Consider the following 57,671-nt stretch of genomic DNA (forward strand, 5'->3'; position numbering starts at 1 on the left):
AAGCTGACTCTTTTGCTTTAACTGATTTCCGACCGAGAAGCGTTCATGAACAACCCGCATGTGGCACTCGTAGTTCTCTAGGATCTCTACGATTTTGTAGGTTTCCTCGACGGATAACCTCTTTTCTTGAAGTGGTTCGTCAAGAGATTGAGAAATAAAGCCTCCGTTATGACTGATCAGGTAGTTATTAATCTTTAGTGCTTTTGCAATCTTTTGTGTAGATGGAAAGCTCCTGCCCGAAGCGAGTGTGACATAGACGCCTTTTTGCTGCACATAATCAATGGCTTCTTTCGTTTCTCTATCGATACGGAAATTGCTTCGCAGTAGGGTTCCGTCGATGTCAATCGCTAGTAAACGGTATACCATGTTGCTCCCCCCATTTCGCGAAAATAAGATATAAGAACTCGAGTTAAGTTTATGACCTTGAAACATGCTTTAGAACGCTGACAAGCCTAGGAATTCTTGCTCCATATGAAAAACCCCTGCTTTGTTAGAAACAGGGGTTTAGTTGCTTTACTATTATTGTTGATGTCCTTCTTCTTCAACCATTGGTCCATAAAGCTCTTCCAAAGGCTTTGTGATTACTTTGTTTAGATCATTGATGATCATGCTCATACGTTGTTCTGCTGCCATAAGCTTTGAGATTGTCTCATTCTGCTGTACATCAGCAAATAGTTTTTGTGCTTCTTCAATCTCTTCTTGCGTTACTTCTTGTCCGCTCATTTGTTTTTGTTGAAGATTCACTTGAATATCACGGAACTTACCGAAAAGTTCTTTCGTTTCCGGGTTATTATTTACATCATCATAGCTTTTTTTCAGAGCTTGAAAGTCTTCGCTGCTGCGCAATGCTTTTTCTAGATCGTAAGCAACATCATATACGTTTGCCATCGGTAAAAAACCTCCCATGAATTAAACTACGGTACCCACTATAACAGACTCTACAAAAATAGTACAAGAATACCTTGGAATACTCCTATTATTCCGCCTAGCAGAGCTCCGAGCCACGTGATCATCTTAAGTTCGCTTTTAGCAATTGAGATAATAATTTCCTCTAATCGCTCTAATGAAAAAGTTTCTACTTGCTCTTCAACGATCTTAGCTAAATGCATCTTCTCAAGAAGTACATCCAGTCTTGCCACAAACAGATCAAGGCCTGCCGCCACTGCTTTTGGGGTTAAGTCGTCAACGATCCACCCTTCAATCATACCCGCTAAAGAGTTAACCGGTGTGTTTAAATACTCTTCAATCGGAAGTCTTGCAGTAATCTCCTTTGCCAGTCCTTCTGTGATCTCGGGCATGTCCAAAAGTCCCAGAGCTTCATCCATTCGTTTTTCCATAAAACCGCGATATTCTTGCTGAAGGAGCTGCAGCAGCGTATCACGTGTATTATCATGCTTCATAAACTTAATCAGTTCCGGCTGTACTTTTTCAGCGATACTAACATTGCCAAAGAACATGGATACCATGTTTACCAGCATTCCTTTATCCATTAAAAATGCATCGATCCCGCTTGCTAATGACTTTTTGCCCTCGCTGCTTTCCAGATAAGAGACCCCTTTATTTAATAGCCAGTCCACAACTTCGGGAAGTTTTTCCTCACCTGCTGAAACAAACTTTTCAGGCAGTACGGCTTTCATTTCCTTGCCGTTTGATTCTTCGAGCATTTTTTTCATTCTGTCGGCAAGCCATTTTTCCGTTGTCGTTAGAATACGATTTTGAACATCATCCACACCAAAATCTTTTTTTAATAACTCACTTACCGTAATGTCACTCTTTAAAAAGCGCTTAACTTCACCTTGAACGAGCTCCGTCATTTCAGAACGAAAGCTGGAATCGTTAATTTTAGCCTGAACACCTTCTGCCGTCAGCAAATGATTCGTTACCGTCTCTCCCAGCTGAACTGCTAATTGATTTCTTCTTTTCGGGATCAGACCAGGTGTAAAAGGAACTCTGTATTTACCAATATATAAAGTGTTGAATGGCCGAAATAACATTCGGATGGCAATGGAGTTCGTTAAACCTCCAATAAACGCACCGACAATCGCCATTACTGCAATTGAAATCCATACATCCATAATTGTTCTCTCCATTATTCAAGATTCTATCTACCTAGTTTACGTCATTATGAAAGCCTCAAGCAATTTGGACTTAAGGCGTACTATCCTCATAGACGGCAGGAAGCAAGTCCACATAATAGAAGCGATCCTCGTTGGTAAACATATCTTTTGCCATTCGGTTTTCTCCTAACTCGTAAGCAACAGGAAAAGAAAAGTTTGGTCCGTCAAAGACAAATGTATGGAACTCTCCGTTTTCACCACAAACATCATAATCGGCTGGGTAATCTTTTATAAATTGTTCATCCATTACTCTTCCCGTAAACGATGAATCTATTTTAGAGATATCCGAGCAGCAGACTACCGTTTTAAAGCCTTTCTTCAAAAATTCCGTTACGATTGTCGATGAGTCTTCTCCCCAAACCGGAAAGATAGGTGTAAGTCCAGTGCCTTGAAGCATTTTTTCCCGGTACGCTTTAACATCTTCTAAAAAGATATCACCGAACATCATGAACTCAATACCTTCATCTAGAATTTCATCTACCGCTTTTTTCATTCTTTGCTGATACACTTCATTCGGGCAATCTCTTGGAATCCAAACTTTTCGAAGAGGAATTCCTAACGACTTGGCTTGCAGCTCCAACAGTTCATATCGAACCCCATGCATGGTGGTACGGTCATAGTCTTCTGTTAAAGTTGTAAGAAGCGAATCAATCTCCCACTCTCCGGATGTTTGCAATCGATGGAGCGCTAAAACAGAATCTTTTCCGCCACTAAAAGAAACAACAATTCTTTTCTTCATCTTGTTCCTCCAACCCTTTATTCTTTCATTTATACAGGAGGCAATACAAACTCATAGCCTTCTAGTTTAAGTTCAGTTAATAGATCATCCAGTATTTCAACTGTTTGCCTCAGTTCATGAAGCAGAATCACTGAGCCATTCTCCACATGATTTAAGATGTTGTGAACAATATACTGGGGATTCTGCTTATGTTCCCAGTCAAGACCTGCGACCTCCCATAAAAATGGAATCACTTCTAACTCTTTTAGAACATAGAGTGTATCCCCGTTAAATTGGCCGAATGGAGGACGGAAGTACTTCATCTTTTGCCCAGTAAGCTTTTCAATGTGTATTTTATTAGAGCGAATATCATGAAACTGTTCGTCACGGCTTAGTCTCGTAAGATCACGATGACGCAAGGAGTGTCCGCCTAAGATATGGCCATCATCCAATACCCGTTTCCAGGGACGCTTTTTATGTAACAGCCTCGACTGCCAAAAGAACATCGCTTTTATATCATGCTTCTTTAATACATCTAAAATAGGGATCAAAACAGAAGACGGTCCATCATCAAAGGTAAGAATAAGGGAATTCGATGATTTTTTCTTCCAGTTTTGCAGGTTTGTCCAGATCTCTTTATTTTTCCAGTCGTACACGACCGTAGCCGAAGTTACTCAAGGACACTTTTTCATGAGTGTTTCCTCCCTTTTGGGGAAATCCGTTTAGTTAACCACATAACATTGCTATAATAATAGCAAGCTTTTCCTTGAAAGGATATGAAAAAGGATGCTCGATAAGTTAAAGAAACATTACAAGAACTCCATAACAACAGATCTTTCTAGACAGTCGGGATTTCTCTGGTTCATCACAAATGAAGGAGAACCATTTGGTGTTTCTAAATCTGCTCTTTCTGATTCAGAGATCCACCTGCTTCAGTCCATGTTTGACCTGTTTGAAAATGATACAGTTACTCAAACTTATACGTTTGCACAAACAAGATGGAAATCCATTCTTTCCGGAGACCATTCTATAAAAGAAGATCGCTTTTATCGTTTTGTTCATTTTTTCAGCAAACAGCCGATAACCGATTACGCTTCTTTTTCAGAAGCCGTGAACGGACTTTTTCCTGAGGATGCTGTTTTGATCATGAACGATGATTATAAAAGCGGGGTAATTATTGAAACATCAAAACAGGAATTTAGCGAAACTCCTTATGAAGCTTTAAAAGATATGCTCTCAACAGACTTTTATATCGATATCTCCGTTTATATTGGTTCATTCAATAATCAGTTGATTTATGCCAAAGAAACTTATAGACGTGAACGAGATCAATTTCTACAAGTGAAAAACCACCTGCTGCCAAAGTCTGTGTATACGATAGCGGATGTTCTTCCCCTGCTGCTGCTTCAATCCGCACATCCAATTGCAGAAAGTACATTAACTTCTTTATTGGCCGGATGGCCTGAGGAAGATCAAGAAACATTAAAGAGCATTAAAGTGTTTGTAGAATGCAACATGAATGTTTCGTTAGCCGCTAAAAAGCTGTATATCCACCGAAACAGTCTGCAATACCGCGTGGATAAGTTTTATGATAAAACCGGAATCGACGTTAAACAGTTTAAAAATGCCCTGACGGTTTACATGGCGATCTTGTGTTATGAAAAGAAAAAAAAGTTATAAGTACAATTCTCTTTGTGCACAATGCATAAAGAGTTTTTTTAATTTTAGGCAAGTCGTCCATTTACGATATTTCAATGAAAGCGTAAACTTGAAACTATCAAGAAAACGTTTACATCGGAAGGGGATTATATAATGGCAGGCATTAAGTTAAATAACATCGTTAAGCGATATGATAACAAAGTAACAGCTGTACATGATTTCAACCTTGATATTTCTGATAAAGAATTTATCGTATTCGTAGGTCCATCTGGCTGTGGTAAGTCCACTACTCTTCGTATGATCGCTGGCCTTGAAGAAATTTCAGAAGGTGAACTAATCATCGATGAGCGTGTTGTAAACGATGTAGCACCAAAAGACCGTGACATCGCGATGGTATTCCAAAACTATGCGTTATATCCTCACATGAACGTTTATGACAACATGGCGTTCGGATTGAAGCTTCGTAAATTCAGCAAAGAAGAAATTGATAAGCGTGTAAAAGAAGCTGCTCGTATCCTTGGTCTTGAGCAATACTTAGACCGTAAACCAAAAGCTCTTTCAGGCGGTCAGCGTCAGCGTGTTGCACTAGGTCGTGCGATCGTTCGTGACGCTAAAGTATTCTTGATGGATGAGCCGTTATCCAACCTTGATGCAAAACTTCGTGTGCAAATGCGTGCAGAGATCACTAAGCTTCACCAACGTCTGCAAACAACTACAATCTATGTAACGCATGACCAAACAGAAGCGATGACAATGGCTACGCGTATCGTTGTTATGAAAGATGGACGCATCCAGCAAGTTGGATCTCCGAAAGAAGTGTATGACACGCCTGAAAATATCTTCGTTGGCGGATTTATCGGAAGCCCGGCGATGAACTTCTTGAACGGTACACTTGAGGATGGATTCTTTAAAGTGGGCGACACGAAGATCGCTGTTCCTGGCGGCAAGATGAAAGTATTACAAGAAAAAGGCTACAACAACAAAGAAGTCGTTCTTGGCATCCGTCCTGAAGATATTCACGATGAGCCAGTGTTCTTAGAGTCTTCTTCCAATACAAAGATCGAAGCGAAAATCGATGTTGCTGAATTGATGGGTGCTGAAACATTCCTTTACTCTACATTAAGCGGGCAAGATTTCATCGCGCGTGTTGATTCTCGTACAGACATCCGCAACGGACAAAACATCTCCCTTGCGTTAGACATGAACAAAGTGCATTTCTTTGATAAAGAAACTGAAATCCGTATTCGTTAATACAAGAACATTAGAGGTCCCTCTATAACAGAGGGGCTTTTTTATTTATTTTGACGAAAACTCGATTTTATGTGATGGCAAGCTATTTTTATATGATGAAGTTCATTTTTTATGTGATGATTATAACTTTTTATGTGATTACGATCGCTTTTTATGTGATTATATATCTCTAAAAAAGAATTAAGCTTTTCCGTTCAAATTTTCCCTGTTATTTTTTTCTTTATCGGGGAAAATGTTAAATGATTGACGAAATGCAAACTGCTTTATACAATAAATTCTATAAAAATTGTCGGGTTTATCCCGATTAGGAGGACTTCATTTGAAAAAAACATTTAAATTCCTGTCAGCAATCGCCCTGTCAGCTGTTCTTTTATCCGCTTGCGGAACAACTGATGAATCAAAGGAAACAGGTTCAGATACAAAAAGCAAAGTGTTAACAATCGGTACAGAAGCTACATATCCGCCATTCTCATACCGTGATAAAAAAACGAATGAAATCACTGGCTATGACGTTGAAGTTGCGAAAGAAGTAGCAAAACGTCTAGACATGGAACCAAAATTTGTAGCAACAGAATGGAAGAACATGTTTACGTCATTGGATTCAAAACGCTTTGACCTTGTTGCGAACCAAGTAACCATTACTGATGAAAGAAAAGAAAAATATGATTTTTCAACGCCATATACAGTATCTGGAGGTCAAGTAATTGTTAATAAAGACAACACAGATATTAAAGGTATCGAAGATCTAAAAGGCAAAGTAGTTGGAACTACACAAGGAAGCAACTATGCAGCAGAAGCTGAAAAAGCTGGTGCTAAAACAAAATTCTATAAGGGTGCTGCACAGGTTTTAACAGACCTTGATGTAAACCGAGTCGATGCAGCGATGAACGATCAGCTTTTCATCCTGACAGAATTAAAGAAAACAGACTATAACGTTAAAGCCGTTGGTGAACCATTCAATGAAAACGAAATGGCATTTGCCTTCCGAAAAGATGACAAAAAACTTGTTGAAGATGTGAACAAAGCGCTTGAAGAAATGAAAAATGACGGCACTTTAAAAAAGCTCTCTGAAAAATATTTTGGAGAAGATGTAAGTGAATAATCTCTCAGAAATACTGATCAACTCCCTCCCCTATTTATTGGAGGGAGCTGTTTTTACTATTGTTATCAGCGTTGTTTCGATCCTAGGAGCGCTTGTTTTCGGATTGGTCGTTGCGTTATGCAGAATGTCTTCTAATAAATTTTTGTCGGGGATCGCTAAGGGGTATATTTCTTTCTTCAGAGGAACGCCATTATTAATTCAATTATTAATTCTATACAACGGTTTTACTTTTATTTATGTACCTGAAGGGTGGCAGGCGGCACTTGCCGGACTCATTCTTCATTTTAGCGCTTATATTGCAGAATCCTATCGTGGTGCCATTCAATCTATTGAAAAGGGCCAATGGGAAGCAGCCTTTTCCTTAGGAATGAACAGATATCAAACCTATAAAGAAGTCATTCTTCCACAAGCTTGGAGAATATCCATTCCTTCTGTATGGAACCAACTCATTGATATTATTAAAGCTTCATCGTTAGCTTCTGTCATCACCGTTCCTGAACTCACGTTGATGGCCGATCAGATCAGTGCATCACAGCTGATCGTACTGCCCGTCTTAGTTGAAGCAGCAATCATCTACTGGATCTTGACATCTTTACTCGACGGCTTACGTGTATTACTTGAAAGACGCATAAGAATAAGCCAATAGACTTCATGTCTCTGATGGATATGAAGTCTTTTTTTATCCCCATTCTCCAATAAAGAAAAGCACCTCTTGCTGACAAGAATCGCAATAAAAGACATGCGGGCATTGACTATCTTTAAAATCTGTCGGATAGCCATCTTCAAGCTTAAGTTCATCTACTTCCATATACGGGCTGTAATCATCAAAATAATCGCTTACTTTTCCTTGATCTGTAATTGCTCTTCCGCATTCTGGACAACGGACATTTATCGTTTTAAAGTTATTGCATAACGGACACATTGCCATATCATCAGCTCCTGGTTTCATCCTTAAAAAAGGAGTGGATTCCTCCACCCCTTTAACAGCTTTTGTTTTGATTTAGCGATTGCTATTATTGCCATTGCTTAATTGCTGCTGTGCCATCGCTACTAAACGTTTCGTCATTTCCCCACCGACCGAGCCATTGGCACGTGCAGTGGTATCAGGGCCTAGTGTAACACCGAACTCAGAAGCAATCTCATTTTTCATTTGATCTATTGCCTGCTGCGCTCCTGGGACAACTAATTTGTTTCTTCTTGCCATGTGTTTCACCCCCTTATACCTATTTTGTATCTCTCGGCAAACTGTATACAGGGTGAATCCTGGCAATTTATAGAGTGTTTCCCACTCGGAATATTTTTAAGTTATTTTAAAAATAATGGACCAATGGTTTATACTGAATAATAGTAAAAAGATAAAACGGAAGAAAAAAGAAGTTGGTGAAATTATGTCAAACGAGTACGCGGTAGAAATGTTCAGAAAAACGATCCCTCTGTTTCAAGCCCTCGGAGATCCTGTCAGACAAGATCTTGTACTCCTCTTAGCTGAAACAGATAAAATGAACGTTACCGACATTGCCAGCCAGTCTCCAATGTCCCGTCCAACAGTTTCTCATCACCTTAAAATTTTGCGGGAAGCAGGAATTGTTGGAACTGAAAAAAAGGGGAAAGAAATTTTTTATTTCTTAACGCTCGATCATACCGTCGAACAGCTTAAACAATTGATCAACATCATTGAAGAAGAATGTATTCTTTAAATAATAAAAAGCGACTCAGCATGGGCTGAACCGCTTTATTTTTTTCTTAACTGTTTTATGCCTGAACGCATAAGTGCTGCTAACTGTTTCTTATTGGAGAAGTAAGCTTTGATCAGCGTTCTAATTTTCCCATATTTATTTTCGTATGGATACCAATTGATCTCTCGCTGTTTAATTCCGGGGTCCTTCATTACGGACATCTGACGGCTAAAGATATAAAGCCCATCATCTCCATGATACCTTCCTGTACCGCTGCTTTTTACACCGCCAAAAGGCAGATGAGGGTTGGCTACAGAAACCAAGACATCGTTAATCACGGCACTTCCTGTTATAAGTTTGGATGTTACTCGATCAGCTTTAGTGCTGTCTTTCGTCCAAACACTTGCATTCAGACCAAAATCTGTAGAGTTCGCTTTTTGAATTGCTTCTTCCTCGGTTGTAAATGCGATGACCGGCATTACAGGGCCAAATGTTTCTTCAGTAACAATCTTCATATCTTCAGTGACATTCGTTAGGATCATGGGTTCAATATACATGCTTTCTCCCCAATCATCAGGGTGGCTGCCGGTAAGCAATAAAGCTCCTTTATCTAATGCATCCTTCACATGATCTTTAATGATATCTTTTTGATGGCTGAAGGTTAAAGAACCAAGATCCTCCCCCATCTTTAATTTCTTTGTTTCTTCAACAAGCCTATCAATAAATTCACCATGTATAGAACTTTGGACATACACTCGTTCGATCGACATACATACTTGCCCGGCATTTGTGAAAGCACCCCAAACAGCACCATGTACCGCTCTTTTTAGGGATGCATCTTCAAATACAATCATGGGGTCTTTACCGCCAAGTTCCAGCGTGTATGGTATAAAACGTTTGCTCGCTTCAACTCCAATCTTGCGCCCCGTTTCAACTGATCCAGTAAAAAAGATACTATCAGGAGTACCTGAAACAAGTGCCTTCCCCAGTTCTTTCCCTCCGTGTGCCACTTGAAGTACATTCTTTGGAAGATTGATTTCTCTCGCGATTTTTTCAATCAGCAGCCCTATCGTCGGCGTTACTTCAGATGGTTTTAAAATAACCGAGTTTCCAGCGATTAAAGCAGAAATCACAGGAATCATAGAAAGCTGAAAGGGGTAGTTCCATGGTGAGATAACTAAAACGGTTCCTAAAGGAAAATAATCCATATAAGAAGATTTCCCTACAAAAAGCAACGGTGTTGAAACACGTTTGCGTTTTAATATTCTTGGTGCGCGCTTTTCATAATACTGTATGATGTCAATTACAGGCATTAGATCCGCAGTCAATGCCTCCGTCTTTACTTTTCCCGTCGCAGCACAAATTTCATCGACGATTTCATCCATATTATCAAGAAGGTGATGCTTGATTTTTGTTATAAACGAAAGTCGAGTTTCTAACGAACGATTAGACCAATACTGAAATGCCGCAGATGCTTTATCATACATATCGGGTACCTGCTGCGCTTCCGTTTCGAGCCATTGATCAATGGTTTCACCCGTTGCAGGATGTTTTGCAACTAATACATTTTTCATTTGGCGCACATCCTTTATCTAAAGATTCATACATCTTTTATCATACCTTTTTTTGTAAATTTGTTGTTTATATATTTTTAAAGATGTGTTATCATGTTGATGTTCTTAAACATATAAACATGAAATAAGAAGGGATTGTTCTCTTATGAATAATAATAAAACTGTTCTTGTTACCGGTGCTTCAAGCGGTATAGGCTTAGAATTTGCTAAGCTGTTCGCAAAAGACGGTTATCATATAGTGCTCACAGCAAGAGATGAGCAAAAGCTTAACGAGATTGCTCATCAGTTAAAAGCTCAGTATAGTGTTGATGTCACGATACTCGCAAGGGATTTAAGTCTTTCAGATGCGGCTGAAGAATTGACTGCAGAAATAATGGCAAAAGGCATTGAGATTGATATCTTAATTAACAATGCTGGTTTTGCAGCTTATGGACCGTTCATCGAAACATCATGGAAAGAAGAAAAAGATATGATCCAAGTAAACATTACGGCTCTAACCACTCTCACTAAGCAGCTTCTGCCTGACATGATCAAGCGTAACCGCGGCAAGATCCTAAACGTTGCCTCGACCGCCGCTTTTCAGCCTGGTCCATTAATGGCTGTATATTACGCTACAAAGGCTTATGTCCTATCTTTTTCGGAAGCAATCGATTATGAGCTTCGCAACACGAATGTCAGTGTCACAGCTCTTTGCCCTGGAGCTACAGCAACTAATTTTGAGAAACGAGCTAGTCTTGAGTCATCACGATTGTTCCAATCTGGTGCAATGGATGCACATGAAGTAGCACTATCCGGATACACTGCCCTTATAAAAGATAAAGCTCTAGTCATTCCCGGAATTAAAAATAGAATCCTTGCCAGCATCGTTCGTTTCTTGCCTCGAAAAACAGTGTTGAAAGTTGTACATTATGTACAGGATAAAAAATAAAAGTAACACAGAGGGAACAGCACTTATATAAGGCGGTTCCTATTTTTTATAGCTCCACAAACGTTTCGTATGAACTAATTATTTTATTACTTGATATAAAAAATACCAGAGTGTAATATTACACCTAAAGAGAATATATATAAGTAATCTGTTTTTCATGAGTTCTACATATACATGAAATGAGGTGGGATATAATGAATAAACAATGGATGAGAAGCGAAGGACAAAAGTGGGTTGAAGACAAGATCATCACGAATGATCAGTTAGAGTTAATCGTTGAACGGTATCCTGAAACGAAGGATAGTCGAAAGGTTACAGGAATTCTGCCTGTTTTAGCCAGTATTTTAATCGGACTTGGCATCTTATCTTTCATCGCTTCTAACTGGGGTGAAATACCGCCACTTGCCAGACTGTCTCTTCTTATGGTAGTTATGCTAGCGTTTTATGCAGGTGGTGAGCGTTACTTAAAGACAGGAAATGAAACATTTGGAACATCACTTAACCTTCTTGGCATCATTAGTTTTGGAGCCAGCATTATTTTGTTAGGTCAAACCTTTCATCTGAATGCAGTTGATGCCCGTTTGTTTGTTTTCTGGAGTTTACCTGCTGTTTATTTCTTGTTCAGAGATAGACAGAAGCTCTATTACTTCTTGCTTGCTGTATTAACGCTAGGTGGCCAATTATACAGCTTAAACGAATTTCAAAGCTTTAGTTATCTTTTGTTTACCATCTTTTTGATCAGCTCAGGAAGCTTTGTATTCCTTTATCCCCGTTCTCTAGAGTCTTGGCTTTTCACGATCGGACTGAGCCTTCAAGCAATGATGTTCATTATTGCAGAAGATATAAATTTTCTCTGGTTCTTCCTTTTTGGCTTTGCGCTGTTTACAGCAGGATTATGGTCCCTTAAACAAGTATTTAAACAGCCGTTTAATCGTCTGGGTACACTCATAGGTTTTGGTTTTGCATACGGATTGTATTTCTTGCTAACAAATGAATTTTCCTCAGATTTTGAACTACCAAATCCTTATGCATTTCTTTCTGTCTGGATTGTCATTTTAGCACTTTCAATCATAAAAAAACGGAAGGATAGTCTGTATTTACATGCATGGGATTTGTTAATATTCATACCTTTATTCTATTTAGAAAATATAGCAGTTCCTTTATTTGTTGGAATCGTCTATCTCATTGTTATGTTTATCTACTCTGGGTCTAAGCTCGCTGAAGGGTACCGAAATGAAAATCCCTCACAGATTAACTTTGGGATTGTACTCTTCCTGCTTGTTTGTTTAATGGGCTACTTTAATCTAGCCTGGGCATTTATGCCGAAATCTTTGTTCTTCTTAATCGGCGGAATTCTGTTATTTATCTTAAATGCTTTTCTGCAGCGTAAGAAAAAGCAAGTCTTGAAGAACGGAGGGCCGCATCATGCTTAAAAAAAGAGGCTGGGTTATAGCTGCCCTACTACAAGTTTTGTTTCTCGTTTTTATTGCCGGAAGTTACTATAGTATTGATTACTTTGGTAAAGAGATCAAAATTAAAACGATACCCGTCGACCCGAGAGATATCTTGTATGGGGACTATGTCACGCTGCGATTTGAGATTAGTACAGTTCCTCTCGCTCTTTATAAAGGAGATCCTTCTGCACTTGATCAAGGACAGAAAAAAGCCTATGTTGTGCTAGAAGAAAATAACGATGGCTATTTTGTTGTAAAAGAAGTGTCTCCAGATAAACCTGATCTTACAGACGACGAGGTTGTATTAACGGCAAAAGCCCAGAAAATCTGGGGTGAGACATCTGACCAGATCCAATTAACTTATGGATTAGAGCGCTATTATGTCGAGGAAAATACCGGTAAAGAACTGGAAATGCAGGCAAGTGATATGGACGTTATCGTTAGTGTTGCACCATGGGGAGCTCATAAGATTGTTGAACTTAATCCTTAAAATGGACCTCTTTTAATAGAGGTCTTTTTTTCTGCGGTTTAAGTTTAGGAATTACGGGAAAATTGATAGTGAGGTGAAAACAATGTCTGATACTAAGATTATTGAACTAAAAGATGTACTCAACAGCTGGGCGGGGAGCCAAATCTCTATTCGCAAAGAAGAGACAGGCGATATTGATCAAATCAGGATCTCCCTGGAAAAGGCGACATTTGAACAACGAGATGCACATGATGACTATTTGGGTGACCACATATTGTTTTTGCACGGAACGGCTTATGCTGCTGAAGAGGGTTCACAAGTTGAACTCCCTACGATCACTTATGAAATTCCAATTGATGGCATTAAAGACATTCGTCTGGACGATAACATTGTTTCTTTTGAAACAAGCAGGGCACAGTATGTAATTAACAAATAAAGAACTGATCCGATCGGATCAGTTCTTTTTATTTTTGCATGCTTTTCGTAACATTCGTCAGTGAGTCAGCAGATACGGCAATCTGCCCAACCGCCTGACTCAACTCTTCGATTACTTCAGCCATTACTTCAACTTCTTTTTCCAGCTTTCCGCTTCTATCTGTACTCTCATTCATCTTAGAAAGAATCGCGATAAAGAAATCCGATATTTCGGTCGCTTCTGACACGCTGTCATTAATGTAATGGTGGATACTTGCGACAGATCCAGAAACAGCTTCAATTCTCTTATGTGTGTTCTTAACAAGTTCCGATACACCTGAAACTGACGTTTTTGTTTGGTCCGCTAACTTACGGACTTCGTGCGCCACAACAGAGAATCCTTTCCCTGCCTCACCTGCTCTAGCCGCTTCAATAGCTGCATTTAAAGATAAAAGATTCGTCTGTTCGGCAATTGCGGTTACGATATCAACAACATCGTTAATTTTCACGGTTGCCTGTTCCAGATTTATTAACTCAGAGGAAATTTGCTCAGACTGTTCTTTAACTTTTAAAATCATATGCTGATGATCTTCTAGTTTGCTCTTGCCAGCCAATGAATTTTTGGAAACTTCCACTGCTGATTCTGCTGTATCCTTTGCAAAAACGACAACTTCGTCTGCTTTTGCTGTTAACTCTTGCAATGCGGCACTTGTTTCTTCAGATATACTCGCCAGCTCTTCTGCTGAATCACCAACAGATACAGCTATTTGCTGCTTCTGTTCTTCATGATGAGCCCGCTCTTTGATTTGTTCAAGCTCAAAGGCTTCAAGCACGATTTGCTGTTCAAAATTCAAAATCTTTGTTACAGCTTTAACAGCTCGCTGGTAGTTGTTTTGATTTTCTACGTTACTATCTAGAATAGACAAAAAAGACAAAAGCATATCTTGAAACGAACAGATATACCATTTAGGCTGTAAACCGATCTTAAAATGAATGTGTGCAATGGTTCTTCTTTGTTCAATGTAATCCGAATCAATAACTCCATCAAACATCTCTTGTATATGCTTCATCAATGTAACTTTTAGGCGGTTTACGGAGCTATATTTTTCAATAATCTCAATTAAACCAGGCACATTTTCAATATTTTTATAAAATTGATCCACGATGCTTTCTATGTTCTCAGAGATAAATGGCTTTAAAGATCGGATCACGGCTAGATCATCAATCGTTAAAGAGATCATATTCAGCTGCTTTTGCCACTCACTATCTGCCGGCAATAAAATCTTAACCTGATTCTGATACTGCTCTGCTGCATCAAGAACAGGCAGTGTATTACCTTTTTTCGTAAGAATACTTAAAATTGAAGCCATATTGGTTTCCTTCTTCCTTTTCACTTGTTTCAATCATCCAAAATGAAGCAAATTTATGCGACTATTATCACATTTCCATACTCATATGTTTTATCGACTACAAAAAGGGAATCTTTCAGTAATCAATAATAAATAGCAAAAAAATAATCAAACGAGGAGTGGTTCACATGTGGAAAAAGAGATGGGCAGCCGGAACGCTGGCGGCGATGTTAACTTTAGGTGGATTAACTGCTTGTGGCGACGGTGTTGATCAAGATAACGGTGTAGACGACGGTGAACAAAATGATGAGATGGATGAGAAGAAAAAGGAAGAAGGCTAATATGAAATGCTGAACCACCCGTTTAGACACGACAAGCACTTAATCGCTCGAAAATAGACACGCTCTTTGTGTCGGTGGAGAGTGATAAAGTGACCTCGAGTGTCTGGGGGGTGAAGCTGGACAAAGGAATGCTGAACCGGCTCGTTTAAAAGCGACAAGCGCACTAGTTTTTGAGAGCGAACACGATTTTTGTGTTAATCGAAAAAACGGTGCGACCTCGAGCTTTTAGCCGGTGAAGCTGGACAACACTACCTGAAAAATAACATCAAGTTAAAAAAGGAGCCCTTCGGCTCCTTTTTTTGTTAACTGACTGCACGTGTTTCTGTTTTTCCTTGCTGAAGCTGATACATCTGGAAGTAGCGTCCTTTTTCCTCCATCAGCTCATCATGGCTTCCACGTTCCACGATTACACCGCGATCGAGTACCAGGATCTGATCAGCACTCTTTATCGTTGAAAGTCTGTGAGCAATAATAAATGTGGTTCTGCCGCGTTTCAAAACATCTAGTGCATCTTGAATCACAGCTTCTGTTTCTGTATCTATACTGGCTGTTGCTTCATCTAGTATTAAGATAGCAGGGTTGTAAGCAAGTGCTCTTGCAAAAGAGATCAGTTGACGCTGACCTGAAGAGAGCGTGCTTCCCTTTTCAATAACAGGTTCATCCAATCCTTTTGGCAGGTTTTGAATAAATGGCATAGCACCTACGTCAGTTAAAGCTTTCTCAACCTGTTCCCTAGTGATTTCAGGGTTATCTAGGCTAACATTGGATGCGATGGTCCCTGTAAACAAGAACGGATCTTGAAGAACAATCCCCATATGCTGACGCAATTCCTGTTTGGAAAGATCCATAATATCTTGACCGTCAATCACGATCTTGCCTTGCTTGATGTCATAAAATCGGAACAGCAAGTTCATAATCGAGCTTTTACCAGAACCCGTATGACCGACGAGAGCTACCGTTTCACCTTGATTGGCTTCAAACGAAATATTCTTTAATACAGGTTCACCTTCTACATAACTAAAAGTAACATCCTGAAACTTCACATTCCCTTTGTATCGCTCAATCTCCGTTTCTGTAACCTTCTGTCCTGGCTCATCCATCAACACAAACACTCTCTCTGCCGAAACAAGTGCCTGTTCAAGCTGTGCCAGCTGGTTAACCATACCGGTTACAGGGTGGAACATTCGGTTCAAATAATCAACAAAAGCATAGAGGACACCGATTGAGATGACTGAACCCACCCCAAGCGCCTGACCGCCGAAATGCCAGATGAAGGCCATGAAAGCCAGGTTCTTTAAAAATAGAACAAGGTTATGCCCTGTCATAGCATTTAAACTTAACAGTTTATTTTGAAACGTAAAATATTCCTTGTTCATCGCTTCAAATTCTTCTGTTGTTTCCTTTTGTCTCTTAAACGCCTGTATGATCGTCATACCGTTTATAGATTCATTGATCATTCCGTTGATATCACTTAAAGTGGAACGGATTTTATGATTGTACTTGGAGGCAAATTTACGGTATACGATAATCCATACAACCAGGATCGGTACAAGTATGAGACAGATCGTTGCAAGCTTTACATCCAGCAAGAACAACGCTGTAAAGATACCCGTCAAATAAATAATTCCTGTAAAGAAGTTTGCCAGTACATTGATAAACAGTTCTTTGATCGCTTCTGTATCGTTCGTGATACGCGAAACGATCTTACCTGCTGGCTGATTGTCAAAATAGGTAATGGCCACACGCTGAACATGTGCAAACACATCTTGACGAATCTTCTTTATAACGAGGTTAGATGAGCGCTGCAGCATGTAGCGCTGACCGTACTGGAAAAATGCTGCAAATAAGAGCAGCCCTAAATAAATCATCATCAGCTTCATGATTCCTGCAATTTCTGGCTCATAAAAAGCAAATGTTTCACTTGTACTTAATTTATCAGCTGGGTACGTTTTTGATTTTCCTCTAAAAGTAATGGTGACTTCACCGTTTTTGGCTGTTCGTTCACCATCAAAAGAAACAGGCTGGTTGATAACATAATAATCACGTTTTACTTGAACAACCCGTATTTCTTTTCCTTTATTTTCTCCCTGTTCAAAATGATCGCTTCGTTTATACCAGTTTCCATCGTATTTCACTGCTGCCTTTTCCTCTTTATCTATCTGATACCATGGCCTCTCAATTCCGAGGATATGGTCATCAATCATGGTTTTTGCGATAAATGGTCCAGTCAGCTCTGCTGCGATTGCAACAGTAAGCATCAAAAGTCCTAAGATAAAGTTCTTTTTATAGTGAAGTGCGTATTGAAACAGGCGCTTTCCAACGTTCATGGCTACACCGCCTTATTATCATTTAAGTTTTGTTCGATCTGCTGGCGTTCGTGCTGCTCTTTATACCAGCCATCTCTTGCGATTAAGTCCTTATGTCTGCCTTGATCTACAATTGCGCCGTCGTCAATAACGATAATCCAATCTGCGTGTTCAACAGCCGACAATCGGTGCGTTGTAATGAATGTTGTTTTACCCGCACGTTCTTTACGGATGTTTCCGATGATCGCAGTCTCTGTTTTCGCATCCACTGCAGACAGCGCATCGTCTAAGATTAGAATTTCTGGATCTACACAAAGTGCTCGTGCAATGGAAACACGCTGTTTTTGTCCACCGGATAATGCCACACCTTTTTCCCCAACAAGTGTGTTTAATCCTTCAGGAAGAAACTGAACATCATTTCTGAATGAAGCCATTTCCATCACATGATTCAGCTTATCAACACCTGCAGAACTGTTACCGAAAAGAATGTTTTCCTGAACGGTCTTAGAGAAAAGGATTGCATCTTGCGGTACATAACCTATCCATCCTTGTAGATCTTCAAGTGCGATATCTTCAATATCAACACCTGCAAAAGATATTCTCCCTCTTCCAGCTGGATACTCTCTTAAAAGTTGCTTAAGCAGGGTCGTCTTTCCGCTGCCGGTACGTCCGACAATTCCAAGAGTCTCCCCTTTTTTTACGGTTACATGAATATTTTTTAAGTTATCAGATTCTGATGTAGGATATTTGAACGTAACATCCTCAAAAGTAATAGTGCCTGGATCTTTAAGTGGAACAAGATCCTCACCATTCTTAACGTCTGGATTGTAGGCAAGGGTTTCATTTACTCGATCCAACGAAGCACTTCCGCGTTCCATAACATTAATAAGCTCACCAACAGCGATCATCGGCCAGATCAACATCCCAAGGTACACGTTAAACGTTACAAGTTCACCTAGTGTGATCGTTTTATGAAACACCATGTAAGCGCCGTAGCCTAAACCGATCAAGTAACTCATTCCTACAAGGATTTTGATGGTAGGTTCAAATAGCGCGTCAATTCTTGAAACCGCTAAGTTTTTCTCAAACACATCTTCTGTTACTTGATTGAAGCGCTCAACATCCGCTTTTTCTTGCACATAAGCCCGAATAACACGAACGCCTTGAATACTTTCAAGAACTGAATCGTTCATCTCTCCAAATGCATCTTGTGCTACTGTAAAACGCTGGTGCACCTTCTTACCGTACTTTTTGATAATAAAAGCGATGACGGGCAGTGGAATAAGTGCAGCAAAAGTAAGTTTCCAACTGATCATGAATCCCATGACAAACAGGATAGTCAGCATGAACAAACTAGAGTCAACAAGTGTTAAGATTCCAAATCCGGCAGTCATGGAAATGGCTTTTAAGTCATTGGTAGCACGAGCCATCAAATCTCCTGTTCTATTTTTCTCAAAAAAAGTCGGAGTCATTTTTAAAAGATGACGCATGAAACTTGACCGCATCGTACGTTCAATAATAAATGCGCCTCCAAAAAGCTGATACATCCAGATGTACATTGTTACATACATGGAGATCAATACTGCTACAAAGATCCCTAACGTTTTCATCATGTCTTCTCTTGTGATTGTCCCCATATGAATAGAATCGATAATATTGCCGATAAGCTTCGGCGGAATGATCTCAATGATTCCAACACCCGTCAACAGCACGATCGCTATTGTGTATCGAATCCAATGCCTCTTGAAAAACCAGGCTAACTTTCCTAAAACTGAAAACATATTTTTCTCTCCTCTCTATCTACTTTACTTTTAAACACTCGTTTAACCGAGCTACCCAAAAAGTGTATGATCCTTGCGTTCTAGCCACACGTTTTGTCGTTCTCTTTTCATCTTTTATCCTCCTAGAATTTGTTTATCTATTGCGAAAGAAGAGGGATCTCTTCTTGCAAACAAAATAAAAAAGCATACCACTCGAAGGCGATATGCTTTAGAAACCACAAAAAAACACACGTCACGACTGGAGTGACCTGCGTAAGTATATGTATGTAGATCAGGAAAATTAATAGAAAGGAATCTTAATACATCTCTTCCGGCAGGCCATGATATGAAGTTGTAGAGTCGTTAACCATTACAATAGAGACCGCAATATGAGTAACAATCATTTCTCTAACCACCATGACACAACCATCCTTTCCATAATTTTGTAGTTTTTAACTTTGGTAATTTTAACACTATTCTAATAACTATGTCAATTGCTTATCGATATGCAAATTATTTTTATTTGCTTCTCAATATATGTCATTAGACGGTGGATGGTGTGTCCCAATTATTAAGTTATAAGAAATAACATCGAACATACGTTCCGAATATATATATATTAGATTAAAAATTAGATATTCCTTTCACACTTTGAAAAATTTATTTAAAATTCTTGTAAAAAAACTCCTAGAAACGACATTCGGAGAGATTTATGGTGTTAGCCGCCCTATTCAGCATAATAATTCTAGAAATTTCACACTTAATTCGGCGAATTCACGCAATAATTCAGCGAGTTTCTGTATTAATCCGGCGAGTTTTCAGCATATATCAGCGGTTCGACAAGTATCGACACCGACTGGACACTCTAGGTGATGCCCTTACCTACACCGCATTATCTGCATAGAAAAAACCCCGCCACTCCAAGTGACGGGGTTCAATCCATACTTTTTTATCCCAGCTGACGAGTAAGGTTTGCCATCTCGATCGCAGAAACAGCTGCTTCCCAGCCTTTGTTCCCTGCTTTCGTGCCGGCACGTTCAATTGCCTGCTCGATAGAATCTACTGTTAACACTCCAAAGATCACAGGTACACCGGTAGTCATTGCTGCTTGAGCTACTCCTTTCGCTGCTTCATTACACACGTAATCAAAGTGTGGAGTTGATCCGCGAATGACTGCACCAAGTGTGATCACTGCATCATAGTTGCCGCTATCTGCCATCTTCTTAGCGATCAGTGGGATCTCAAATGCACCCGGAACCCAAGCAATATCTACATCATCTTCTGAAACTCCATGTCGTTTAAATGCATCTTGTGCACCTGAAACTAATTTATCAGAAATAAAATCATTAAATCGTCCTGCTACGATTCCTACTTTTAACCCTGTACCAACTAAATGTCCTTCGAATAATTTTGCCATTTTGGTTCCTCCTGTATTAGAAATGAAGCATGTGCCCCAATTTACTCTTTTTTGTTTTTAAATACTCTTCATTGTTTTTGTTATGAGGCATCTGAAGTGCAACACGATCTGTCACTTCCAGATCGTAACCTTTTAACCCAGCAATCTTCCTAGGGTTGTTCGTTAAAAGCTTCATCTTACTAATTCCGAGTTCTTTTAAGATTTGTGCTCCAATTCCATAGTCACGGAGATCAGGCGCAAACCCAAGCTGCTCATTAGCTTCAACAGTATCAAGACCCTCTTCTTGAAGCTTATAAGCTTTCATCTTATTGATGAGCCCAATACCACGGCCTTCTTGTCTCATGTACAACAAGACACCACGGCCTTCCTTTTCAATCTGCGAAAGAGCTGCGTGAAGCTGTGGACCGCAATCACAGCGTGCAGATCCAAACACATCACCTGTTAAACACTCAGAGTGAACACGAACCAATACCGGTTCACCATTAGCAATATCACCCTTTACAAGTGCTACATGCTCTTTTTGATCCAGTACGTTTGAAAACCCGACGGCTTTAAAATCGCCATACTCGGTTGGAAGGTTAATCTCGACCTCCCGCTTTACCATTTGTTCGTTCTTATTCCGATATGTGATCAGATCTTTAATCGTAATCAGCTTCATGTTGTGCTGTTTGGCAAGTTCAACGAGTTCAGGAACTCTAGCCATCGTTCCGTCTTCTTTCATAATTTCACAGATCACACCTGCAGATTTACTTCCCGCCATGTTTGCAAGATCAATAGCAGCTTCTGTGTGTCCTGCTCGTCTTAACACCCCGCCTTTTTTACCGATCAGCGGGAAGATATGGCCTGGACGTTTAAAATCAGATGGAACAGAATCACCATTCACCAGCTCCCGAACAGTAGCCGCTCGTTCTTGTGCAGAGATTCCAGTTGTTGTTGAAATGTGGTCGACGCTAATTGTAAAAGCAGTACCGTGAGAATCTGTATTCGTCGCTACCATCGGGGAAAGATCTAGCTTTAACGCTATTTCTTCAGAGATCGGCGTACACACTAAACCTCGTCCATGGGTCACCATGAAATTTATGGTCTCAGCCGTTATCCCTTCCGCCAAGGCAACAAAGTCACCTTCATTTTCACGATCTTCATCATCCACTACGATTACGATCTTTCCTGCTCTTAAATCTGCAACTGCTTCTTCTATGGAGTGAAACATGGACTCTCCTCCTAAAATCCGTGCTCTTGTAAGAAATCAAGAGACAGCTTTGACTTTTGTTTATGATCTTCTTTCTCTGGAGACAACATTCTGTAGACGTATTTTGCGAGCATGTCACATTCGATGTTCACGGCGTCTCCTGGTCCTTTTTTTCCTAATACCGTATGTTCTGCCGTATGTGGGATCAATGACACTGTTATCGTATTCTTCGTCACTTCAAATACGGTAAGGCTTGTCCCATCTACGCAAACAGAGCCTTTTAGCATAAAGTAGCGCATCAGGTGCTCCGGTAGTGCAATCTGATAATAGATCGCATTTTTATCCGGGCGCTTCTCTGCTATCTCTCCTGTACCATCAACATGACCGGAAACAAAATGCCCGCCAAATCTTCCTCCAGCCGCCATCGCACGCTCCAAGTTAACGATTGAACGGTTGTTTAAAAGTTTCAATGTTGTGGATCGGTATGTTTCTGGCATTACATCAACTGTGAAGTGATGCTTCCCGAAAGAAGTAACCGTAAGGCAAACTCCATTTACGGCTATACTGTCTCCGAGGTGCACGTCTTTTAAAACCTCTTCGGCAGAGATGGTAAGCACAATCGTTTCATTGCCTTTCGCAATAGACTTAATTGTACCTTGTTCTTCAATGATGCCTGTAAACAAAGAGCTTTCCCTCCCTTGTATGCTGTTTTTTCTGGAATACAATCATCGTAAATATGCATTGGGGAGTCTTCTTCTTAAAAATAAAAATAACCCCGGAAACAGAAAGCTCCCGGGGTTTGTGTTAAAAGTATAACGAAATAAACCTTTAAATTATCCAAGTTTTTAAAACCGGCATTTAAAAGCGTTCACGTTCCTTCTCCCATCCAGACTATACTGTCGGCTTCGGAATTGCACCGAATCCACCGTTTTTGCATATACAAAACCGGGTCACGGACTAAGAGGCTTATACCTCATCACCGCCGGTTGGGAATTTCACCCGACCCCGAAGGACACTATTTACTTAAGTTCATTATAAGTAAACATTGGACTGAATTCAAATGTGATTACTTTTACTGGCCAATTATTAATTTTTCTTTTGGATAATGAATATGTTCTGTTACTACTCTGCCACGCATGATAAATAAGAATGACAGCACACCAATTCTTCCGATAAACATTAAAATCATCAAGATTACTTTACCCGTATTGCTCAATGTCCCTGTTATTCCAGTAGAAAGTCCTGTTGTTCCGAATGCTGAACACACTTCAAAAAAGAGATACTCGATTGGCATAGGGTCTGTAATCGCAAGGATGATGGTGGACGTGGTACAAATAACCATCGCAACAATAATAACGATAAAGGACTTCTGAATATCTTCAGGATAAATTTCGCGTTTAAAGATTTTTATCGTGTTTCTTCCTTTAGCGTAAAAGAGGATTGCGAGTAAAGCTACAGCGAATGTCGTCGTTCGGATTCCTCCACCCACAGAGCTCGGTGACGCACCGATGAACATCATAATTCCTAAAAAGAGAAGAGTCGGGACGGAAAATTCAGAGATATTCATTGTTGAGAGACCACCGCTACGTGTGGTTACAGACTGAAACATGGAATAAAAGAATGTTTCATGCCATGATTTCCCTTCAAAAAACGCATTCATCTCCAGAACATATATTCCAATTGCCCCTGTTACAACTAATAAGGCAAATGTAGTTGTTGTTACCTTTGTAAAAAGGGTAAACGTATATCGCTCCAAATACTTACGCTCTTTAATAAAATTGTTGATCTCAACTAGTACAGGAAACCCTATAGCACCAGCTGTGATTAAACACATCGTGACAATCTGAACCAGATAATCATGACGGAACGGAATAAGTGAGCTTCCCGTAATATCAAAACCTGCATTTGTCGTTGCTGTAACGGATGCAAAGAAAGCATGGTAAAGCACTTCAAGCTCTGTATCATAATATGGCTGGAACAAGATAAAGAACAAAACAGTCCCGACAATCTCAATCCCAATAATAAGCGTTAAGATCTGCTTCATCAGCTGAACGAGCCCTGCAAGTGTGGACTGATTCTGATCCGTCATAATTAATTGACGTTCTCTCATCCCGATTCGTTTACCGATTAATAGCCAAATCGCTGTTCCAAGAGTCATGACTCCAATTCCACCGATTTGACAAATTAAGGCTAAAAGGATGACTCCTATATAATTAAATGTCTCAGAGATATTAATTGAAGTTAAACCCGTTACACTAACAGCACTTACTGCTGTAAATAAAGCATCAATAAATTTCAGCTCTACTCCCTCTTTATGTCCGCCCGGTAAACTTAATAAAATGGTCGCTACTAAAACGGACAATAAATAAAAGATCACAATAAGCTGAACGGAAGTTAAAAAAGATTTTTTTTGTTGTGTCGTAGCCGTATTATTTTTAAACATATATTTTCACCTGTCGAGGGAATTTTTCTGTAACCTTCTGAAATCTTAACAATAGCATTTCCATTTAACAAGGTGAAATTGAGCTTTTGTTAAAAAAAGGCTTAAATCTATTAATCCAGCTCATCTTCAGAACAGATTCTCTTTTCTATTTCCCTTTTTAATTCATCTGAATCATCTACTTTTATAACGACTCTAGTCACTTTCTTTCTAAATCCATATATAATCTCTGATTGTACAGGCTCTTTCAATACGAGTTCGATGGCAGGTTTTACTGAAATAAAGTCACTTACCAGCGCTTCAAACGTATATTTCTTTTCAGATGATGAAATCTGTTCTGGCCCTTCATACAGCTTACATTCTTTTATTAACGAAAAAGGGAGTTTCATTCCTTTGACAAATCCGATATTTATAATTAAAGATTCCTCTTGAACGATAAGCGGCACTTTCTTAACAGCCTGCATCTGACCGATCAAAAAAAGAATAGAGTAAGCGTTGATAACAAGTAGAAAAATAGAAACGGTGTGGTTAATCTGGCTGAAGAAGTAATGAAGACCAATTGATTCAATAAGAAGTGCATGAATCAGCATGAGCTGAAGAGCGACATAGCTCGTATTCTTGTGATAAGTGAACAGGTTTCCCCTATTCATAGGTGCCTTACGCCATGAAAATAATGCATAATAAAGCATCGTAACTTCACTGATCACAGCATCCAGCATGCGGCTTTTTGTAAAGTGCACTCCTGCCGCTTGTTTGATTTTAATCAAAAAAGGCAGTTCGACCGGAAGATCATTATAAGATCTCTTTACTTGGGGAAACTTTCTGCAGACCAAAACTAGCAAATATAGTTCTATCAAGATAAAGCCTGCTTCTAAAAGCAGGAGAGCTTTAGGGATGAAAGAAACTTTATTCAATAAAAATTCAGGAATGATATAGGAAGCAAATCCATATCCCAAGAGTGCAACAAGGATCGTCAGTTTCCAAGAATATCTTTTGCGGAAGATAAAGTAGTAGGTAAGCAGCGGGATAACCAGAAGGAAATCAATCATGGAGCCTAAGACAACAGCATCAGGAACAGGCTGAAAAAACGGTGTCTGGTACAAAACTACGTTACTTCCAATAACTAATAAAATAAGAGCAAGAAAAGGTATCCACTTAATAGGCTTCATTAATGCTTCATTCATAATATCCCTCCTCACTTTTAGTATACAATAAATTCCAATAAATTCTTGTTATTCCAGTATTCGTCACAAAACATACAAAAGTAAGACCACTACGCTTTAAAATGCGGGTGGTCTTTTTTAATACTTGTACTTTTTTCTTTTACAGGAATAAAAACAAGAATACAAAGACACATAGCTACTAATTCTAGACTAAGAATATACCAAGGGTGCGGCCCAAAAAAATTCATTATAGAGGCATTGCCTGGCTTCTCCATCAGGAACATGTAATTTGCTCCTGCAAATGAATTTAGGACAAATACGCAAAGAGCATATCCATTAAGCCACATAAAAGATTTAAAAAACCTAGCCCAGCTTATTCTAAAACATCTTATGATTGCGTAATACAATGCCGTCCATACAATGAAAGCATGTGCGATAAAATACTGAATAAAACGGAAATGCCAAGGCTCCTGGTAAAGCTCAGGTGTAAGCAATCCTTGCAGGGCGCCTGTTAGACCAAATAAATAAACAAACCCAAAAAGTTTCCGGTTTTCCGTCAAAAGTAAAACCACACTCAATAGAATGTTTAAGCTGCACAGCTGTAATGGTAGATATATTTTTACTGACCACATATTGTTAAAGATTGCCCAAGTATGATAAGTAATTTCAGATAATACGAGGCCTGTGATCAACACTTTTTTTATTACTGATTTTTTTCTCAAATTTTCACGGAATTCATACATCAATACGCCAACAACCATTATAAAAATCAAGATAAGTACATGCTCCGAACCAAACATCTTAAATCCCGAAGTTCCCGGACCAAACCAACTCCCCACAATTCTCCCTCCAACCCTTACTTATAGATATTCCTAACTGAGTTTGTATTTCCTTTGAATCATTTCAAAACTAATTGCGGCGATGTAGAAGCCCAAGAGATGACGATCAATGGAAGCACGGACATCGATGGAATCGGCCAGGTTGTGATATTAAGAGAATTGAATATAAAGCGAGTCTAGAGATCGACGAAAATGCTAAAGTTGGTGCACAAGAAAAGATCTAATTTCAAATGCTAAATTTATGATGCTTGTAAATCTTAGGTTCCGCTCGTAAATCTTGAATTCCGCTCGTAAATCTCTAATTTCGCTCGTAAATCTTGGATTACGCTCGTAAATCTCAGGTTCCGCTCGTAAATCTCAAATTACGCTCGTAAATCTTGGATTACGCTCGTAAATCTCTAATTTCGCTCGTAAATCTTGAATTCCGCTCGTAAATCTCTAATTTCGCTCGTAAATCTTGGATTCCGCTCATAAATCTCAGGTTCCGCTCTTAAAAAAAGCATCTAGTCCGCCTTATTCTAAAAAATTTATCGAAAATGAACAAAAGCTGCCCTATTATAGGTCATTTAAACACCTGTTTAAGGCAGCTTTCGCTATTTTTATCTTAATGGTTACCTGCTGTTACCTTCAACCCAATAATCCCTGTAATAACAAAAGCTAAAAAAACAAATCGAATCAATGTTTTCGGCTCCCCAAAAAGAATGATTCCTAGAATTACAGCACCCGCTGCTCCGATGCCGGTCCATATTGTATAAGCCGTCCCAATCGGCAGTACTTTTGTAGCCTGTGATAAATAATAAAAACTTATGATCATACCTATAACCGTTACTACTGTAGGCCACAGCCTCGTAAAACCATTTGTATATTTGAGTCCTATTGCCCAAACGATCTCAAAGATGCCTGCAATAAACAGATAGACCCATGCCATTATGTTGACCTCCTTAAAATAAAAAAGCCCGGGAAGATATAGTATCTATATCCTCCCAGGCTTTTATCCCTCCGTGTACACAATGTATCCATTGTGCGCTTTCTCTCGGACCAGACTAGTGAATAACTACGGAACCCTAGAAAGCTTTCTCCCTATATTATTGAAAAAAATTCAACCTGTGTCAAGAAAAGAAACTGCTGACTAACTTCCCTTTTAGTATGATAAAATCTAAAAAAAAGAATGCTGGAGGATGCATCATTGAAATTATGGGAACTTGTTAAACAATCCGCTCGAAAGTTAAAACGTGAGCTTTTCACATTAGCTCAAGCAATAAAACATCCTAACGTCCCCTGGTACGCAAAAACCATGGCAGCCATCGTTGTTGCTTACGCTTTTAGTCCGATTGACCTGATCCCTGATTTTATTCCGGTACTCGGTTTGCTTGATGATGTTATTCTCGTTCCTTTAGGAATCTACTTAGCGATAAAAATGATACCTGATTCTGCATTGAAAGCATGCAGAAAATTAGCCGCTGAAAAAGAAAATGTAAAAAACAAAAATTGGTTCGCAGGTGGCTTTATTATTTTTATTTGGATAGTGTTTGTTACCTGGCTCTTCTTTACTTTCATTGTATGAAAACCCTTGTTTCGCAGCACTTTACTCTTTAATCTCTTCGAAGTCCATCTGTCTTTGATCATTTTTTGATTCATTATGGTGATCGGAATGACAAGGATCATTACTCTACGAAAAATAAATAACAGTCCTGTTATCCAGGGCTGCCTTCTGTTTTTATGCGTCTCTTTTTTCGAGTGACGCACTCCATGCTGTTAAGAGTACGGCTCCAAATACCATCACACCGCCAATCCATGGTGTATGAATGATACCGATTGAATCTACAATGATTCCGCCGACAAATGCACCTATTGCGATCCCTAAATTAAAGGCAGCGATATTGATAGCTGACGCAACATTTATCGCAGATGGTACATATCTTTCGGCTAGCTTCACAACATAAACTTGTAGACCTGGAACGTTCATAAAGGCTAATAATCCTAATAAAAAGATCGTGATTGTTCCAGCAATCTTAAATGGTGCTGTGAACGTTAAGATCACTAGAATGATCGCCTGAACAACAAACATCCAGAACAATGCTTTGATTGGATTTTTGTCTGCCGCCTTACCTCCAATTGTATTCCCAATAGCAACAGCAATTCCGTATCCTAACAGAATTAAACTGACTGCTTTAGGAGCATAACCTGTTACATCTTCCAAGATTGGAGCCAAATAAGTGAAGGCGACAAATGTTCCGCCATACCCAAGAGCAGTTATAGAGAATGCCAATAATAAACGTCCATTTTTCACGATCTTTATTTGATCGCTCAGACTAGAAGGCGGTGCTTCTTTTAAATTCTTTGGAACCAGGATAGCACTTGCGATGATTGCAACTATACCCAGTAATGCCACAGCCCAGAATGTTGCTCTCCAGCCAAACATCTGTCCAATAAACGTTCCCAAAGGTACACCAGTAACTGTTGCAACTGTAAGACCGGTAAACATAAAGGCAATAGCACTTGCACGCTTATGTTCTGGGACTAAGTCTGCTGCTATCGTTGCACCGATTGAAAAGAATACACCATGAGAAAATGCGGTGATAAATCGTGCAACAAGCAGAAGGCTAAAGCTTGTTGAAAGGGCAGCAACACTGTTTCCCGCAATGAAAACTACCATTAATAATAAAAGCAATGTCTTTCTGTTCATTTTATTTGTTAAAGCTGTAAGGACAGGTGCTCCAAACGCAACACCCATGGCATACCCGGAAATAAGCAGACCTGCTAAAGTGATAGAAATATCTAAATCAGATGCTAATGATGATAAAAGTCCAACAGGAACAAACTCAGTTGTCCCTATGCCAAAAGCCGAGATGGCTAATGCTAATAATGCCGGGAAACCTCCTTTTGACTTCGAAGCTGTTTCCACTTTAACTGCTGATGAATTCATCTATAAATCCCTCCATTTGATCTTTTATAAAGTCATGTGCTGGTCAATTGAATGACTCGATGCTATTATGAAACATACACGAACTTAAAGTAAGTACGCACTTTAAAGTAATGTAGGCACTAAAAAGTAACAAATGAATGCTGGAGGTGTTTATTCATGAAAAAATACAATATACCTGTGGAAGCTGCACTTGAAGTAATAGGCGGAAAATGGAAAGTAGTCATTTTATGCCATCTTATAAAAGATAAGCGACGAACGGGGGAATTAAAAAGATTGATGCCGGGGATTACGCAAAAAATGTTGACTCAACAGTTACGAGAACTAGAGGAAGACGGTGTGATCCTGCGTGAAGTGTATAACCAAGTTCCTCCTCGCGTGGAATATTCTTTAACGGAATATGGGTGGTCATTAAAAGGGATATTGGACTCACTTTGTGCGTGGGGTGAACAGCATATTGAGAAAACCTACCCAAATAAAGAAGAAGTTTTAATTCAGACAGAAGAACTAGAACAGGTATAGAGACTGGGAAAGACAGCCATTAAGAGCTGTCTTTTTTGTTTGTATCACCCAAATAATATTATCCAAAAAATGTAATACATTTATAGAACAGAAAAGAGAGAATGGGGGAAAAGTTATGTACGATAGCTTTTTAACACAAGAAACGATGTTACATGCTATAAGAAAGGGTTTAAAAAAGACCTCTTCTCCACAAAAGATTATTATTGCAGGAGCAGGAATGGCGGGATTGGTGGCAGCATCTCTTTTACACTCTGCTGGTCACGAAGTACAAATCCTTGAAGCTGCCCATAGGGTTGGCGGCAGAATTTATACGGTTAGAGCCCCTTTTACACATGGAAATTATTTCGAGGCGGGAGCCATGCGCATTCCTGATACGCATAAACTCGTGATCGAATACATCAAAAAATTCAATTTACCAACTAACCAATTTATCAATTCAAATCCTCATGATCTGCTTTACGTAAACGGTGTACGAACTTCCAACATTTCCTATGAGAAAGATCCTAACATTCTTAACTTTCCTGTCGCAGAGAATGAAAAAGGTAAAACAGCACAACAGCTTATACAATACGCCGTTCAGCCTCTAGCCGATTTTATTGAAAAAGATCCTGATAAGAATTGGCCAGTGGTTATTCAAAACTTCCAACAGTATTCACTAGATAACTATTTAAGACATAATCCTTTTGGAAGATCATTATCATCTGGAGCCATCGATAAAATAAAAGTCCTATTGTCTTTAGAAGGTCTTCCCGAGCTCTCTTTTTTAGAAATATTACGGGACATTTTAATCATTTTTATAAATCCGCAATTGAAATATATCGAGATAACTGGCGGATATGATAAGCTGCCAAGAGCTTTTTTAAAAGAACTCAGACACCATATCTTTTTCGGACAAAAATTGACTAAGATTGTACAGAATACTAAAAATGTTAGTTTATATACCGAAAGTCCCCAAACCTTACATCGCTATCATTTTGAAGCTGACAGAGTTATTATTACTATTCCCTTTGCGGTATTAAACTTTGTACAAATCGAACCTTTTGATTCCCTGTCTTATTACAAACGAAAAGCCATTCGAGAGCTTCATTATGTCCCTTCCACTAAAATTGGTATAGAGTTCAAGCACCGTTTTTGGGAAAAAGATGGGTTAACCGGCGGAAGAACGGTAACAGATTTTGCTTCACGATTTACTCATTACCCAAGCAGGAATAATCCTCGTACGACTTCTGGTGTGGTTTTGGGAAGTTATACGTGGGAAGATGACACGGTCCCATGGAAAAGTGGGTCTAATGAAATGAAGATAAAGGAAACGTTGCATCATTTGGCACAATTTCACGGTGATCAAGTTTATCATCATTTTGTGACTGGCCATGCTCATAGCTGGTCACTCGATCCGAATGCAGGCGGAGGGTTTGCTATGTATAAGCCTTATCAAGAAGCAGAATTATATGAACCGATTAAAGCAGTAGAAGGTAGACTTCACTTTGCAGGTGAGCATACAACTCTTCAGCACGGCTGGGTTGAGGGAGCTATAGAATCAGGTATAAGAGCAGCTATAGAAATCAACGGATAAGAAAAAAACAGCACATTGAATCGTGCTGTTTTTAAATCTTTTGTTTGATTAATTCGAAAGATAGCGTTCTATGATGATCTTTCTGTGGTGCAGTTCATGACCAGCTATGATCGTAATTAGAGCACGAACGGTTACTTCGTGACCATTTGCAATCCCTTTTCTTGTTAAAGTTTCCCTGCTTAAGCTATTAATTAAATAGATGGTAGATTGGCGTACAGCAGCAAAGTGATCCAAAAGGTCTTTCAGAGATTGGTTATCGAAATTCGCTTCTTCTACGTATTTATTCTCATCATATCCAGGCAATGAAATCTTCTCACCACGAGCTATCGAGAGAAGTCTGTAGCTCATGATCCTTTCTGTATCGATGATGTGTCCCATCACCTCTTTTATACTCCACTTATCTGTTGCATAACGATATTCGCTTTCTTCTTTTGTTAAGGATTTTAGCTTATCCATTGTCACTTTCATCTGGTCGTCCAGAATTTGAACAATATCCCCTTCAGGAACTAGTTTCACATACGTTTTATAATAATCTGCATACTCATACGCTTCTGGCATGTTCTCCATGTTTGCTTTTATCCCCCTTTATCTTTTTTAACCTAATAAATGTATTTTTCTACTATTACTAAGAAAAGGCAAGAAAATCATTGTTATTCAAAGAAATCAGCTCATTTGAAAAAAATCACCTTGTTCATAATTATAGTTTAGCATTTATAGGAATTCTAGCTATACTTCTAAGTAAACTTCTATAAAGACAGCTAGCCCTTTACATAAGGCTAGCTGTTTTGTTTTATTTTAGATTCTGCCAAATTTCCTCAGGTGCCCCGCCTACGTACCAGGCAGCTGTTCCTCGAAGATTATAGTCTTTTACTAGATCATAACGAAGGTTCAATGACGTCTCGTCTTCAAGCCAGATCTGATGCTTTTCGCCGTTCTCCGTAAATTCTACATAATTTTGAAAAGTTTCAGAATCCCACTTTTTCGTTAATCCTTTTTCTTGAACTACCTTCTCTGTCTCTATAATGGTTCTGTCTATACTTCTAACCTTACCGTTTAAATCTGTAATCCACTCTCTTGTATAAAAAGGTACACCCAGAATGATTTTATGTGCAGGTACTTCGTTCATTAATAACTGAATGCCTACACGGGTCCACGGCAAGGATGCAACTGATCCTGCTTTCGGAGAACTTGCCCAATGTTCATCATATCCCATCATGATGACATAATCAGCTGCCTGTCCCAGACCTTTCCGATCAAGGCTGCCAGACCAGAATGGATCGGCGTTCTCCCTGCTAACATCAACGGATACGACAAGTCCCGATGGGCGTAGTGCTTCCTTTAATTCTTGTATAAAGAGCACGTAATCTTGTTTATTCTTTGGATCAATATTTTCAAAATCAACATTAATTCCCTGGCTCTTCGTTTGAATTAAAGATGTTTTTATTGTTTGAATAACTTTCTGGCGGTTTCCTAAATCTGAAAGAACATCGTCTGTAAGCTCAGGATCAAACTTGTTCCCGAATAATGGCCAAACTTGTTTGCCAGCTTTTGCTGCTGCAGCCGCATAGTCCTTATCTTCATCTATACTAACCAGTTCTTTATTACTCAACGTGAACCATCTGGGTGATACTACATCTAATCCTGAAATGTGCAGCTGTTTTTGATACATATCACGGGTCCCGTTGTATTTCCAGCCAAGATTGAAACGATTCACATTTTTTACTTCTAGGTTTGACTTCTGAACCCAACCTGTTTTATTTCCTAATAATTGAAGCAGGAAATACCCTTCAGGAATCTTTAGATAAGTGCCTGGTCGCAGTACAATTGCGTTTAACTCGTTATGATTTATAAGACTTTCCATGGAAACATGGTGCGCTCTTGCTATTTTCCAGAGTGAATCTGTCTTCTGAATAGTGTGATTCACGAACTCTTGCGGAATGATCAGCTGCTGCCCTACATATAATCGTGACCCAATAACATGATTAATCTTCTTTAGTTCATCTGCTCTTACACCATAATGCCGTGCTACTAAATATAGAGTATCTCCTGTTGAAACAGTATGAATCCTTTTCCCCTCTGGAGCTTCTCTGCTGTTAAGCACCGGATACGCTTCACTTTGACTCAGCGTTCCTACAACCTTTGAATAAGAATGCGGCGATGTAAGAACTGAAGTCTTATTTACTGAAACTGTACCAACTGAAATCGCCCCTGCACCATACGTCTGTTTTGATTGACAGACAAATAGAAGCATCATTGCCATAATAAAAACAAATCTATACACTGTTCCCCTCCAAATGACCCTTTTTCTCTATTTTCTAGGGTACATGGTGCGGATAGGGAACTGAACAGGGACTTAGTGGAAATTATTATTCCTGTGGTCACGTGTCTATTTTTGTTCAGATGGACGAACATACAGGCGTTTATGGAGGTTTTTCATAATATGTAGGACAATTCCACAACAATTAATTTAATAAAAGAACGGATTTTTTTTCCAATGAGAGCAAAACACTACTTTTAATGGGTTTAACTAGTATAAAATAAACATATTCCATACACTAATCTTAAGTAAATTTAAGATCGATAAAGGGGTATTAACAATGATACGAAGCAATCATTTAAATGAAAAAGTCCTTTCAATCCTTGAAGATAAAATACAACTGATCAAAAAAGACGAAGGTGCTATCTATTTAGTTGGACCGATTCGTCTGCCGGTTAATCTATATGGAGAAACAGTTGTCTTTAACTGGTATTGCTGGCTGGAAGGCTGCGAGCAAACAGATAACTTTGTAGAAGTAATCAATAAACTCTCTTCAGCTAATCTAGCTGAATATCAGCAATCCAGCGTCTTAGTTTATGGAGATTTTGAATACAATGATGAAGCACTCATCCGTATGCATTCAATCTGTCACACTGGAGATATATTCGGCAGCAAGCGCTGTGACTGTGGATATCAACTTAAACAGTCCATGAAAATGATCGTGGACCATGGAACAGGTGCGCTCTTTTACTTAGCGAACCATGAAGGACGCGGCATTGGCCTATTCAGTAAAGCAATGGCATATCTCCTGCAGGAAAATGGACAAGACACAGTTGAAGCAAACGAAAGTCTTGGTTTTGTAGATGATTCTCGTAACTATGAAGATGCGATTGAAGTATTGAAAGTTTTGCGTTCAAAACCTGTTACACTCATTACAAATAACCCAAAAAAATTAGAAGCACTACACCATGCAGGGCTTTCTGTTTCAGCAAGAGCTCCGATCTGGGGTGATGTTTCTGAATTCAATGAGAAATATTTACAAACCAAAATAAACCGCTCAGGCCACTTAGACGAAGGAGTATTTACGAATGAGTAGTCATGAGTTTTACATGCAGTTAGCTTTGAACAATGCAAAAGCAATGAAAGGCCAAACAGACCCAAACCCATTAGTTGGGTCTGTTATCGTTAATGATAACCGGATCGTTGGAATCGGCACTCACCTTAAAGCCGGTGAGCCGCATGCAGAGATTCATGCAATTAGAATGGCTGGTGAGAAGGCCAAGGGTGGCACCATTTATGTGACACTTGAGCCCTGCTCCCATCACGGAAGAACAGGGCCTTGTGCTGTAGCAATCGTTGAAGCCGGGATCAAAAAGGCCGTCATTGCAGCACTCGATCCTAATCCGCTTGTATCAGGCCGGGGTGTTCAAATTTTAAAGGATGCAGGAATTGAAGTTGAGGCAGGTATCCTTCAAGAACAATCACAAGAAATGAACGAAGTTTTTAATAAGTTTATCGTTGAAAAAACACCTTTCGTTACTTTAAAATCAGGGATTACTCTCGATGGCAAAATCGCGAGTCATACAAACAACAGCAAATGGATAACGTCACCAGAAGCTCGAAATGACGTTCATAAACTAAGAAACGAAAACCAGGCCATTCTCGTTGGTGTAAATACAGTCATTCATGATGATCCTGAACTTACTACCAGGATACCGAATGGGCGTAATCCCCTTCGTATCATCATGGACTCAACTTTAAAGATTCCTTTACATTCAAAGGTCGTTACGGATAACCAGGCGGATACATGGGTTTTTACTTCCGAAAACCATGATCACCAAAAGAAAGTTCAGCTTGAAGAACACGGTGTCAAAGTATTTATTGCCGGGGAGTCACGAGTAAGCCCAAAGGAAGTCCTAAGAGTATTAGGTGATAACCTGATTTCTTCTCTCTTAATTGAAGGCGGTGGCTCTATAAATGCTGCATTCTTAGAGAATAAACTCGTTGATAAAGCTGTTTTTTATATGGCACCGAAGTTAATAGGCGGACAAACTTCCCCTTCCTTTTTTGGCGGTAAAGGAATCGAATTAATGGCGGATGCCATTCGACTAGAGAATATGAAAGTTACACAAATAGGGCCGGATTTTAAGTTCACCAGTTACCCTAAATATGAATAAGAGGTTATATAAAATGAGATTTGGTTTTGATATTGATGATACATTGATTAATTTACGAGAACACGCTTTTCATATTTATAATAAAAAACTAAAAAAGAATGTTCCTTTAGACGTTTTTCACACTATTGAAACATTAGAGATTCATGAGCCATTCGGACTCACTACAAAAGAAGGTAATCAGCTCTGGCTAGATTCTATGGAGGAAATCTATTTCACGGATTGTCCTGCTTATCCGGATGCGATTGAAGTTTTAAAGGAGCTTGATAAGCAAGGTCACGAAATTTACTACATCACAGCTCGACCTGCTAAACATTGTGAAGAGACGAAGAAATGGGTAGAAGAAGCAGGGTTCCCTGTTCAAGAAGGACGATTCTTCTGTGGCATGAAAGATGAAGAAAAGATTCATACGATAAAAGACTTAAATCTTGATTTTTACTTCGATGACAAGCCCAACGTTCTTGATACCCTTACAGGTGAAACTGTTCAGCTGTACGTTAGAGATCAGAGCTACAACAAGCACTTAGAGATGCCGCGTCTTACAAACTGGTCTGAGTTAAAGGAAATCATACGTGAATATGAGAACAAAAAGTAGTGCGCTGTTGCAGCGTGCTATTTTTTATGTTCGGTATCTGGTATTTTAGTAAGAACGGAGGCTAGACTAATAATGTTGCTATTCTTATTGCTTAGTTTACTTACAGCAGGATTTGTCATAGAGATTATACAGAAACATGTTTTGAAGATTAAAGACCCTGATATCCAGGATTTGTGGGCAGAATTAGAAAATCAAGAATGGTACACAGATATGATAAATGATCCCGATCTAAAAATATGGATTGAGCTTGAAAAACAAAATGGATTATTAAAAGACGCGTATTATGTTCGGAAAATTATAGATCATGTCGGGCATAGAGAAGGATTTATACGATATATCGCTGATAAAGCAAAGTAAAGTGAAGGTAGTGTCTGCACTTTTTTTGTAAAATAAAAACTAGCCGGCATATTGCCCAGGCTAGTTTTTTTCTTTTATGCTTTCTATTGCTTGTTTTACATTAGCAAAGGTTTTGATAGAAGAAAAATTGATTCCTTCTGAAACAGCACTAATCGCCAACTCCGGACGTAGACCTGTTACTAAAACATCGATGCCTAATAACCCTAAAACACGATAAACATTAAATATATGTGATGCTACTTCCGTGTCAATGGTTACAATACCTGAAAAATCCATTATCAGGCATTCAATTTGTAAATCAGGAATCTTGGGAAGCACGTTATTCATAAGATGCTCTGTTCGATCTGCATCAATTGAGCCGATTAATGGTAAAACAGCAAGTCCATTTTCGATTGGGACAACAGGTGTTGATAATTCACGAAGCTCTTTTCTCGTTTTTAATAAGATCTCTTCAGAACGCCGCTCAAAAGCAAGCACTGTTTCATTCATGCTGACATCGAGCATATGGTGAACGCGTTTTAGAATCAATACGACTTCTTCCGTTGAAAGATTGTGTTCTAAACTAATCGTCATAATAAAATCTGCAAAAACCATTCTCGTGTCTGGGTAGCGAATCAGGATGTCAGAAATCTGGTGATGTTTGGCTGCGGCTTGCTCACCGTTTGCTCGGCTCCATTCTAATAGTTTTTCTGGTACAGAACCCTCTTCACAATATATAGAATCGCTCAAAAATGCAAAAAACTCAGCATATACTTTTTTGGCTTGATGAATCTCTGCTTCACTTACTTGAAAACCAAACTTATTAATAATATCATCAACGATTTTATTAGCTAGAAGTTCAGCGTTTTCTTTTAGGTAATTAGCAACCGTTAATGTTGATTTCAATCTAATCACTCCAGATCAAGGAAAATAGTATTAATATAATACCTTCTATTATTGTATCACTAAAACCCAGTAACTGTCTTTATTGTGAAAATAATAAAGGAGAATACGTTTTCTGGTGACTCAGCGAAATGAATTTTAAAGATTTTGTAAACCTTTTAGGCAAGAGTTGAAAACGTATAGATACACATGTTATTTTGATATCGAAAACCGATATAGTACTTCGATATTGCACATCAACTTTAGGTGGTGGCGCTATGGAAGAGAAAGTGTTACGAAAACTTTTTCTCGGATTTATTCAAATTCATATTCTGCACCATGCACAAGAACAACCGATCTACGGAGTTTGGATGTTAGAAGAGCTTAGAGAACATGGTTATAGCATCAGTACAGGTACACTCTATCCGATTCTTCACAGCATGGAAAAGGATGGTCTTCTAATTAAAGAAGTTATAAAGGTTGAGGGTAAAATAAGAAAGTACTACTCTTCAACAGATAAAGGAAAAATGGTTCTAAATGAAGCAAGAAATAAAGCATATGAACTATTTAAAGAAATAAAGGATTAAGAGGTGAAACACATTGAATTCTGAAGGCAACCGTTTTAAGACATTATTAGAGATTCTTCTAGTCTCAACTAGACTAGGGTTTACTTCCTTTGGAGGTCCTATCGCTCATTTGGGATACTTTCATGAAGAGTATGTAAGAAAAAGAAAATGGATGGATGAAAAAAACTATGCGGACCTAGTTGCTTTATGTCAGTTCCTGCCCGGACCAGCGAGCAGTCAAGTGGGAATTGGTATTGGCGTCATGCGGGGTGGCGTATTAGGAGGTATTGTATCCTTTATCGGATTTTCCCTTCCTTCTGTCCTCGCACTTATTGTATTTGCGCTCATTCTCCAAGGTTTGAATGTTGCCGATCTTAGCTGGATCCATGGATTAAAGATTGTTGCAGTTGCTGTTGTAGCTCATGCTATTTTAGGGATGGCTGAAAAATTAACACCTGACTTAAAAAGAAAAACAATCGCTTTATTTGCGCTGGTTGGAACTTTGCTGTGGCAAACTGCCTTTACACAAGTTGGGGTGATTGTGTTAGCCGGGATCTTAGGATTTCTTTTGTACCGTGAGCAAGCAGGCAGTGAAGACAGTAATTTCGAATTTCCTGTCTCTAAAAAGTTTGCTGTCATTTGTTTAGCCATATTCTTTACACTACTTCTCATTTTACCTATCTTAAGAGAAACCACTTCAATCAGCTGGATTGCTATCTTTGATAGCTTTTACCGCTCAGGGTCATTAGTATTTGGTGGAGGCCATGTTGTACTTCCTTTATTAGAACGTGAATTTGTACCGACAGACTGGATAAGTGAAGAAGCTTTCCTAGCTGGCTATGGTGCTGCACAAGCTGTTCCTGGCCCATTGTTTACTTTTGCTGCGTATATTGGAGCGGTTATGAATGGATGGCAAGGCGGGTTATTAGCAACCTTTGCTATATTCTTACCAGCATTTCTATTAATTCTTGGTGCCCTTCCGTTTTGGAACATACTGCGATGCAATCCAAAGATCAAAGGTGCCCTAATGGGGGTAAACGCGGCAGTTGTTGGAATTTTAATTTCTGCGTTTTACAAGCCTATCTGGACGAGTACTATTTTAACACCTCTTGATTTCGCTTTTGCTGCTGTTCTATTTAGCATGTTGGTCTATTGGAAACTTCCCCCTTGGGTAATCGTAGTAACAGGTGCTTTAGGCGGATTTTTAAGAACACTCATTTAAACAACTGTTTAAAAAGATAAAAAGAAACTGCATTTTCGTTGGCAGTTTCTTTTTTATTTATAAATATCATCCTTGGCACAACATTGATCCTCTTTTAATTTTTTGTCTTTTTTTTCAACTTGTAAATTAACAAAAAATAAGATATCGTGGTAATTGTCTGAAAATAACGATAGAAATCTCATTTTTCAGAAGTAAAGTATTACATAGTAGTGCTTTTTTATTTTTTTGTTTTGTAAAGCGCTTACATCTTTGGAGATCTTACACAGGAGGATTTTTATGGGTAACAACACATTAAAGAGAGAACTAAAGAGCCGGCACATTTTAATGATTGCACTTGGCGGGGTAATCGGCACAGGATTATTTATGAGTTCTGGGTACACCATACATGAAGCAGGACCCGGCGGAGCCTTAGCTGCTTATTTATGGGGCGGGTTTGTTATGTATTTAACTATGCTTTGTCTTGGTGAATTGGCTGTCAGAGTGCCTGATGCTGGTTCTTATCAAACATATGCGACAAAGTTTATCTCCCCATCAGCAGGTTATGTGGTTGGATGGATGTCATGGTTAAACTGGTCCGTAACAATAGGTTTAGAGCTAATAACTGTAAGTTTGTTAATGAAACGATGGTTCCCAGATGTCTCTACATGGGTCTGGTGTGTTGTGTTTACACTGTTTTTATTTTTCATTAATGCACTTTCCACTAAAAGCTTTGGAGAAGTAGAATTTTGGTTTGCCGGAATCAAGGTCATTACTATTATTGCATTTATCTTGCTTGGCGGAGCTGTCGTATTTGGTTTCCTGCAAGTTGACGGTCAGCCTGCACCATTCTTGTCTAACTTTACCGATCATGGCGGACTCTTCCCGAATGGTTTTGGTGCAATTGTAGTAACGATGATTGCCGTTAACTTTTCATTTCAAGGTACTGAGCTTGTCGGTATAGCTGCTGGCGAGAGTAAAGACCCGGAAAAAGCGATACCAAAAGCGATTAACAGCACCGTATGGAGAATCCTAGTCTTTTTCATCTTATCGATTTTTATACTAGCAGCTCTATTTCCATGGGAAAAAGCCAATGCAGTGGAAAGTCCGTTCGTTGAAGTATTTGAAGGAATCGGCATCCCTTATGCAGCAGATATTATGAATTTAGTTATTATAACCGCTGTATTATCAGTAGCAAACTCAGGCCTGTATGCTACTTCACGCATGCTTTGGTCGATGTCTAATCAGGGAATGATTAATCCTGTATTTGGCAAGCTCAATAAAAGAGGCGTCCCAATGGTTGCGCTTATTGTAAGTTTAGGAGTAGGCTGCTTGTCATTACTAAGCGGAATTTTCGCAGAGGAAACAGTTTACTTATGGCTATTATCTATTGCTGGGTTTGGTGCAGTATTTACATGGTTATCCATTGCAGTATCAAATCTTCTTGCGAGAAGAAAGTATATGGCTGCAGGCGGAAGGGCAGAAGATTTGAAGTACAGAACCCCGCTTTATCCATTAGTACCTATTCTTGCGATTGTATGTAATCTTATTGTAATTGTCAGCTTAGCCTTCATACCTGAGCAAAGAATATCACTCTATTGCGGTGTTCCTTTCCTCATCGCCTGTTATCTTTATTACCATTTTGCTGGCAAAAAGAGAATGGTGGAAGTTGGACAAGCTACCGAGAAAAAAGCAGTATAATAAAAAAGAAGCTGACATCAGAGGACACGTATCGTGACCTTATGGTGTCAGTTTTTTTAAACCTTACTTTATTTGCCTTGGCTTCTGGTAAAGCACCTGCGTACTAGCAAGTTAAAATCATCCGCAGCACCCGCTTTTGCTAACTCTTTTATCAGCTATTGTACGATGCTGCTGTTTTCTCTCCTGACTCTCATTCCCTGTCGCACTCTAAATGTAGAATTTGCTGTAAATACACCCCATAATATGATTACCGCACCCGCATACCCTTTTAGCCCCATATTTTCATGCAAGATGATGAATGCAAAAATCGCTGAAAAAATCGGCTCGAGTGAAAAGAGAAAACCAGTGTTTTCAGGCGTGGTGTATTTTTGAGCAATTGGCTGCATCACAAATCCATATGCAGAGCAGATGAGAGCGAGTCCGAGTATCGAAATCCAATGAACCGCTCCCTGAGGCAACACAGGTTTTTCAAAAAGAAATGTTCCAACGGCGGCAAACATGGCGGCAAAGCCGAGTTGATAAACCCCTAGCTGTAAGGTATCAACTTCTCGGACAAAGCGGTTTGTTAAGATGATGTGTACCGCATACAAGAAGGCAGCGACCAAACAAAACAGCGATCCATATGCAAGATCGAAGTCTTCCCCGATGGTAAGCAGAGCTAAGCCTAAAGAAACAATCACAACCCCCACAATTATTCTTTTGCTAGGTAGTCTTCTGGTGATGATGATCTGTAAAATCGGAACTAAGATAACCGTAGTACTCGTCAAAAATCCTGCTGATGAAGCAGTTGTATGTTTCATACCATACATGAGGGTAATGAAGATCCCCCATAATAGAATTCCAACAATTGAACTGTATTTCAATGTTTTAGCATCTACACGAAATACTTTTTTACGGAAAATGAACATCATTACCATAAAAGCTATTCCAAATCGTAATGCCACAATGGTTAAGGCTGGGATCGTACCTATACAGAGTTTCATAAAAATATAAGACAATCCCCAACCCATAGAAACAGATGCTAAAATCCAGTTCGCTTGTTTTTGTGTCATGGTTACAAGTCCTAACCTCTCAAGTTATTTAAAGATTGGCTCAATCGTATCATCTCCCTTTTCATTAATAAAACGAATATTTATAATGGAACTATTAGAAACTCTAATACAAAGGAGAAGACTAGATGAATGCGTATTATGCTTTTATCAAAGCCATAGAAACAGGCAGTTTTACTAAAGCAGCAGAAGAACTGGGATATACCCAATCTGCAATCAGTCAAATGGTGCATTCATTAGAGGAAGAACTCTCTACTATTCTTATATTGCGGTCCCGAACGGGTATTACATTGACGCCTGATGGTGAGGAGTTTTTGCCATACATAAAGAAGATCTGTAATTCACACAGGGAATTAAAAGAAAAGATCAAAGAGATGGAAGGGCTTGAGAGTGGGATTATTCGAATCGGTGTATTTTCTAGTGTGTCCTGTCATTGGCTGCCAGGATTGATAAAAGATTTTAAAGAGCAGTACCCAGCTGTTCATTTTGAATTGCATCAAGGTGATTATACAGAGATCTCTAATTGGATCAAAGAAGGCAGTGTAGACTTTGGCTTCGTGAATCCAAAAGCTGTATCGAACCTAACGACCATCCCCTTGCAAAAGGATGAGATGTTTGCTGTATTGCCAGAAAACCATAATTTAGCACATCAACAAGAAGTATCATTGAAAGAATTAATTAGTGAACCTTATATTCTATTAGATGAAGGAGAAATCAGTGAACCACTAACGATTTTTGAACAAAACAATTTTGAACTGAATATACAATACCGTGTACATGACGATTACACGATTATGTCTATGATCGAACAAGGGCTTGGTATTTCTATCCTGCCGAAACTTGTCTTAAATCGGTGTCCTTATCACATTGTAACCAAAAAGATTTCTCCCTCTTTTTCACGCACGATCAGTCTGGCTTACAAAGATAAACGGGTGCTGCCCATAGCAAGCAGGTTTTTTATCGACTTTATCATTAGAGAATATAGTTGATCATTCCAAATGGATCATTAAAAAGACAATAAAAAGCACGCTCTCGGCGTGCTTTTTTACATTAGTATTAAAGACTTGTATCCTTTTTGAAAAACTTTCAATGAATGTCTTCGAATCAAACGTGAACATCTTGAATGAAGCAATTGGACTTTATAATAGTTCCCCATTTGTGGCGATGACATCTTTATACCAGAAAAAGGACTTCTTCTTTTTGCGTTCTAAAGTTCCACTGCCATCGTCATGTTTATCAACATAAATATAACCATAACGTTTGGAGAACTCCCCTGTCGACATGCTCACCATATCAATACATCCCCAGCTCGTATAACCTATTAATTCAACCCCATCTTCAATGGCCTCACCCATTGCTTTTATGTGATCACGAAGATAGTCAATTCGATAGTCATCATTGATCGTACCGTCTCCTTCTACTTGGTCATAAGCTCCTAATCCATTTTCCACAACAAAGAGCGGTTTCCGGTAACGATCATATAATTTATTTAAGCTGATCCGTAATCCTATTGGGTCGATCTCCCAGCCCCAATCACTTGCTTTTAAAAATGGATTTCTTACTCCTCCAATAAGGTTCCCTTGTGAAGCTTCCGCATCTGTCTTCACTTTTTTCTCGGTACGGGACATATAATAACTAAATCCGATATAATCTACGGTGCCTTCTTTAATTAACTCTAAATCGCCCTCTTGAATCTCCAGTTCGATATTATGCTCTTTAAAGTATCTCTTAATGAAGGCTGGATACTCTCCTCTTACTTGCACATCTGCACAGTAGTAATTGAAAAGCTGTTCCTCTTGAAGGGCATACATTATGTTTTCCGGATTGCTGTCATAGGAATAAACCGGAGCAAAGAGAATCATGCAGCCTATTTTGGAGTCTGGGATGATCTCATGACATGCTTTAACCGCAATAGCACTTGCGACGAATTGGTGATGGTACGCCTGGAAGGTAGACTTGTATTTATCCTCTTCTTTTTGAATGGAAAATCCAAGTCCTTGAATTGGCATTACCAAACCGCTATTGATTTCATTAAACGTCATCCAGTACTTTACCTTATTTTTATAACGATTAAAAATAGCTTTTATATACCGTTCAAAGAATGCCACCACTTGTCGGTTTCTCCAGCCGCCATATTCTTTTACCAAATAGAGAGGCATTTCATAATGAGAAATAGTTACGACTGGTTGAATTCCATGTTTATGCAATTCATCAAACACACGATCGTAGAAAGCTAATCCTTCTTCATTTGCCTCTAACTCATCACCGTTTGGAAATATTCGTGTCCACGCAATTGACATGCGGAATGCCTTGAATCCCATTTCCGCAAACAACGCAATATCTTCTTTATATCGATGATAGAAGTCAATCGCTTCATGGTTAGGATAGTGGTATTGATCAAGATGGATTTCAAAATCAAAACCGGGATTCAGTAAAATTTCATACCGTTCTTTCCCACCTGGAAGAACATCGGCAATATTTAAACCTTTATTCCCTTCATCAAATCCACCTTCGATTTGATTTGCAGCTGTTGCTCCCCCCCATAAAAAACCTTCAGGGAATTGATATTTCTTCATATAGACCCCTCCAACTATTATCCATATAGGTATTACAATTTATTTTTTGTTGCAATTTATAGCTTTTCTCTTCCCTTTACATGTTGGACAATAACTAAAAGGAATATTAACGGCGTTTAGCAGGAAAGTAAATGCGTGCAGCGTTTATAGTTTTTTATATCAAAGGAAGGAATTTGTTACACAAATGTAACGGTATGTTTCTTTTTTAATTGGCTATGTTAAAATAAAGTTCAACATTTACAAAAGGAGCATCCCAATCAATGTTTTCAAACGAAATCATCGCTTCCTTCAATGAATTAGAAACTTCTTTATACAACCATATTAGTCAAAACATGGATAAAGTGGCTTATATGCGGATTCGTGAACTGGCAGATGAAACGCATGTGTCAACAGCTACCGTTTTACGTTTCTGCAGGAAACTGAATTGTGAGGGTTTTTCTGAATTTAAAACAAGACTAAAAATTCATATGAAAGAGAAAAAAAAGACGATGGTCCGAAGTTCACAACAATCCATAGTAGAATTTTTTGACCGAACGTTAAAAGGTGATATTGAAGCAAAAACCAGGGAAGCGGCAAGTATAGTCACTAATGCAGATAACGTTATTTTTATTGGAATAGGAAGCTCAGGCATTCTTGCTGAATATGGAGCGAGATATTTTTCTAGTTTGGGTAAATTTTCGTTGTATATTAAAGACCCTCATTTTCCGATTCATTCTAAACTTCGGAACAATAGTGTAACCATTGCCTTATCGGTCTCGGGTGAAAATAATTTTACAATCACCCATCTTAACATTCTTAAACAAGAAGGAAGTAAAATAATCAGTATTACAAACAATAAACTATCAACCATTGCAAAAATCTCTGATATAAATATTCCTTATTATGTAACGGAGGAATATTTTGAAGAAGCTAATATAACTACACAAGTACCTGTTGTTTATATTCTAGAATCCCTGGCCCGTGAAATTCATAAACTAAATCACTAGTCAGAAGGTCAGATTTCCAATAAATCTACCCATAAATTGAATATTAAAGACAAAAAAGCACGCCAGCCAGCGTGCTTTTTTCTTTTTATTAAACCCTTGTTTAATTTTATAGATCTTTTCGATTCCCGGTCTTCCCGTCAAACGTGAACAGTACTGGTTTATGATTTAATTCGTTTTTTTAGATAAATAACAATGAATACTAAAAATAACATGATTAGAACAACGTAAATCACATTAGAATAAACGTCCATATACCCTGCAATGACTTCCCAAGATGCTCCAAAATAAGCCCCCAAATTAACAAGAACAATATTCCAAATAAATGTTCCTAGGGTTGTAAGAAGAAGAAACACACCAATGTTCATGTTTGACATGCCGGCAGGGATGGAAATCAAGCTACGTATTAAAGGAATAAATCGACAAAAGAATACTGTCCAAGGACCGTATTTATCAAACCAAGCATCAGCCTTATGAATATCATTCTTTGACAGACGAAGTATGTGTCCCCACTTGTCTATAACCTTTTCCATTCTTTTTACATCAAGCTGTAACCCTATCCCATAAAGGATCATAGCTCCAATTACTGACCCTGCTGTTGCTGATAAGATTACCCCTACGACATTTAGGTTTGAAGTGTTTGTCATGAATCCTCCAAAGGTTAAAATGATCTCTGATGGTATAGGAGGAAAAATATTTTCTAAAGCTATTAATAGCAAGATTCCCCAATATCCATATTCGTTCATAATATCGATTAACCATTTCTCCATAATAAACTCCTTTGTCTCTGTTAAATAAGATTCTCTATATGCATGTAAATAAAAACTTATTGATTTTGATTATATAATCATACAAAAAGCATTACCAATTTAAAGCTACTGGTAATGCTTTTGGCTAAACCATTTAAAATTCTTTTCGTTGTCTCTGTTTTTCCTTAAACCATTTTACAATGCTTGTCACACTTAAAATAGAACCGACAACTAATCCACTAAGTGTGATAAACAATGCAATGACATAACCTTCAAAAACAGAGGATTGACACGTTATCACCTATGGCATATAGTGTGGTTAGTTGAATAAAGTCTTCTGTTAGGTGAGGCTCCTGTATAGAGATATGCTGCTGCCCAAAAATGTCGAGAGACGCCAATGGGTCAACAGGAAAGATCGGATTAAGGTCTTTTTTAACGTAGCTGGTGAAAACCTATGCTATACAGTGCTAAAACTCAACATGGGGGGACTTTGTAGTAGTATTAATATTGCTATCGAAGCTCCTTTTTGATTAAAGGGAGCTTTTTTTATTGGAGGTGAGGATACAGTGAGTTCAGATGACCCCAATTCGGACTATTCATATTTATTTAAAATGACGCTACAAAGGTGCTTTTTGTATCCTCGCTATTAACTAAAACCGAGAATATATACAACACCTTTCATAGGATTAATCCCAGAAGAGGTGAAAGTATGATTAAGACATATTTTTATGACCATGAGTTACAAGAAACTAAAATTGATATTGATTTATCTAAAACAAAGGATTACTTAAAAAACCCTGACAATCTATTGTGGATTGATCTTTTCGACCTAAGTATACAGGAATTAAAAGAAGTAGCTAATATTTTCGATTTCCATCCATTAGCCATAGAAGACTGTCTACATGACAGCCCCAGAGCAAAAGTGGATAATTACGAGGATTATAAGTTTTTTGTCTTTCACGCTTTGCGTTATAACGAGGAAAGTGATAACGAAATCACGACCCTAGAACTAAATGTTTTTGTAGGTGCAAACTACGTCGTAACCATTCATAAACACAAGCTAAAGTGGCTGGGTAAGATGGATGCCATTTGTTCCAAACATACGAGATATATGGACAAGGGAGCAGATTTCCTTTTATATGCTCTAATTGACGGTATCACTGACGAGTATTTTCCTATTTTAGATCGCATCAGTATCCGTATTGATGAATTAGAGAATGAAATCTATGATGAAGAGGTTCGTGGAGTAACTGAAGAGTTCCTTGCTTTAAAAAGGACTATCATTTTAATACGCCGAGTTATCCTTCCTCAACGTCGGATCTTCTTAACCGTTGATGGCAAGTGGAAATTTGATATTCGGGAAGAAAACGTTCCTTTTTATACCGACTTGATAGACCATCTGGAACGGATCGTGGATTCAACAGAAACCTTTAGGGATTTAGTAAACAGTGCGTTAGACACTTATTATTCGATCATCAACGCGAAGTCTTCTGAAAAACTAAATGTCTTAACACTAATTTCTACAATCATGTTACCTCTAACGTTTGTAACAGGCTTCTTCGGAATGAATGTCCCTTTACCCTTTCAGGATAATCCTAGATCTACTATTGTGATTTTTGTATTTTTAATAATATTGACTTGGGGAATGTGGAGATACTTTAAGAAAAATCAGCTTTTATAAAAAACAGCGAAAAGCACGCCGCAGCGTGCTTTTTACTTTTCCTATTAAACACTTGTTTAATTTTTAGAGATACTTCCGATGCACCGTCTTCCCGTCAAAGGTTAACAACACAGACTTCTGTTCGATCTTCGTCTCATAACTCACAAGTTACCTTTGATTTCTTTTCAGATTATCTTCAAATAAGTTTCATACTGTTCATTGTTGAATTTTTTATTTCACAGTATTGTTTTTATTTAACCATGGACATACTTATTGATGTTAGTTTTTAAGGCATTTCTTAAAAAGTGGAGGAATCCAATATGTCTAATGAAATTGATCTTTCTGTTCAAACGCAAATGAAAAATATTTGGCAAAACACTTGTGGGTCATGGCAAAATTGTACGGAAACAACTATTCAGTCGTTCTTAGCACAATGCCAAGAAAAAAATATAGATCCGCAATTTGTTATGAGTTGGGTTGAACAACATAAGACACAAATACCTGACTGGACTGCCATTTCAAAAGTATCTCTTGACTGGGTTAATCAGCATACTTCAACTGGTTCACCTATTTCATTTACTGAAAAGGATAATCTTTAATCAGTGAAAAAGGACCACCAGAAGGTGGTCCTTTCTTATTAGACAAACTTCACAAAAACAGGTATTCTCAAAAGCCCTTCCTTCGTGTAATTCCTATATTTAACAAGTGCAGCAAACACTAGGTTTCAGGTATACAATATCCTCAGTTTCGTTCGTAACCAATTCATCCGCAACTCGGTATAGAATAGATGATGCTTTTGCTCTTATTTATGCCTTTTTTCGTAAAGACGTAAAAATATAGTTCCCTTCGAGCCTGCGGAGGTACAAATTCGGTTATCCCAAATGGTCTTGTGTCACCGTCCTCTACTTTAGGAAGAAATGAATGAAGAACTCAATTATCGTTTAAACTTAGCTAAGAATCATTTTCAAGATTTATTACAACACGACCCTAAAGCAGCAGATTATCTTTTATCCAATTTTGAAAATGGAATTGAATGGTTCATAAAAAATAAAAACAGTATAGGGTACAATACCGATGCTGTTTTTTAAATTTCCAAACCTATTACGGACAACAAGACATTTTGACTTCTTTTTCATCAACGCAGCAGTTTTCTTGTTGGTTACTTGCCTCAGATTCACAACATACAGTATTTTCTTTTTCGTTTACTTCGATTATCTGAACACTACAACAACCAGCATCTTTTTCTTTTTTGTTTCCCATGATAATTTTAATAAAGCTCATCAACTATCACCTCCTTTCAAAGGATAAAAACAAACAATTATACGAGATAGAAGATAAATCCAGAAATCGTGGACATCGCCATGACGGATAGAACAAACATAATCACGAGTTCTTTTTTGAATATGGATTTTAACAAGATCAATTCTGGTAAACTCGCTCCTGCGGAACTGATCATTAAGGCCATTACTGGACCTAATGCCATCCCTTTTCCGATCAGCACTTGCGAGATTGGTATCATACTGGAAAGTCGGATATAAAGGGGTATACCAACGATCGCTGCAATCGGAATGAGCCACCAGTTATCACTTCCGAATGTACTCGCGATCCAATTGGTCGGAACCATTCCATGAATGACAGCTCCAATAGCTGCACCAATGATGAGGTAAGGGTAAACACTTTTCATGAGATCAAGCGTCTCTCTTAATGCTGCTTTTACGTTGAACTTTTTGTTTTCCTCCTCGTATCCCTTCATCACTACGTTCTTGACCGACTTTTCAAACCCAAGAGCAGCAAGTGTAAATCCGATGATTACTGAGAATACAGCGGTGGTGATTGTATAGAGTATCGTGACCTTCCACCCTAAGACAACTCCCATTATCGTGATGATGGTAGGGTCTAGAACTGGCGAAGAGAACAGGAAAATCATAACGATTGAGAAGGGCATCTTCTTCTTCAACATGTTCACTACGACAGGGATTGTTGAGCAAGAGCAAAACGGTGTAACAAAGGCAAAGATCAAGGCAAAGAGTGCGGCTAATCCTTTGTTCTTGCCACCCAAATACTTCTCTACTTTTTCATAAGGAATATAAGATTGAAGCAAATTGATGACGAACGAGATAACAACGAACAGTACTGTTAGTTCTAATGCAATACTCAAAAAACTTTTCAACGTTTCCATCCACATGATTTTTCTTCTCCTTTTTTAATCATGCACAGCAAACTTGCCTAGTTTGATTTGTCGTTTTTTTTGCAAATAACGAATGGAAAAAGAGAACTGGCCGTTTCTTTTTTGATGAATAAAGTTCTCTTCTTTCTCTTGCTATCTGCTCCATTTCTCTTTGTTTCATCTCAATCATCTTTTCAAGGTAATAAAGATTCATAAGGTTTAACCTCCTTTATAGATCAAAAAACTTTGATGTATATATCAAAAAAAATTGATGTTTTTTGTAAAAATGAAGCACTACCAAGAGTAGTACATCACTTAACAACAAGATGGAAGGAACACACAGCATAATTGATCAGATAGTAGTCCCTTAAGTTCACTGACATTCAATGAGTAATAATTCCAGGTACCTTGCTTCTCCTTTTTAATCAAGTCAGCTTCCAATAAGATTTTTAAGTGGTATGAAAGTTTGGATTGTGGCATATCGATTATTGGCGTAAGATCACAAACACATACACTTTCTTTGACGGCCAATATATTTATGATTTGAAGTCTTTGTTGATCGGCAAGGGCTTTAAATTTCTGTTCATACTTCGCAAGGTCTGGTTTTGAAACGGATCCATTGTTTAGTAAAGGTATTTCTTTCATCACAGTATCACTCCTAACATCAAAATTATTTGATGTAATTTTATTATATCCTTTATTTACTAATTTGCAACCATTAAATCAAAAAAAATTGATATTTTTAAAAAAGAAGGTAAACCCTTACGAAATAGCTAATAAGTAGACAATAAGGGGGATTCATTTTATGGTTATTCAACCGAATATGACACCGCAAGCAATCGTATCAATATGGACTGAGACAAGGAAGGTATTCGAAAAATATAGGCTTCCTGTCACGGATAACTCGTTATATTCATTAGTACCAAATGACATTAGTCTGCAATTATTATTAACTGAATTAAACAATTGTATAGGGAGTACCTACAATACTTGTGTAGAAGGTGGCTGAAGATTACCATACAAGGAGTAGGTTACTCCTATTTTTTCAATCTACACCTACAATGTCACTTCTTCGCTCTAATAAGAGTACATCTCGCCAAATGCCGTTCATTTTCCCGATTTTTTCTCTTCGTCCTACTTCTTTAAATCCCCATTTCTTATGTAGTCCATTACTCGATTTATTCTCAGGGAAGATACCTGCCTGCAAGGTCCAGATCCCGTTATGTTCACTTGTTTTAATTAAATTTTCCATAAGTGAGCTGCCTATCCCTTTTCCTTGTTGATTCTGTCCCACATAAATACTGACTTCAGCAACACCAGCATATACACATCGACTTGAAACGGCACTTAACGCAGCCCAACCTAAAACTTGACCTTTAGAACGGACAACTAACCGACACACTGATAAGTGGCTTTCATCCCATTCCTCCCATGAAGGTGCGATTTGTTGAAAAGTCGCATTTCCTGTTTCGATTCCTTCAATGTAGATAGATTTCACTTGTTCCCAATCATCAGTTTGCATCTTATCAATAATTAATGATCGATCCATAACAACCACCTTTTCATTAGTATGATTCTAAAACTCTGACGGCTTTATGAGACTAACATCATTTGCTTCCATCCATACTTTCTCGCAGACTTTACATGTTCACCATAAAAACGATTTGTAATAATATTACTTCCTTATGTAAGGTGTAAACCCTTCTTCAACAAACTTTCCGTTAGTGGAATATCAAAGACGAAAAAAGCACGCCAGCAGCGTGCTTTTTACTTTTCCTATTAAACACTTGTTTCATTTAAAGGTACTTCCGATGCACCGTTTTCCCGTCGAATGTAAAGAGTACGGGCTTTTGCTCGATCTTCGTCTCTATATGAACAGGGCGGCCCCATAGGTGATGGATATGCGGCAGCACCTTCTCCAGGTACTTCACATCAAGTTCCATATCTTCATAACTATGAACCAAGTATAACTCACCATTCTTCATATAATCCGCATTGTTGACCGTAATGTACGGAAAGCCTCCATTTACTCGCATACTTACGAGCTGATCACGCACTTCCTCCCACTGCTTGTCGACAATTTTATATTCTTTCCCTTGCTTCTGGAACAAGTACATGTCTTCCCGCTGAGCTAGATCCTTAGTTAAGTAGTTTCTGATAAAGGACATGTCAGATTCCAGTTCACGCACTTCAAACATTTTTTCACGTCCTGATCCTGGTTTGACGCCTTGTCGGATCAATTCTTCATCGGGGTTGTTGTAGCGTTCTTCGATGTCTTTGAAGATCTGTAATCCTAAGTAATACGGGTTGATTGATGTTTTTGACGGCTGTACGACGCCAGCGTTAAGTTTAGCGAACTCAATCGTCTCATGAGAGGTCAGGTCCATTTCTTGTAGAATTTTGGCGTGCCAGTAGCTAGCCCAGCCTTCGTTCTCCTAAGGATCTCAGATTTAATCCATTTAATTTATCCTCAAGGGAATGGCTTGTTGAACTAACGCACCAGTAGTTGAAGAAAATTTTGTGATTAATGGTTAGAAAACCCCATCTTTTCTATTAGCCTATACCATTCAGGACTTGACCACATATATTATTAAAAACTAAAAGGGTGGACTTATGTCAATATTTAAAGATGATCGGTGCAACCAATGTAAACGAAAACATTGTGATTGTTGTTGTGATTGTCAATTCCTCTTCCCAATTCAAGGACCTCAAGGGCGTCCTGGACCACAGGGACTTCCTGGACCACAAGGACTTCCTGGACCACAAGGACTTCCTGGACCACAAGGAATTCCTGGAACTCCAGGAGGACCAATAGGGCCAGTAGGACCAGCAGGACCAACAGGGGCGACAGGACCTCAAGGAATTCCAGGAACAACAGGACCACAAGGGCCAACAGGGCCACAAGGACCTCCAGGACCAACGGGAGCTACGGGTGCTACGGGAATACAAGGACCAGAAGGGGCAATTGGACCCCAAGGATTAACAGGACCAACAGGACCAACAGGGGCAACAGGGCCACAAGGACCACAAGGAATTCCAGGACCCGCAGGTGGATCTGGAGGACCACAGGGACCACAAGGAATTCCAGGACCAGCTGGACCAACAGGTGCAACAGGACCACAAGGAGTTCCAGGGCCAACAGGACCACAGGGAGAACAGGGAATTCCAGGGCCAACTGGAGCAACAGGTGCTCCAGGACCCGCGGGAGCTACGGGACCAGCAGGGCCACAAGGAATTCAAGGACCTGCAGGGACAGCAGGAGCAACAGGACCACAAGGAGTTCCAGGACCAACAGGACCAGCGGGACCCGCAGGAGGGGTATTAGACTTTGCAGATTTTTTTGCATTGATGCCTCCTGATAATGCAGCAACAGTTGCTCCCGGTACAGATGTAAGTTTTCCACAAGATGGGCCAACAAGTGGAACAGGTGGTATTACTCGTACAGGTCCCAGCTCATTTAATTTATCTGAAATTGGTGTATATCAGGTCTTGTTTCAGGTGAGTGCGAGCGAAGCTGGACAATTGATTCTAACTCTAAATGGTGCTGACCTAGCCTATACTGTGGTTGGAAGAGCAACAGGTACTTCTCAAATAATAGGGATGGCTCTTGTGGAAACGACATCCGTTGATTCAATACTAACTGTACGAAATCCTGCTGGAAATTCTACGGCACTAACCATTACTCCTCTGGCTGGAGGAACCAGACCTGTATCAGCACATCTTGTTATCACGCGACTCCAATAGACGGGGAAAATAGAACAAAACGTTTAAAATATCTGAATACCCATCCTCTAGTGAATATTTCTTTGTAGTATAGTCCAAGAAAAAAGAAAACAAAAAGCATGCCAGCTGCGTGCTTTTTGTTTTCTTTTAATTTAAAGGTACTTCCGATGCACCGTTTTCCCGTCGAATGTAAAGAGTACGGGCTTTTGCTCGATCTTCGTCTCCATATGAACAGGGCGGCCCCATAGGTGATGGATATGCGGCAGCACCTTCTCCAGGTACTTCACATCAAGTTCCATATCTTCATAACTATGAATCAAGTATAACTCACCATTCTTCATATAATCCGCATTGTTAACCGTAATGTACGGAAAGCCTCCATTTACTCTCATGCTTACGAGCTGATCTCGAACTTCCTCCCACTGCTTGTCGACAATTTTATATTCTTTCCCCTGTTTTTGAAACAAATACATGTCTTCCCTCTGAGCTAGATCTTTAGTTAAGTAGTTTCTGATAAAGGACATGTCAGATTCCAGTTCACGCACTTCAAACATTTTTTCACGTCCTGATCCTGGTTTTACCCCTTGTCGGATCAACTCTTCATCAGGGTTATTGTAGCGTTCTTCGATGTCTTTGAAGATCTGTAATCCTAAGTAATACGGGTTGATTGATGTTTTTGACGGCTGTACGACGCCCGCGTTAAGTTTAGCGAACTCAATCGTCTCATGAGAGGTCAGGTCCATTTCTTGCAGGATCTTGGCGTGCCAATAGCTAGCCCAGCCTTCGTTCATGATTTTTGTCTCGAGTTGAGGCCAGAAATAAAGCATCTCTTCTCTCATCATCGATAATATATCGCGTTGCCATTCTTCGAGTTCACGACTGTATTGCTCAATAAACAAAAGGATATCTTTTTCAGGCTGAGGCGGAAATGACTTTTTCTTTTTTAATGCAGGTTTAGGACCTTTTTTGTCATCTAGCTTCCATAGATCATCGTAAGGCGTTTCTTTTTTAGTTATTATTTCATCATCTTCTCCAAACACATAGTTCAATTTGTTCCTCACAATAGACGGATCGATATGCTCTTGAATGGCAAGAACAGCATCCAGAAACTCTTCTACTTCTTTTTTTCCATATAGATGTTCGTATTGAGCCACTCGTTCTGCTGTAGCCGTCATACACTCCACCATGTCTCTTCTTGTATTTGAAAAACGGACATTGTTCTTAAAGAAGTCACAGTGTGCAAGAACATGAGCAATGATCAATTTGTTCTGAATAAGTGAATTTGTATCAAGTAAAAACGCGTAACACGGATCTGAATTGATAACGAGTTCGTAGATTTTACTCAAACCAAGGTCATACTGGAGCTTCATCTTATGAAACTGTTTTCCAAAACTCCAGTGAGAAAATCTTGTCGGCATCCCGTACGCACCGAATGTATAGATAATATCTGCAGGACATATTTCATACCGCATTGGGTAAAAATCAAGGCCAAAGTGGTCAGCAATCTCTGTAATTTCAGCAATTGCTCTTTCAAGCTCCTTATTTTGCAAGTCCCAGTTCATATTTTCCCCCTCCTGCTATTTCCTTACTTTTAACTGTATGAAAGAAAACATTCATTCATGAGAAAACAGCTCGTAAAAATCGGACGGGTTAAAAAAATTATGCTTTTCGCACCGCTGGCAGTAAATAAAATATAAACGTGGTAGCTGTAATAGCCCCTCCAAATATAATCGTCATTTCAGAGCTTGTTACGGAAGCAAGATAACCTGAAAGCATAGCAGAAACCGGAAGAAGCAGCCATGTCATCCATCTGCTCGTGGCTTGTACCCTTCCTAACAAATGATCAGGAGTATGTGTCTGGCGAATCGTACGAATACACGGATTGATCATACTTGCAGCTAAAACACCTATTGCATTCATTAGAGCAACAGCTAAAAAGGTGCTGGAAACAGCGAGCCCGATGACAGAGACTCCTCCCATTAGATGCGCGATCATCAAGATGGTTTGATATTTAAAAGTTCGGCTGAGCCTGTTTGTTACAAGAGCTCCTGCAATCGCCATAAAGCCACCTAGTGATAGAATGACTCCAATTTCTGTTGGAGTTAAACGCAAAATGTCTTTAAGGTGAAAAATAAGCAGCGTTAAAAACATAGTTGTTCCAAAAGTAGAGATCATGAGCGCTAAATTGGTGTACCAGATAATCTTTGTGTTAAACACATGTTTAAATCCTTCTCTCAGTTCTGAGGTGAATGTACGAAAAAAAGTATTTCTAGCAAGTAATGTCACTTTGTTTTTGTGTTCAACCTTCATGTTATAAATGATGGAAAACGTTAGAAAAAATGAGATCGCGTTTAACAGCAAGCCAATTCCAGGGGCAGTTATAGAAATGAGCAATCCGCCTAGCGCTGGACCTATAATAATGGCTGTTTGAAATAAACCCTCATCCCATGCATTTGCTCTATGAAGATGTTCCTTTGATACAAGGTGTGGAAGAACTGCAAACCCCGCAGCATTATGAAGCTGCGTAAGCCATCCCATCATGAGAGCGCCTGCTGCAATATGCCAAAATCCAAGGGTATTCGTCTGATAAAGTATCGATAAAAACACTAGAAGTCCGCCTCGTGAAAGATCGCTTATACAGAGAATTTTTTTGCGATTAAAAGTATCAGCCATCCAGCCTGCAATTGGCTGAAAAAAGACAGGTATTCTTTCTACTGCAGCAATGGTCCCCATCGCAACAGCCGAACCTGTAATTTGAAGTACAATAAGCGGAAGGGCAAGAAGGTAAATTTGATCACCCAGGAATGATACAAACTTACTTCCGAGAAGTTGCATTAACCGTGAATTTTTGTGAAGTGCTTCTGGTTTCTGGAACGCTTCTTTCTTTAACGATTGCATAACCTGATCCCCTTTCTATCTGCTTAATAAAATTATTGATTAAGCAGATAGAATCCTGTTGAAACGAAATAAATTGTTGGGGACTGTCCCCCAACAATTTATTTCCCTTTGTCGTTTCAGCTTTACCAGCTATATAAATCATCCAAAAGAACTATAAGCTGACACTCTTTTTCTTTTTAAGCCTGAATACACCCCTTTTCTCGACAATTATTTCCCACCTCCTCACCAACCTCAACACAAAATAAGGCGAGCTCTCCTTAAAGAGTTCGCCTCTCACTTACCTTGCCTGATAAAGATCCAATACACTTGCCCAATTCGAAAATTCCTCACCTTTATACAAACCGTCAATCCAGACCGTTTCTTTTTGATCTGAATGACTTCTTCTCATCACTTTTGAGAGATTGTTGTCACCTGTTCTCACCCAAACAACATCACTGCCAGGCAACGTTTTTGGATAAACATCTGCTTCTCCAGCACCAGGTTTTGTAAGCTTCTTTGCACTCCCATCTGCAACTTTCACTTGAACTAAGAACGGTTTGGACCTTTTTTCTTCGGGCACATCCCATCCCCACTCAATCTGACGGCTAACAACAATGTCCCCCTCATTTCTCCATGTGAAATCACCATCTGCATACCCGTCAAATCCCAGATTCACTTCACGGCCACTTGTTGCATCCCATACCGTCAGCCGCTTATTTTCAGATTCAAGCCTTCCAATCCCTTTTATAAATCCAAGATCCTTTGTATTTGGGGACCATTGAAACCAATTCGGATGGTTTAGCATTTTTCCAATCATTTTTTTCTTTGAACCATCTTTGGAAACAACCATTAATGTATTAGTATCTGCTGACATAGAGGCAGTAGGACAAGCTATAAAAGCAAATAAACTTCCACCCTTTTCCCACTTGAATTCGGTAGTTCCAACTGCAAAAAACGATTCACTCATCTTTGGAAGCGTTGTGATAACTTTTAC

General features: G+C 39.0%; 59 protein-coding genes, 2 pseudogenes and 3 riboswitches (2 of these 64 running past the window's edge). Of the genes and pseudogenes, 27 read left to right on the forward strand and 34 right to left on the reverse strand.

What is annotated here, in order from left to right; translation table 11 throughout:
* The 5 genes from IEV52_RS17670 to IEV52_RS17690 all read right to left on the reverse strand — a co-directional run.
* Positions 1-366, reverse strand: partial view of a Cof-type HAD-IIB family hydrolase gene (locus tag IEV52_RS17670; protein ID WP_188403783.1) — the beginning only. 483 nt of this gene lie to the left of the window's left edge; only the first 366 of its 849 coding nucleotides appear in the window; the start codon lies at positions 364-366; its stop codon lies beyond the left edge, outside the window.
* 153 nt (positions 367-519) lie between these two features.
* Complete coding sequence (locus IEV52_RS17675; RefSeq protein WP_188403784.1) at positions 520-888, reverse strand: YlbF/YmcA family competence regulator; 369 nt, start codon at positions 886-888, stop codon at positions 520-522.
* A 50-nt stretch (positions 889-938) separates the two neighbouring features.
* Complete coding sequence (locus tag IEV52_RS17680; protein ID WP_188403785.1) at positions 939-2,075, reverse strand: DUF445 domain-containing protein; 1,137 nt, start codon at positions 2,073-2,075, stop codon at positions 939-941.
* Between the two features lie 73 nt (positions 2,076-2,148).
* Positions 2,149-2,856 (reverse strand): adenine nucleotide alpha hydrolase, encoded by a 708-nt coding sequence (locus tag IEV52_RS17685; RefSeq protein ID WP_188403786.1) that lies wholly within the window; start codon positions 2,854-2,856, stop codon positions 2,149-2,151.
* A gap of 29 nt (positions 2,857-2,885) precedes the next feature.
* On the reverse strand, positions 2,886-3,491 hold the full coding sequence (locus IEV52_RS17690) for a polysaccharide deacetylase family protein (protein WP_229754336.1): 606 nt from the start codon (positions 3,489-3,491) through the stop codon (positions 2,886-2,888).
* Between the two features lie 130 nt (positions 3,492-3,621).
* Between IEV52_RS17690 and IEV52_RS17695 the strand changes: the two genes are divergently transcribed.
* From IEV52_RS17695 to IEV52_RS17710, 4 genes are all read left to right on the forward strand, one after another.
* Positions 3,622-4,515 (forward strand): PucR family transcriptional regulator, encoded by an 894-nt coding sequence (locus IEV52_RS17695; RefSeq protein WP_188403787.1) that lies wholly within the window; start codon positions 3,622-3,624, stop codon positions 4,513-4,515.
* A 132-nt stretch (positions 4,516-4,647) separates the two neighbouring features.
* Positions 4,648-5,745, forward strand: coding sequence for an ABC transporter ATP-binding protein (locus tag IEV52_RS17700; RefSeq protein WP_188403788.1), 1,098 nt, complete (start codon positions 4,648-4,650; stop codon positions 5,743-5,745).
* A gap of 319 nt (positions 5,746-6,064) precedes the next feature.
* Positions 6,065-6,847, forward strand: coding sequence for a transporter substrate-binding domain-containing protein (locus IEV52_RS17705; RefSeq protein WP_188403789.1), 783 nt, complete (start codon positions 6,065-6,067; stop codon positions 6,845-6,847).
* A complete protein-coding gene (locus IEV52_RS17710) occupies positions 6,840-7,493 on the forward strand; it encodes an amino acid ABC transporter permease (protein ID WP_188403790.1) in 654 nt (217 codons plus the stop codon). The genes IEV52_RS17705 and IEV52_RS17710 overlap by 8 nt, the downstream gene beginning before the upstream one ends.
* Positions 7,494-7,526: 33 nt before the next feature.
* Here the strand turns inward: IEV52_RS17710 and IEV52_RS17715 are convergent, their stop codons facing one another.
* The gene (locus IEV52_RS17715) at positions 7,527-7,796 is read right to left on the reverse strand and encodes a hypothetical protein (protein WP_373869429.1); all 270 of its coding nucleotides are present in this window, start codon (positions 7,794-7,796) and stop codon (positions 7,527-7,529) included.
* A gap of 51 nt (positions 7,797-7,847) precedes the next feature.
* Entirely contained in the window at positions 7,848-8,051 is a 204-nt protein-coding gene (locus IEV52_RS17720; RefSeq protein ID WP_188403791.1) for an alpha/beta-type small acid-soluble spore protein, read from the reverse strand.
* 184 nt (positions 8,052-8,235) lie between these two features.
* Between IEV52_RS17720 and IEV52_RS17725 the strand changes: the two genes are divergently transcribed.
* The gene (locus IEV52_RS17725; RefSeq protein ID WP_188403792.1) at positions 8,236-8,544 is read left to right on the forward strand and encodes an ArsR/SmtB family transcription factor; all 309 of its coding nucleotides are present in this window, start codon (positions 8,236-8,238) and stop codon (positions 8,542-8,544) included.
* A gap of 35 nt (positions 8,545-8,579) precedes the next feature.
* On the opposite strand, the gene IEV52_RS17730 is transcribed toward IEV52_RS17725, so the two are convergent.
* Complete coding sequence (locus IEV52_RS17730; protein ID WP_188403793.1) at positions 8,580-10,097, reverse strand: aldehyde dehydrogenase family protein; 1,518 nt, start codon at positions 10,095-10,097, stop codon at positions 8,580-8,582.
* Positions 10,098-10,242: 145 nt separating this feature from the next.
* On the opposite strand from IEV52_RS17730, the gene IEV52_RS17735 reads away from it, so the two are divergent.
* From IEV52_RS17735 to ymzB, 4 genes are all read left to right on the forward strand, one after another.
* Positions 10,243-11,025, forward strand: a complete 783-nt coding sequence (locus IEV52_RS17735; RefSeq protein ID WP_188403794.1) for an SDR family NAD(P)-dependent oxidoreductase — start codon at positions 10,243-10,245, stop codon at positions 11,023-11,025.
* Positions 11,026-11,219: 194 nt separating this feature from the next.
* Complete coding sequence (locus tag IEV52_RS17740) at positions 11,220-12,458, forward strand: DUF2157 domain-containing protein (protein WP_188403795.1); 1,239 nt, start codon at positions 11,220-11,222, stop codon at positions 12,456-12,458.
* Positions 12,451-12,969 carry a GDYXXLXY domain-containing protein gene (locus IEV52_RS17745; RefSeq protein WP_188403796.1) on the forward strand — a complete coding sequence of 173 codons (519 nt, stop codon included), beginning with the start codon at positions 12,451-12,453 and terminating at the stop codon, positions 12,967-12,969. The genes IEV52_RS17740 and IEV52_RS17745 overlap by 8 nt, the downstream gene beginning before the upstream one ends.
* Before the next feature lie 82 nt (positions 12,970-13,051).
* Complete coding sequence (ymzB, locus tag IEV52_RS17750) at positions 13,052-13,384, forward strand: protein YmzB (protein ID WP_188403797.1); 333 nt, start codon at positions 13,052-13,054, stop codon at positions 13,382-13,384.
* Between the two features lie 28 nt (positions 13,385-13,412).
* On the opposite strand, the gene IEV52_RS17755 is transcribed toward ymzB, so the two are convergent.
* Complete coding sequence (locus IEV52_RS17755) at positions 13,413-14,732, reverse strand: globin-coupled sensor protein (protein ID WP_188403798.1); 1,320 nt, start codon at positions 14,730-14,732, stop codon at positions 13,413-13,415.
* Positions 14,733-14,899: 167 nt separating this feature from the next.
* Here IEV52_RS17755 and IEV52_RS17760 point away from each other — a divergent pair, with 167 nt between their 5' ends.
* The gene (locus tag IEV52_RS17760; RefSeq protein WP_188404002.1) at positions 14,900-15,052 is read left to right on the forward strand and encodes a hypothetical protein; all 153 of its coding nucleotides are present in this window, start codon (positions 14,900-14,902) and stop codon (positions 15,050-15,052) included.
* Positions 15,053-15,354: 302 nt separating this feature from the next.
* Here IEV52_RS17760 and IEV52_RS17765 read toward each other — a convergent pair whose 3' ends face one another.
* From IEV52_RS17765 to IEV52_RS17800, 8 genes are all read right to left on the reverse strand, one after another.
* Positions 15,355-17,379: an ABC transporter ATP-binding protein gene (locus IEV52_RS17765; protein ID WP_188403799.1), complete on the reverse strand. Its 2,025-nt coding sequence runs from the start codon at positions 17,377-17,379 to the stop codon at positions 15,355-15,357.
* A 2-nt stretch (positions 17,380-17,381) separates the two neighbouring features.
* A complete protein-coding gene (locus tag IEV52_RS17770; RefSeq protein ID WP_188403800.1) occupies positions 17,382-19,139 on the reverse strand; it encodes an ABC transporter ATP-binding protein in 1,758 nt (585 codons plus the stop codon).
* Between the two features lie 928 nt (positions 19,140-20,067).
* Positions 20,068-20,535 (reverse strand): 6,7-dimethyl-8-ribityllumazine synthase, encoded by a 468-nt coding sequence (gene ribH / locus IEV52_RS17775; protein WP_188403801.1) that lies wholly within the window; start codon positions 20,533-20,535, stop codon positions 20,068-20,070.
* 16 nt (positions 20,536-20,551) lie between these two features.
* The gene (locus tag IEV52_RS17780) at positions 20,552-21,745 is read right to left on the reverse strand and encodes a bifunctional 3,4-dihydroxy-2-butanone-4-phosphate synthase/GTP cyclohydrolase II (RefSeq protein ID WP_188403802.1); all 1,194 of its coding nucleotides are present in this window, start codon (positions 21,743-21,745) and stop codon (positions 20,552-20,554) included.
* Between the two features lie 11 nt (positions 21,746-21,756).
* Positions 21,757-22,407, reverse strand: coding sequence for a riboflavin synthase (gene ribE / locus IEV52_RS17785; protein WP_188403803.1), 651 nt, complete (start codon positions 22,405-22,407; stop codon positions 21,757-21,759).
* Between the two features lie 187 nt (positions 22,408-22,594).
* Positions 22,595-22,741, reverse strand: a riboswitch (FMN riboswitch).
* Between the two features lie 55 nt (positions 22,742-22,796).
* A complete protein-coding gene (locus tag IEV52_RS17790) occupies positions 22,797-24,167 on the reverse strand; it encodes a TrkH family potassium uptake protein (protein ID WP_188403804.1) in 1,371 nt (456 codons plus the stop codon).
* 110 nt (positions 24,168-24,277) lie between these two features.
* Positions 24,278-25,348, reverse strand: coding sequence for a hypothetical protein (locus IEV52_RS17795; RefSeq protein ID WP_188403805.1), 1,071 nt, complete (start codon positions 25,346-25,348; stop codon positions 24,278-24,280).
* Positions 25,349-25,437: 89 nt separating this feature from the next.
* Positions 25,438-26,166, reverse strand: coding sequence for a YwaF family protein (locus IEV52_RS17800; protein ID WP_188403806.1), 729 nt, complete (start codon positions 26,164-26,166; stop codon positions 25,438-25,440).
* Between the two features lie 54 nt (positions 26,167-26,220).
* Between IEV52_RS17800 and IEV52_RS22615 the strand changes: the two genes are divergently transcribed.
* Positions 26,221-26,346 (forward strand): hypothetical protein, encoded by a 126-nt coding sequence (locus IEV52_RS22615; protein WP_268234786.1) that lies wholly within the window; start codon positions 26,221-26,223, stop codon positions 26,344-26,346.
* 424 nt (positions 26,347-26,770) lie between these two features.
* Here IEV52_RS22615 and sugE read toward each other — a convergent pair whose 3' ends face one another.
* Positions 26,771-27,094, reverse strand: a complete 324-nt coding sequence (gene sugE, locus IEV52_RS17805; protein ID WP_188403807.1) for a quaternary ammonium compound efflux SMR transporter SugE — start codon at positions 27,092-27,094, stop codon at positions 26,771-26,773.
* A 50-nt stretch (positions 27,095-27,144) separates the two neighbouring features.
* Positions 27,145-27,245: riboswitch (guanidine-I (ykkC/yxkD leader) on the reverse strand.
* A gap of 188 nt (positions 27,246-27,433) precedes the next feature.
* Between sugE and IEV52_RS22825 the strand changes: the two are divergent.
* Positions 27,434-27,575 (forward strand): annotated as a pseudogene (locus tag IEV52_RS22825) (YkvA family protein); the annotation flags it as partial.
* Between the two features lie 308 nt (positions 27,576-27,883).
* Here IEV52_RS22825 and IEV52_RS17815 read toward each other — a convergent pair.
* Positions 27,884-29,092 carry an MFS transporter gene (locus IEV52_RS17815; RefSeq protein ID WP_188403809.1) on the reverse strand — a complete coding sequence of 403 codons (1,209 nt, stop codon included), beginning with the start codon at positions 29,090-29,092 and terminating at the stop codon, positions 27,884-27,886.
* Positions 29,093-29,248: 156 nt separating this feature from the next.
* Here IEV52_RS17815 and IEV52_RS17820 point away from each other — a divergent pair, with 156 nt between their 5' ends.
* Positions 29,249-29,611 (forward strand): winged helix-turn-helix transcriptional regulator, encoded by a 363-nt coding sequence (locus tag IEV52_RS17820; RefSeq protein WP_188403810.1) that lies wholly within the window; start codon positions 29,249-29,251, stop codon positions 29,609-29,611.
* A 115-nt stretch (positions 29,612-29,726) separates the two neighbouring features.
* Complete coding sequence (locus IEV52_RS17825; RefSeq protein WP_188403811.1) at positions 29,727-31,184, forward strand: flavin monoamine oxidase family protein; 1,458 nt, start codon at positions 29,727-29,729, stop codon at positions 31,182-31,184.
* Between the two features lie 48 nt (positions 31,185-31,232).
* On the opposite strand, the gene IEV52_RS17830 is transcribed toward IEV52_RS17825, so the two are convergent.
* Both IEV52_RS17830 and IEV52_RS17835 read right to left on the reverse strand, forming a co-directional pair.
* Positions 31,233-31,751, reverse strand: a complete 519-nt coding sequence (locus tag IEV52_RS17830; RefSeq protein WP_188403812.1) for a DinB family protein — start codon at positions 31,749-31,751, stop codon at positions 31,233-31,235.
* A 223-nt stretch (positions 31,752-31,974) separates the two neighbouring features.
* Positions 31,975-33,465 (reverse strand): glycosyl hydrolase family 18 protein, encoded by a 1,491-nt coding sequence (locus tag IEV52_RS17835; RefSeq protein WP_229754337.1) that lies wholly within the window; start codon positions 33,463-33,465, stop codon positions 31,975-31,977.
* 316 nt (positions 33,466-33,781) lie between these two features.
* Here IEV52_RS17835 and IEV52_RS17840 point away from each other — a divergent pair, with 316 nt between their 5' ends.
* The 4 genes from IEV52_RS17840 (at position 33,782) to IEV52_RS17855 (ending at position 36,567) form a co-directional block, all read left to right on the forward strand.
* Positions 33,782-34,537 carry a GTP cyclohydrolase II gene (locus tag IEV52_RS17840; RefSeq protein ID WP_188403813.1) on the forward strand — a complete coding sequence of 252 codons (756 nt, stop codon included), beginning with the start codon at positions 33,782-33,784 and terminating at the stop codon, positions 34,535-34,537.
* Positions 34,530-35,618 carry a bifunctional diaminohydroxyphosphoribosylaminopyrimidine deaminase/5-amino-6-(5-phosphoribosylamino)uracil reductase RibD gene (gene ribD, locus IEV52_RS17845; protein ID WP_188403814.1) on the forward strand — a complete coding sequence of 363 codons (1,089 nt, stop codon included), beginning with the start codon at positions 34,530-34,532 and terminating at the stop codon, positions 35,616-35,618. Before IEV52_RS17840 ends, ribD begins: the two co-directional genes overlap by 8 nt.
* Positions 35,619-35,631: 13 nt before the next feature.
* Positions 35,632-36,210: a 5' nucleotidase, NT5C type gene (locus IEV52_RS17850; protein WP_188403815.1), complete on the forward strand. Its 579-nt coding sequence runs from the start codon at positions 35,632-35,634 to the stop codon at positions 36,208-36,210.
* A 72-nt stretch (positions 36,211-36,282) separates the two neighbouring features.
* Positions 36,283-36,567, forward strand: a complete 285-nt coding sequence (locus IEV52_RS17855; RefSeq protein ID WP_188403816.1) for a hypothetical protein — start codon at positions 36,283-36,285, stop codon at positions 36,565-36,567.
* Positions 36,568-36,627: 60 nt separating this feature from the next.
* Here IEV52_RS17855 and IEV52_RS17860 read toward each other — a convergent pair whose 3' ends face one another.
* The gene (locus tag IEV52_RS17860) at positions 36,628-37,452 is read right to left on the reverse strand and encodes an STAS domain-containing protein (protein ID WP_188403817.1); all 825 of its coding nucleotides are present in this window, start codon (positions 37,450-37,452) and stop codon (positions 36,628-36,630) included.
* 254 nt (positions 37,453-37,706) lie between these two features.
* Between IEV52_RS17860 and IEV52_RS17865 the strand changes: the two genes are divergently transcribed.
* From IEV52_RS17865 to IEV52_RS17875, 3 genes are all read left to right on the forward strand, one after another.
* The gene (locus IEV52_RS17865; protein ID WP_188403818.1) at positions 37,707-38,015 is read left to right on the forward strand and encodes a PadR family transcriptional regulator; all 309 of its coding nucleotides are present in this window, start codon (positions 37,707-37,709) and stop codon (positions 38,013-38,015) included.
* 13 nt (positions 38,016-38,028) lie between these two features.
* Positions 38,029-39,216: a chromate transporter gene (locus tag IEV52_RS17870; protein ID WP_188403819.1), complete on the forward strand. Its 1,188-nt coding sequence runs from the start codon at positions 38,029-38,031 to the stop codon at positions 39,214-39,216.
* Positions 39,217-39,492: 276 nt separating this feature from the next.
* On the forward strand, positions 39,493-40,893 hold the full coding sequence (locus tag IEV52_RS17875) for an amino acid permease (protein WP_188403820.1): 1,401 nt from the start codon (positions 39,493-39,495) through the stop codon (positions 40,891-40,893).
* Positions 40,894-41,048: 155 nt separating this feature from the next.
* On the opposite strand, the gene IEV52_RS17880 is transcribed toward IEV52_RS17875, so the two are convergent.
* Positions 41,049-41,945 (reverse strand): DMT family transporter, encoded by an 897-nt coding sequence (locus IEV52_RS17880; RefSeq protein ID WP_188403821.1) that lies wholly within the window; start codon positions 41,943-41,945, stop codon positions 41,049-41,051.
* A gap of 125 nt (positions 41,946-42,070) precedes the next feature.
* Here IEV52_RS17880 and IEV52_RS17885 point away from each other — a divergent pair, with 125 nt between their 5' ends.
* Positions 42,071-42,931 (forward strand): LysR family transcriptional regulator, encoded by an 861-nt coding sequence (locus IEV52_RS17885; protein ID WP_188403822.1) that lies wholly within the window; start codon positions 42,071-42,073, stop codon positions 42,929-42,931.
* A gap of 150 nt (positions 42,932-43,081) precedes the next feature.
* On the opposite strand, the gene IEV52_RS17890 is transcribed toward IEV52_RS17885, so the two are convergent.
* Complete coding sequence (locus IEV52_RS17890; RefSeq protein ID WP_188403823.1) at positions 43,082-44,518, reverse strand: glycoside hydrolase family 1 protein; 1,437 nt, start codon at positions 44,516-44,518, stop codon at positions 43,082-43,084.
* 260 nt (positions 44,519-44,778) lie between these two features.
* Here IEV52_RS17890 and IEV52_RS17895 point away from each other — a divergent pair, with 260 nt between their 5' ends.
* Complete coding sequence (locus tag IEV52_RS17895) at positions 44,779-45,504, forward strand: MurR/RpiR family transcriptional regulator (RefSeq protein ID WP_188403824.1); 726 nt, start codon at positions 44,779-44,781, stop codon at positions 45,502-45,504.
* A 158-nt stretch (positions 45,505-45,662) separates the two neighbouring features.
* Here IEV52_RS17895 and IEV52_RS17900 read toward each other — a convergent pair whose 3' ends face one another.
* Positions 45,663-46,271: a DedA family protein gene (locus IEV52_RS17900; RefSeq protein ID WP_188403825.1), complete on the reverse strand. Its 609-nt coding sequence runs from the start codon at positions 46,269-46,271 to the stop codon at positions 45,663-45,665.
* Positions 46,272-46,579: 308 nt separating this feature from the next.
* Positions 46,580-46,742: riboswitch (M-box (ykoK) riboswitch) on the forward strand.
* A 217-nt stretch (positions 46,743-46,959) separates the two neighbouring features.
* On the opposite strand from IEV52_RS17900, the gene IEV52_RS17905 reads away from it, so the two are divergent.
* The 3 genes from IEV52_RS17905 to IEV52_RS17915 all read left to right on the forward strand — a co-directional run bounded on the left by IEV52_RS17905 (position 46,960) and on the right by IEV52_RS17915 (position 48,998).
* Positions 46,960-47,931, forward strand: a complete 972-nt coding sequence (locus IEV52_RS17905; RefSeq protein ID WP_188403826.1) for a magnesium transporter CorA family protein — start codon at positions 46,960-46,962, stop codon at positions 47,929-47,931.
* Positions 47,932-48,230: 299 nt separating this feature from the next.
* Complete coding sequence (locus IEV52_RS17910; protein ID WP_188403827.1) at positions 48,231-48,509, forward strand: hypothetical protein; 279 nt, start codon at positions 48,231-48,233, stop codon at positions 48,507-48,509.
* Positions 48,510-48,827: 318 nt separating this feature from the next.
* Complete coding sequence (locus IEV52_RS17915) at positions 48,828-48,998, forward strand: hypothetical protein (protein ID WP_188403828.1); 171 nt, start codon at positions 48,828-48,830, stop codon at positions 48,996-48,998.
* 13 nt (positions 48,999-49,011) lie between these two features.
* Here IEV52_RS17915 and IEV52_RS17920 read toward each other — a convergent pair whose 3' ends face one another.
* The 6 genes and pseudogenes from IEV52_RS17920 to IEV52_RS17945 all read right to left on the reverse strand — a co-directional run.
* Positions 49,012-49,191, reverse strand: coding sequence for a hypothetical protein (locus tag IEV52_RS17920; RefSeq protein WP_188403829.1), 180 nt, complete (start codon positions 49,189-49,191; stop codon positions 49,012-49,014).
* Between the two features lie 37 nt (positions 49,192-49,228).
* Entirely contained in the window at positions 49,229-50,095 is an 867-nt protein-coding gene (locus tag IEV52_RS17925) for a permease (RefSeq protein ID WP_188403830.1), read from the reverse strand.
* 22 nt (positions 50,096-50,117) lie between these two features.
* The gene (locus IEV52_RS17930) at positions 50,118-50,291 is read right to left on the reverse strand and encodes a hypothetical protein (RefSeq protein ID WP_188403831.1); all 174 of its coding nucleotides are present in this window, start codon (positions 50,289-50,291) and stop codon (positions 50,118-50,120) included.
* A gap of 101 nt (positions 50,292-50,392) precedes the next feature.
* The gene (locus tag IEV52_RS17935; RefSeq protein ID WP_188403832.1) at positions 50,393-50,722 is read right to left on the reverse strand and encodes an ArsR/SmtB family transcription factor; all 330 of its coding nucleotides are present in this window, start codon (positions 50,720-50,722) and stop codon (positions 50,393-50,395) included.
* Positions 50,723-51,122: 400 nt separating this feature from the next.
* Complete coding sequence (locus tag IEV52_RS17940; RefSeq protein ID WP_188403833.1) at positions 51,123-51,626, reverse strand: GNAT family N-acetyltransferase; 504 nt, start codon at positions 51,624-51,626, stop codon at positions 51,123-51,125.
* A gap of 247 nt (positions 51,627-51,873) precedes the next feature.
* A pseudogene (locus IEV52_RS17945) lies at positions 51,874-52,509 on the reverse strand (SpoVR family protein); the annotation flags it as partial.
* 181 nt (positions 52,510-52,690) lie between these two features.
* On the opposite strand from IEV52_RS17945, the gene IEV52_RS17950 reads away from it, so the two are divergent.
* Positions 52,691-53,821 carry a collagen-like domain-containing protein gene (locus IEV52_RS17950; protein WP_188403835.1) on the forward strand — a complete coding sequence of 377 codons (1,131 nt, stop codon included), beginning with the start codon at positions 52,691-52,693 and terminating at the stop codon, positions 53,819-53,821.
* Between the two features lie 131 nt (positions 53,822-53,952).
* Here IEV52_RS17950 and IEV52_RS17955 read toward each other — a convergent pair whose 3' ends face one another.
* The 3 genes from IEV52_RS17955 to IEV52_RS17965 all read right to left on the reverse strand — a co-directional run.
* Positions 53,953-55,362 carry a SpoVR family protein gene (locus tag IEV52_RS17955; protein ID WP_188403836.1) on the reverse strand — a complete coding sequence of 470 codons (1,410 nt, stop codon included), beginning with the start codon at positions 55,360-55,362 and terminating at the stop codon, positions 53,953-53,955.
* Between the two features lie 97 nt (positions 55,363-55,459).
* Complete coding sequence (locus IEV52_RS17960; protein WP_188403837.1) at positions 55,460-56,698, reverse strand: MFS transporter; 1,239 nt, start codon at positions 56,696-56,698, stop codon at positions 55,460-55,462.
* Positions 56,699-56,975: 277 nt separating this feature from the next.
* Positions 56,976-57,671 carry the 3' portion of a TolB family protein gene (locus IEV52_RS17965; RefSeq protein ID WP_188403838.1) on the reverse strand. The gene runs 528 nt beyond the window's last position, so 696 of the gene's 1,224 nt are visible here — the last part of the coding sequence; its start codon lies off the right edge, out of view — the gene reads right to left on this strand; it ends in the stop codon at positions 56,976-56,978.

The sequence above is a fragment of the Fictibacillus barbaricus genome, from assembly GCF_014635025.1.
In the GTDB taxonomy this organism is placed as follows: Bacteria; Bacillota; Bacilli; order Bacillales; family Fictibacillaceae; genus Fictibacillus; species Fictibacillus barbaricus.

Bases quoted from the DNA above. Each gene is read 5' to 3' on its own strand.
- IEV52_RS17675 (WP_188403784.1), bottom strand. From the start codon at position 888: ATGGCAAACGTATATGATGTTGCTTACGATCTAGAAAAAGCATTGCGC.
- IEV52_RS17680 (WP_188403785.1), bottom strand. From the start codon at position 2,075: ATGGATGTATGGATTTCAATTGCAGTAATGGCGATTGTCGGTGCGTTT.
- IEV52_RS17685 (WP_188403786.1), bottom strand. From the start codon at position 2,856: ATGAAGAAAAGAATTGTTGTTTCTTTTAGTGGCGGAAAAGATTCTGTT.
- IEV52_RS17695 (WP_188403787.1), top strand. From the start codon at position 3,622: ATGCTCGATAAGTTAAAGAAACATTACAAGAACTCCATAACAACAGAT.
- IEV52_RS17700 (WP_188403788.1), top strand. From the start codon at position 4,648: ATGGCAGGCATTAAGTTAAATAACATCGTTAAGCGATATGATAACAAA.
- IEV52_RS17715 (WP_373869429.1), bottom strand. From the start codon at position 7,796: ATGAAACCAGGAGCTGATGATATGGCAATGTGTCCGTTATGCAATAAC.
- IEV52_RS17720 (WP_188403791.1), bottom strand. From the start codon at position 8,051: ATGGCAAGAAGAAACAAATTAGTTGTCCCAGGAGCGCAGCAGGCAATA.
- IEV52_RS17725 (WP_188403792.1), top strand. From the start codon at position 8,236: ATGTCAAACGAGTACGCGGTAGAAATGTTCAGAAAAACGATCCCTCTG.
- IEV52_RS17730 (WP_188403793.1), bottom strand. From the start codon at position 10,097: ATGAAAAATGTATTAGTTGCAAAACATCCTGCAACGGGTGAAACCATT.
- IEV52_RS17735 (WP_188403794.1), top strand. From the start codon at position 10,243: ATGAATAATAATAAAACTGTTCTTGTTACCGGTGCTTCAAGCGGTATA.
- IEV52_RS17740 (WP_188403795.1), top strand. From the start codon at position 11,220: ATGAATAAACAATGGATGAGAAGCGAAGGACAAAAGTGGGTTGAAGAC.
- IEV52_RS17745 (WP_188403796.1), top strand. From the start codon at position 12,451: ATGCTTAAAAAAAGAGGCTGGGTTATAGCTGCCCTACTACAAGTTTTG.
- ymzB (WP_188403797.1), top strand. From the start codon at position 13,052: ATGTCTGATACTAAGATTATTGAACTAAAAGATGTACTCAACAGCTGG.
- IEV52_RS17755 (WP_188403798.1), bottom strand. From the start codon at position 14,732: ATGGCTTCAATTTTAAGTATTCTTACGAAAAAAGGTAATACACTGCCT.
- IEV52_RS17760 (WP_188404002.1), top strand. From the start codon at position 14,900: ATGTGGAAAAAGAGATGGGCAGCCGGAACGCTGGCGGCGATGTTAACT.
- IEV52_RS17765 (WP_188403799.1), bottom strand. From the start codon at position 17,379: ATGAACGTTGGAAAGCGCCTGTTTCAATACGCACTTCACTATAAAAAG.
- IEV52_RS17770 (WP_188403800.1), bottom strand. From the start codon at position 19,139: ATGTTTTCAGTTTTAGGAAAGTTAGCCTGGTTTTTCAAGAGGCATTGG.
- ribH (WP_188403801.1), bottom strand. From the start codon at position 20,535: ATGGCAAAATTATTCGAAGGACATTTAGTTGGTACAGGGTTAAAAGTA.
- IEV52_RS17780 (WP_188403802.1), bottom strand. From the start codon at position 21,745: ATGTTTCACTCCATAGAAGAAGCAGTTGCAGATTTAAGAGCAGGAAAG.
- IEV52_RS17790 (WP_188403804.1), bottom strand. From the start codon at position 24,167: ATGTTTAAAAATAATACGGCTACGACACAACAAAAAAAATCTTTTTTA.
- IEV52_RS17795 (WP_188403805.1), bottom strand. From the start codon at position 25,348: ATGAATGAAGCATTAATGAAGCCTATTAAGTGGATACCTTTTCTTGCT.
- sugE (WP_188403807.1), bottom strand. From the start codon at position 27,094: ATGGCATGGGTCTATCTGTTTATTGCAGGCATCTTTGAGATCGTTTGG.
- IEV52_RS17815 (WP_188403809.1), bottom strand. From the start codon at position 29,092: ATGAATTCATCAGCAGTTAAAGTGGAAACAGCTTCGAAGTCAAAAGGA.
- IEV52_RS17820 (WP_188403810.1), top strand. From the start codon at position 29,249: ATGAAAAAATACAATATACCTGTGGAAGCTGCACTTGAAGTAATAGGC.
- IEV52_RS17825 (WP_188403811.1), top strand. From the start codon at position 29,727: ATGTACGATAGCTTTTTAACACAAGAAACGATGTTACATGCTATAAGA.
- IEV52_RS17830 (WP_188403812.1), bottom strand. From the start codon at position 31,751: ATGGAGAACATGCCAGAAGCGTATGAGTATGCAGATTATTATAAAACG.
- IEV52_RS17840 (WP_188403813.1), top strand. From the start codon at position 33,782: ATGATACGAAGCAATCATTTAAATGAAAAAGTCCTTTCAATCCTTGAA.
- ribD (WP_188403814.1), top strand. From the start codon at position 34,530: ATGAGTAGTCATGAGTTTTACATGCAGTTAGCTTTGAACAATGCAAAA.
- IEV52_RS17850 (WP_188403815.1), top strand. From the start codon at position 35,632: ATGAGATTTGGTTTTGATATTGATGATACATTGATTAATTTACGAGAA.
- IEV52_RS17855 (WP_188403816.1), top strand. From the start codon at position 36,283: ATGTTGCTATTCTTATTGCTTAGTTTACTTACAGCAGGATTTGTCATA.
- IEV52_RS17865 (WP_188403818.1), top strand. From the start codon at position 37,707: ATGGAAGAGAAAGTGTTACGAAAACTTTTTCTCGGATTTATTCAAATT.
- IEV52_RS17875 (WP_188403820.1), top strand. From the start codon at position 39,493: ATGGGTAACAACACATTAAAGAGAGAACTAAAGAGCCGGCACATTTTA.
- IEV52_RS17880 (WP_188403821.1), bottom strand. From the start codon at position 41,945: ATGACACAAAAACAAGCGAACTGGATTTTAGCATCTGTTTCTATGGGT.
- IEV52_RS17885 (WP_188403822.1), top strand. From the start codon at position 42,071: ATGAATGCGTATTATGCTTTTATCAAAGCCATAGAAACAGGCAGTTTT.
- IEV52_RS17890 (WP_188403823.1), bottom strand. From the start codon at position 44,518: ATGAAGAAATATCAATTCCCTGAAGGTTTTTTATGGGGGGGAGCAACA.
- IEV52_RS17895 (WP_188403824.1), top strand. From the start codon at position 44,779: ATGTTTTCAAACGAAATCATCGCTTCCTTCAATGAATTAGAAACTTCT.
- IEV52_RS17900 (WP_188403825.1), bottom strand. From the start codon at position 46,271: ATGGAGAAATGGTTAATCGATATTATGAACGAATATGGATATTGGGGA.
- IEV52_RS17905 (WP_188403826.1), top strand. From the start codon at position 46,960: ATGATTAAGACATATTTTTATGACCATGAGTTACAAGAAACTAAAATT.
- IEV52_RS17910 (WP_188403827.1), top strand. From the start codon at position 48,231: ATGTCTAATGAAATTGATCTTTCTGTTCAAACGCAAATGAAAAATATT.
- IEV52_RS17915 (WP_188403828.1), top strand. From the start codon at position 48,828: ATGAATGAAGAACTCAATTATCGTTTAAACTTAGCTAAGAATCATTTT.
- IEV52_RS17920 (WP_188403829.1), bottom strand. From the start codon at position 49,191: ATGAGCTTTATTAAAATTATCATGGGAAACAAAAAAGAAAAAGATGCT.
- IEV52_RS17925 (WP_188403830.1), bottom strand. From the start codon at position 50,095: ATGTGGATGGAAACGTTGAAAAGTTTTTTGAGTATTGCATTAGAACTA.
- IEV52_RS17930 (WP_188403831.1), bottom strand. From the start codon at position 50,291: ATGAATCTTTATTACCTTGAAAAGATGATTGAGATGAAACAAAGAGAA.
- IEV52_RS17935 (WP_188403832.1), bottom strand. From the start codon at position 50,722: ATGAAAGAAATACCTTTACTAAACAATGGATCCGTTTCAAAACCAGAC.
- IEV52_RS17940 (WP_188403833.1), bottom strand. From the start codon at position 51,626: ATGGATCGATCATTAATTATTGATAAGATGCAAACTGATGATTGGGAA.
- IEV52_RS17950 (WP_188403835.1), top strand. From the start codon at position 52,691: ATGTCAATATTTAAAGATGATCGGTGCAACCAATGTAAACGAAAACAT.
- IEV52_RS17955 (WP_188403836.1), bottom strand. From the start codon at position 55,362: ATGAACTGGGACTTGCAAAATAAGGAGCTTGAAAGAGCAATTGCTGAA.
- IEV52_RS17960 (WP_188403837.1), bottom strand. From the start codon at position 56,698: ATGCAATCGTTAAAGAAAGAAGCGTTCCAGAAACCAGAAGCACTTCAC.